The sequence below is a fragment of the Streptomyces sp. NPDC014861 genome, assembly GCF_043081625.1.
Taxonomy (GTDB): domain Bacteria; phylum Actinomycetota; class Actinomycetes; order Streptomycetales; family Streptomycetaceae; genus Streptomyces.
This window is the reverse complement of record NZ_JBIBWV010000002.1, coordinates 168,224-224,722: the sequence shown is the minus strand read 5'-3', so window position 1 is coordinate 224,722 and position 56,499 is coordinate 168,224. Positions and strand designations below refer to the sequence as shown.

Sequence of the window (56,499 nt, the reverse complement as noted above, 5' to 3'; positions counted from 1 at the left end):
AACGGTCACCTTCATCGTCCCCTCCGCCTCGGCGAGGAAGAGCGCCGGGTCGTTGCAGTCCGCGTAGCCGACGGAGTCGATCCCGCGCTGCGCGGCGCGGCCGGCCCAGCCGTGGTCGGCGACGACGAGGTCCGGCGCGGCCTCGCCGAGCAGGGCGAGGCCGTCGAGGATCGCGTTCATCGGCTCGGGCGAGTGGGTGTGCCAGAGGCTGGCGCCCCGCTCGAAGACGGCGACGTCGGCGAACTGCACCACGTACCCCTCGTCGGCGGTCAGCCCGCCCGGGATCCGCACGATGTCGCAGCCCTGCGCCCGCAGCGCGGCGGCGACCCGGCTGTGCGCGTCGATCAGCGCGCCCGGGTGCCCGGTCGCGAACAGCACCCGCTGCCGGCCGGCGGCGGCCTCCTTGAGCCGGGCGGCCATCCGGTCCAGGGCGTCCACGGTCAGCTCGGGGTCGATGGTGTCCTGGCCGGCCCGGTGGGCGGGGTCGTCGACCACACCGCAGCGCTCCGCCATGACCGCCAGGACGTCCTGCTCGTCCGTCCACCGGTCGCCGAGCTCCAGACCGAGCCAGTAGTGCCGGTCGCCGTTGGCGAGCTTCCGGTAGTGGGCCAGGTTGTTCTCACGGGGCGTGGCGACGTCCCCCGCGATCCGGCTGCGGAGGAGGTGCTCGACGAGGGCGTCACGGCTGAGTATCGGCATGCGCCTCATTCTGCCGCGCCCCCGCGCCCGCCGGGGCGGTGTCTCAGGACGCGCCACGCCGGGGCGGCTCAGGGGGCCGGGGTGTCCAGTGCGCGCAGCGCGCCGTGGGCCAGGTTCCTCAGGAGCTGTTCCAGGGCCTCGCGGGAGAGCGGGGTGCGCAGGTGGGGGGTGGAGTTGAGCAGGCCGAAGACCGCGTGGACCGCCGCCCGGACCTCCGGCTCGCCCGCCGCCGGGTGGAGGGTGCGCACGACGTCGACCCACAGCTCGACGTACTGCCGCTGGAGCTGCCGGACCCGCTTGCGGTCCTCGTCCTTGAGGCGGTCGAGCTCCCGGTCGTGGAGGGTGATGAGCGGCCGGTCGTCGAGGGCGAAGTCGATGTGGCCGTCGATGAGGGAGGCGAGCAGGGCCGCCGGGTCGCCGTCGGACGCCGCCGCCCGCAGCCGTCCGCCGTCGAGCAGCCGTTCGCTGATGCCGACGAGGAGCTCGGCGAGCATCGCGTCCTTGCCGGGGAAGTGGCGGTAGAGGCCGGGGCCGCTGATGCCGACCGCGGCTCCTATCTCGTCGACGCCGACGCCGTGGAAGCCGCGCTCGGCGAAGAGGCGGGCGGCCTCCTTGAGGATCTGCTCGCGGCGGGTCGACGCGTCCATCCGGGTCGGGCTCGTGGTCATGGATTCGATTCTAGACAACCCGGTTAGCGGTCGTTAACCTGGGACGCGTACGTTAACGCTCATTAACCGGACAAGGGAGATCGGTCGATGCAGCAGGCACCTGTGCTGTCGAGTGCGGCGGACCCCGCCTCGCCGGCCTGGCGGGCCAACGAGGCGGCGCACCACGAGCTGGCCGCGACCCTGCGCGCCAAGCTCGCCGAGGCCGCGCTCGGAGGCGGTGAGAAGTCCCGGGCCCGGCACACCGCGCGCGGGAAGCTGCTGCCGCGCGACCGGGTGGACACCCTCCTCGACCCGGGCTCGCCCTTCCTGGAGCTGGCACCGCTCGCGGCGCACGGCATGTACGGCGACCAGGCCCCGGCCGCCGGCGTCGTCGCGGGCATCGGACGGGTGAGCGGCCGCGAGTGCGTGATCGTCGCCAACGACGCCACCGTCAAGGGCGGCACCTACTACCCGATGACGGTGAAGAAGCACCTGCGGGCCCAGGAGGTGGCGCTCGACAACCGCCTCCCCTGCCTCTACCTCGTCGACTCCGGCGGCGCCTTCCTGCCGATGCAGGACGAGGTCTTCCCGGACCGCGAGCACTTCGGCCGGATCTTCTACAACCAGGCCCGGATGTCCGGCGCCGGGATCCCGCAGATCGCGGCCGTCATGGGCTCCTGCACGGCCGGCGGCGCGTACGTCCCGGCGATGAGCGACGAGGCGGTGATCGTCCGGAACCAGGGGACGATCTTCCTCGGCGGGCCGCCGCTGGTGAAGGCGGCGACAGGCGAGGTCGTCACGGCGGAGGAGCTGGGCGGCGGCGAGGTCCACTCCCGCGTCTCCGGCGTCACCGACCACCTCGCGGAGGACGACGCGCACGCGCTGCGGATCGTGCGGAACATCGTGGCGACCCTCCCCGAGCGGGGCCCGCTTCCCTGGTCGGTCGAGCCGGCCGAGGAGCCGAAGGTCGACCCGTACGGCCTGTACGGCGCGGTGCCGGTCGACTCCCGCACCCCGTACGACGTGCGCGAGGTGATCGCGCGGGTGGTGGACGGCTCCCGCTTCCAGGAGTTCAAGTCCGAGTACGGGCAGACGCTGGTCACCGGCTTCGCCCGGATCCACGGCCACCCGGTCGGGATCGTCGCCAACAACGGCATCCTGTTCGCCGAGTCCGCCCAGAAGGGCGCGCACTTCATCGAGCTGTGCGACCAGCGCGGGATCCCGCTGGTCTTCCTCCAGAACATCACCGGCTTCATGGTCGGCAAGGCGTACGAGCACGGCGGCATCGCCAAGCACGGCGCCAAGATGGTCACGGCGGTCGCCACCACCCGCGTGCCGAAGCTGACGGTCGTCGTCGGCGGCTCCTTCGGCGCCGGCAACTACTCGATGTGCGGCCGGGCCTACTCCCCCCGCTTCCTGTGGATGTGGCCGAACGCCAAGATCTCCGTCATGGGCGGCGAGCAGGCCGCCTCGGTCCTCGCCACGGTCAAGCGCGACCAGCTCGGGGACGCCTGGAGCGCCGACGAGGAAGAGGCGTTCAAGGCGCCGATCCGCGAGCAGTACGAGACCCAGGGCAGCGCCTACTACGCGACCGCCCGTCTCTGGGACGACGGCGTGATCGACCCGCTGGAGACCCGCCAGGTGCTGGGTCTCGCCCTGACCGCCTGTGCCAACGCGCCCCTGGGTGACCCCCAGTTCGGCGTCTTCCGGATGTGAGGACCACGACGATGCAGCACATGTTCGACACCGTCCTCGTCGCCAACCGGGGCGAGATCGCGGTCCGCGTCATCCGCACCCTGCGGGCGCTCGGCGTCCGCTCGGTGGCCGTGTACAGCGACGCCGACGCCGACGCCCGGCACGTGCGGGAGGCGGACACGGCGGTACGCATCGGGCCCGCGCCGGCCTCGGAGTCGTACCTCTCCGTGCCCGCGCTCCTGGACGCGGCCCGCCGCACCGGCGCGCAGGCCGTCCACCCCGGCTACGGCTTCCTCGCGGAGAACGCGGCCTTCGCCCGTGCCTGCGCGGAGGCGGGACTCGTCTTCATCGGGCCGTCCGCCGAGGCGATCGCCCTGATGGGCGACAAGATCCGGGCGAAGGACACCGTGCGGAAGGCCGGCGTGCCGGTCGTCCCCGGCGACGCCGACCCCCGGGTGGCCGAGGCCGCGCGGGAGATGGGCGCGCCGGTGCTGCTGAAGCCCAGCGCGGGCGGCGGCGGCAAGGGCATGCGGCTCGTCCGGGACCTGGCGGTCCTGGACGAGGAGATCGCGGCGGCCCGCCGGGAGGCGCGGGCCTCCTTCGGGGACGACACCCTGCTCGTGGAGCGGTGGATCGACCGGCCCCGGCACATCGAGATCCAGGTCCTGGCCGACACCCACGGGAACGTGGTGCACCTGGGCGAGCGCGAGTGCTCGCTCCAGCGCCGCCACCAGAAGATCATCGAGGAGGCGCCGAGCGTCCTCCTGGACGAGGCGACCCGGGCGGCGATGGGCGCGGCGGCCGTGGACGCGGCCCGCTCCTGCGGCTATGTCGGCGCGGGCACGGTCGAGTTCATCGTGCCGGGCGGCGACCCCTCCCAGTACTACTTCATGGAGATGAACACCCGCCTCCAGGTCGAGCACCCGGTGACCGAGCTCGTCACGGGCCTGGACCTGGTGGAGTGGCAGCTGCGGGTCGCGGCCGGCGAGCCGCTGGCCTTCGGCCAGGAGGACGTCCGGCTCGACGGCTGGGCGGTCGAGGCGCGGATCTGCGCCGAGGACCCCGCCCGGGGCTTCCTGCCGTCGGGCGGCACGGTGCTGGCGCTGGACGAACCGTCGGGCGACGGGGTACGGACCGACTCCGGCCTCGTCGAGGGCACCGAGGTCTCCTCGCTGTACGACCCCATGCTGTCCAAGGTCATCGTCCACGCGGCCGACCGCCCCACGGCGCTGCGCAAGCTCCGGGCCGCCCTCGCCGACCTCGTCACCCTCGGCGTCCCCACCAACGCGGGCTTCCTGCGGAACCTGCTCGCCCACCCGGACGTGGTGTCGGGCGCCATGGACACGGGCCTGGTGGAGCGGGACGCGGAGTCGCTGGTCGACGGGTCGGTGCCGGAGGAGGTGTACGCGGCGGCCGCCGCCGTGCGCCGGGCCGGGCTGGCCCCCGAGCCGCGGGCCGGCTGGACCGACCCGTTCGACGTGCCGAGCGGCTGGCGCCTCGGCGGCACGCCGAAGCCGCTCGTCTTCCCGCTCCGGGCGCCGGGGCTCGAAGCCGTCACGGTGGAGGCACCCGGCGGCGCGCGCGTGACGGACCGCTCCGTCACCGTCACCGTCGACGGCGTCACCCACACCTTCCGCCGGGCCGGCGCCTGGCTCGGCCGGGACGGCGCCTCCTGGCACGTCATGGACCACGACCCGGTCGCCGCCGCGCTCTCCGGGGCCCGGCACGGCGGCGCGGACACGCTCGCCGCGCCGATGCCCGGCACCGTCACCGTCGTGAAGGTGGCGGTCGGGGACGAGGTGGAGGCGGGACAGAGCCTGCTGGTCGTGGAGGCGATGAAGATGGAGCACGTCATCTCCGCCCCGCACGCCGGCACCGTCACCGAGCTGGACGTCACGCCCGGCCTGACCGTCGCCATGGACCAGGTCCTGGCCGTGGTCACCCCCCGCGAGGAGGACGCGGCATGACGCTCCCCGCCACGCTCCCCATGGCCTTCCCCGATCCGGCGCTGCCCGCCCGGGTCCGGATCCACGAGGTCGGGCCCCGGGACGGGCTGCAGAACGAGAGGACGGCCGTCCCGACCGGGGTGAAGGCGGAGTTCATCCGCCGGCTCGCCGCCGCCGGGCTCTCCACCGTCGAGGCGACCAGTTTCGTCCACCCCAAGTGGGTGCCCCAGCTGGCCGACGCCGAGGCGCTCTTCCCGCTCGTCCGCGACGTCCCCGCCCGCCTGCCCGTCCTCGTGCCGAACGAGCGCGGGCTCGACCGGGCGCTCGCCCTCGGCGCCCGCGAGGTCGCCGTCTTCGCCTCCGCCACCGAGTCGTTCGCCAGGGCCAACCTCAACCGGACCGTCGACGAGGCCCTCGCCATGTTCGAACCGGTCGTCGTCCGGGCCGTGGAGGCGGGCCTGAAGGTCCGCGGCTACCTCTCGATGTGCTTCGGCGACCCCTGGGAGGGCGCCGTCCCCGTCGAGCGGACCGTCCGCGTCACCAAGGCGCTGGCCGACATGGGCTGCGACGAGCTGAGCCTCGGCGACACCATCGGCGTCGCCACCCCGGGGCACGTCGGCGCGCTGCTGACCGGTCTGACGGAGGCCGGTGTGCCGGTCTCCCGGATCGCCGTGCACTTCCACGACACCTACGGGCAGGCGCTCGCCAACACGCTCGCCGCCCTGCGGCAGGGTGTCACCACCGTGGACGCCTCCGCGGGCGGCCTCGGCGGCTGCCCGTACGCCAAGTCCGCCACCGGCAACCTCGCCACCGAGGACCTCGTGTGGATGCTCGACGGCCTCGGCATCGAGACCGGGGTCGACCTGGCCGCCCTCACCGCCACGAGCGTGTGGATGGCCGAACAGCTGGGGCGTCCCAGCCCCTCCCGTACCGTCCGCGCCCTCTCCCACAAGGAGTGACGAAACCCATGTCCCTCGACCACCGGCTCACCGACGAGCACGAGGAACTGCGCCGCACCGTCGAGCAGTTCGCCCACGACGTGGTGGCGCCGAAGATCGGCGACCTCTACGAGCGGCACGAGTTCCCGTACGAGATCGTCGCCGAGATGGGCCGCATGGGCCTGTTCGGCCTGCCGTTCCCCGAGGAGTACGGCGGCATGGGCGGCGACTACCTCGCCCTCGGCATCGCCCTGGAGGAGCTGGCCCGGGTCGACTCCTCGGTGGCCATCACCCTGGAGGCGGGCGTCTCGCTCGGCGCCATGCCGGTCTACCGCTTCGGCACCGAGGAGCAGAAGCGCCAGTGGCTGCCGAAGCTGTGCTCCGGCGAGGTGCTGGGCGCCTTCGGCCTGACCGAGCCGGGCGCGGGCTCGGACGCGGGCGGCACCCGCACCACCGCCGTCCGGGACGGCGACCACTGGGTCATCAACGGCTCGAAGTGCTTCATCACCAACTCCGGCACCGACATCACGGGGCTGGTCACGGTCACCGCGGTCACCGGCCGCAAGCCCGACGGCCGTCCGCTGATCTCCTCGATCATCGTCCCGTCCGGCACCCCCGGCTTCACCGTCGCCGCGCCCTACTCCAAGGTCGGCTGGAACTCCTCGGACACCCGTGAGCTCTCCTTCGACGACGTCCGCGTGCCGGTGGAGAACCTGCTCGGCGAGGAGGGCCGCGGCTACGCGCAGTTCCTCCGCATCCTGGACGAGGGCCGCGTCGCCATCGCGGCGCTCGCCACCGGCCTCGCGCAGGGCTGCGTCGACGAGTCCGTGAAGTACGCGCGGGAACGTCACGCCTTCGGCCGGCCGATCGCCGACAACCAGGCCATCCAGTTCAAGATCGCCGACATGGAGACGCGGGCCCACATGGCCCGCATCGGCTGGCGCGACGCCGCCTCCCGCCTGGTCCAGGGCGAGCCCTTCAAGAAGGAGGCGGCGATCGCCAAGCTGTACTCCTCCACGGTCGCCGTCGACAACGCCCGCGAGGCCACCCAGGTCCACGGCGGCTACGGCTTCATGAACGAGTACCCGGTGGCCCGCATGTGGCGCGACTCGAAGATCCTGGAGATCGGCGAGGGCACCAGCGAGGTCCAGCGCATGCTGATCGCCCGCGAACTGGGCCTCGGCGGCTGACCGACCATCCGCGAACCGGGCCCCGGCCGCCGGCCGACCACCCGCGAACCGGGCCCCGGCCGCCGGCCGACCACCCGCGAACCGGGCCCCGGCCGCCGGCCGACCACCCGCGAACCGGGCCCCGGCGGCCGGCCGGCCCGCCCGTACGAAAGATGCGAGCCCCGGCGGAGGACCGTACTCCGCCGGGGCTCGCACCGGTCCGTGTCAGGCGAACCGCGCGATCGGGTTCACCAGGTCGCCGACGAGCTGGAGCGCCGCCGACGGGTCCGCCAGGTCGACCATCTGCTTGTTGTTGCGCAGCTGGAGGCGGTTGAGCGCGGAGAGCGCGAAGGTCTCCGCGAACATGTCGTACTGCGCGAAGCGGTCCGCCAGCTCCGGCTTGGAGTCCTGGTAGCCCTTCACGCACGCGGCGACCGTCCGCCAGAAGACGTCCTCGTCGACCGTGCCCTCCGCCGCCAGGGTCGCCCCCATGAAGCGCAGGAAGCAGTCGAAGACGTCGGTGAAGACCGAGAGGAGCTTCATGTCCTCGGGGACGTCGGCGCGGATCCGCTCCACCGCCGGCGGGAGGACCGCGTGCGGGTCCATCACGCAGATCTCCTCGGCGATGTCCTTGAAGATCGCCCGGTCGACCGCGCCCCGCTCGTCCAGGACCAGGATGACGTTCTCGCCGTGCGGCATGTAGACGAGGTCGTAGGCGTAGAAGCAGTGCAGGACCGGCAGCAGGTACGCGTCGAGGTAGCCGCGCAGCCACGCCTCGGGCGTCAGGCCCGAGTCCTTGATCAGCGCGCCCGCGAAGGACGCGCCCGCGTGGTCGACGTGGACCAGCGAGGCCATCGTCGCGAGCCGCTCGCCCTCGGCGAGCCGCTCCACGGGCGACTCGCGCCAGAGCGCCGCCAGCATCTTGCGGTACGGCGAGTAGCGGTCCGTGGCGGCCTCGTACTCCAGGTGCCGGTAGCCGACCGCCGCCCGCTCGCGGATGATCGAGAAGCGGGCGTCCTTGAGGACGTCGTCCGCGTCGATCAGCTGCGCCAGCCAGTCGTTGATCGCCGGCGTGGCCTCCATGTAGGCCGCCGAGAGACCGCGCATGAAGCCCATGTTGAGGACCGAGAGGGCGGTCTTCACGTAGTGCTTGGCCGGGTCGGCGGTGTTGAAGAAGGTACGGATCGACTGCTGCGCCAGGTAGGCGTCCTCGCCCTCGCCCAGGTACACCAGGCGCCGCTGCGCCACCTCGGCGGCGAAGGTCACCGACAGCTTGTTCCACCACTGCCAGGGGTGGGCCGGCATGAGGAGGTAGTCGGCGAGGTCCAGGCCGAGGTCGGCGAGGACGGCGGCGAAGCGGTCGACGGCCGCGTCCCCGAGCTCGGCGCGGATGAAGGCGTCGTACTCGATGCCCGCGCCGGCGGTGAAGGCGGCCCGGTCGCGGCGGGCGGCCAGCCACACCAGGTGGATCGGGGCGGCCGCCTCGGGGGCGTAGGCGCGGTACTCGTCGACGCCGAAGCCGAGGCGTCCGTTGTTGGCGACGAAGCAGGGGTGGCCCTCGGTCATCCCGGTCTCGATCGCCTGGAAGTCCGCGCGGGCCAGCTCGGCGGCGGTCACCCGCGGCTTGGTCGCCTTGTAGGCGGTGCCGGCCAGGGTGGAGGAGATCTCCTCCAGGTAGACCGGCAGGATCTCGTCGCTGAGGCCGAGGGCGCCGCGCAGTTCGGTGATGAACCGGAGGGCGTCGAGCGGCAGTTGCTCGTCGCCGCGGTGGCGGCTGATCGACTCGGGGTAGACCTGCCAGTGGTCGAGGGCGAAGCGGTCAGCGGTGAAGCGGTACTCGGTGGCGCCGTCGTCGCTGAGCACCCGGTAGCGGGACTCGCCCAGTTCCTGGGGGTGGAGCAGCCGCTCGTGGGCGAACTCGGCGAGGCCCTTGCGGATCAGGGCGCGGTTGGCGTCGGCCCAGAGGTCGGGCGTGAGGTGGGCGACGGGGTTCATACGGCGGCTCCCACGGCGGACTCGAACTGCTGCCGGGTGCAGAAGCTGAGCAGCGCCATCTTCTCGGGCTTCCGGATCTCGCGCTCGGGGACGAAGCCGACGGCCTCGTTGAGGGCGTGGACGGCCTTGTTGGCGACGTCGGGCTCGACGACCACGCGGGCGGTCGCCGGGTCGGCGAACAGCTCGCGCATGACCTCGGTGATCACCTTGCGGGTGAAGCCGTGCACCGGGGTGTCGGTGGGGGCGACGAGGAAGTGCATGCCGACGTCGCCGGGGAGCGGGTCGTACAGGCCGACGAGCTCCAGGTGGGCCGGGTCGTAGCGTTCCATGAGGATCGCGGGCGTCCCGTCGACCAGACCGATGAAGGCCTGGTGGTGGGGGTTGGCGGCGAAGGCCGTGTACTCGCGCTCGACGTCCTCGACGGTGGCGTCCTGCATCATCCAGAACGCGGCCTTGGGGTGGGTGACCCAGGTGTGGAGCAGCTCGGCGTCCCGGACGGGGTCGAGCGGGCGGAAGCGGACGGTCATACGGAGAACTCCTGGAACGCGATGGTCTTCTCGACGGGGTAGTACTCGGACCCCAGCATCGCCCCGATGATGTAGGCGTTGCGGTACGCCCCCATGCCCAGGTCGGGCGAGGTGATCGAGTGGGTGTGGACACCGGCGTTCTGGAGGAAGACCTCGCGGCCCGTGGTGTCGACGGCGTAGTTGCGGGCCACGTCGAAGCGGCCCTGCCCGTCGAAGCGCAGGCGGTCGCGGAGCGGCTCCAGGAAGGCGGGCACGGCGTACTTGTAGCCGGTCGCGAGGATCAGGCCCTCGGTCTCGATCGCGTACTCCTTCTCCTGCTCCTCCTGGCGGAGGCCGAGGGTGTACGTGCCGCTCGCCTCGTCGTACGAGGCGCTGTGCAGAGCGGAGTTGGTGAGCAGGCGGGTGGGGACCGGGCCGGCGAAGTTCTTCTGGTAGAGCAGGTCGAAGATGGCGTCGATGAGCTCGCCGTTGATGCCCTTGAAGAGGCCCTTCTGCTGGGATTCCAGGCGGTAGCGGGTCTTCTCGGGGAGCGCGTGGAAGTAGTCCACGTACTCGGGGGAGGTCATCTCCAGGGTGAGCTTGGTGTACTCCAGCGGGAAGAAGCGCGGGGAGCGGGTCACCCAGTTGAGCTTGTAGCCGTGGACGTCGATCTCCGAGAGGAGGTCGTGGTAGATCTCGGCGGCGGACTGGCCGCTGCCGACGATCGTGATCGACTTCTTGCGCTGGAGGGCCGCCTTGTTCTGCACGTAGCGCGAGTTGTGGATCAGGTCGCCGCCGAGCTCCGCGCAGGATTCGGGGACGTACGGCGGGGTGCCGGTGCCGAGGACGATCCGGCGGGACCGGAGGGTCTCCCCCGTCGTGGTGGTGACGAGGTACAGGCCCTCGGCCTCGTCGTGGGCGACGGAGGCGACGGTGGTGGAGAAGCGGATCGAGGTGAGCCGGTCGGCGGCCCACCGGCAGTAGTCGTTGTACTCGGCGCGCAGCGGGTAGAAGTTCTCGCGGATGTAGAACGAGTACAGCCGGCCCTTCTCCTTCAGGTAGCTGAGGAAGGAGTACGGCGAGGTCGGGTCGGCGAGGGTGACGAGGTCCGACATGAACGGCGTCTGGAGGTGGGCGCCTTCGAGGAACATGCCCGAGTGCCACTCGAAGTCCGGCTTGGACTCCAGGAAGAGGCCGTTCAGCTCCTCGATGGGTTCGGTCAGGCAGGCGAGTCCGAGGTTGAACGGACCGAGCCCGATCCCGATGAAGTCGTGGATCTCAGCGATCTCAGGCGTGGACAAGGTTCTCTCCCAGGTACTGCTCGGCGTGGCCGGCTATCAGATCGAGGACGGCGGCGATGTCGGACACCGTGGTCTCGGGGTTGAGCAGGGTGAACTTGAGGTACTGGCGGCCGTCGACCTTGGTGCCGGCGACGACGGCCTCGCCCGAGGCGAAGAGGGCCTTGCGGGCGTGGAGGTTGGCCCGGTCGATCTCCTCGGGGGAGGTGACGGCCTCGGGGACGTAGCGGTAGACGAGGGTGGAGAGCTGGGGTTCGACGACCACGTCGTAGCGCGGGTCGGCGGCGATCAGCTCGAACCCGGCGGAGGCCAGGTCGCAGACCTCGTCGAAGAGCTCTCCGATGCCGTCGGCGCCCATCACCCGCAGGGTCATCCAGAGCTTGAGGGCGTCGAAGCGGCGGGTGGTCTGGAGCGACTTGTCCACCTGGTTGGGGATCCGCTCGGCGACCGTGCGTGCGGGGTTGAGGTAGTCCGCGTGGTAGGTGGCGTGGCGCAGGGCGGCCCGGTCGCGGACCAGCAGGGCGGAGGAACTGACCGGCTGGAAGAAGGACTTGTGGTAGTCGACGGTGACCGAGTGGGCGTGCTCGATGCCGTCGAGGAGGTGGCGGCGCTTCAGCGAGGCGAGCAGGCCGCAGCCGTAGGCCGCGTCGACGTGCATCCAGGCGCCGTACTCCGCGGCGAGGGCGGCGATCTCGGGCAGCGGGTCGATCGAGCCGAAGTCGGTGGTGCCGGCGGTGGCGACGATCGCCATCGGGACGAGGCCCTCGGCGCGGCAGGCCTCCAGCTCGGCGGCGAGGACGACGGACTGCATGCGCTTGTTCTTGTCGGCCGGGATCGGGACGACCGCCTCGCGGCCGAGTCCGAGGAGGACGGCCGACTTCTGGACGGAGAAGTGGCTGCACTCGGAGGAGAAGATCCGGAGCTTCGACAGGTCGGCGGTGCCGGCCTCCTCGCGGGCGAGCAGCAGCGCCTGGAGGTTGGACTGGGTGCCGCCGCTGGTGAAGACGCCGTCGGCGAGGGGGCCGAGGCCGATGCGGGCGGTGGTCCAGTCGATGAGCTTGCGCTCGATGAGGGTGCCGCCGGCGGACTGGTCCCAGGTGTCGAGCGAGGAGTTGACCGCCGAGAGGACGGCCTCGCCGAGGACGGCGGGGATGACCACCGGGCAGTTGAGGTGGCCGAGGTAGCGCGGGTGGTGGAAGTACACCGCGTCGCGCAGGTAGACGTCCTCCAGCTCGTCGAGCGCGGCGGAGGCGTCGCCGAGGGGGCGGTCGAGGTCCACGGCGTCGATGACCGGGGCCAGTTCGGCGGGGGTGACGCCGGTGAACGGGCCGCGGGTCGTGGCGAGTTTCCTCGCCACCCGCTCGACTCCTTCGGTGACGGAGCGTCGGTAGCTCTCCGCCGTCGTGTCGTTGAGCAGGTGCGCACGCATGTGGGGGCCCTTTCGGGGATGAGGACGCGGGAGTACACGACCGGGGATGCGGAAGTGAGGTTAGCCTAACCTAATGTTTCACGCCAACGGCCCCCCACCCTGTGAAGGTTGGGGGGCCGCCGGTGTGAAATGGACTACTCCGCGCGGACGTTCGCCTCGTCCTGCGCCGCGTCCGCCGTCGTCTCGTCCGGCACCTCGCGCAGGGCGTCCTCCGAGAGGCCCTTGCGCCAGTAGCCCACGAAGGTCACCCGGCGCCGGTCGACACCGCGCTCGCGCACGAAGTGCCGCCGCAGCGCCTTCACCGCACCGGACTCGCCCGCGATCCACACGTAGGGCGACTCGCCGGGCAGCTCCGCACCCGCGATCGCCTCCAGGCCGGACGGCGCGCCCTCCTCCCGGATCAGCCAGGTGACGGAGGCGTCCGCCCGCGTCGCGAGCTCCGTCCGGTCGCCGGAGTACGGCACTTCGAGGAAGACCCGGGCACGGGTCTCCGCCGGCAGCCACTCCAGGATCGCGGACGCGGCGGGCAGCGCCGTCTCGTCCGCCCAGATCAGCACCGAGTCGGCGCCCTCCGGCAGCCGGAAGCGGACGGCGGTGTTGTCGGCGACCGCCGGACCGAGCACGACCACCCGGTCACCGGCCTTCGCGTGCTGCGCCCAGCGGCAGGCGGGCCCGCCGTCCTCGTGCACGGCGAAGTCGATGTCCACCTCGTCCACCGGCTCCGTGCGCTGCTCGCGGACGGTGTACGAGCGCATCACGGCCCGGACGTCGTCGGGCATGGCCCGCCAGGCGCCGAGGATCGCGTACATGTCCGGGTCGTCGAGCGGCGGGAGGACCGGGGCGTCCTGGCCGGGGTGCGGCAGGAAGAGCGAGAGCGACTGGTCGCGCCCGCCGGCGGCGAAGCCCTTGAGGGCGTCCCCCACGAAGGTGACGCGGACCAGCGACGGGCCGAGCCGCCGCGTCCGGTCGACCTGGAGGGAGAAGAACTGGAACGGGGCGGTCTCGGCGTTCGTCATCGGGTCAGGACACCTTCTTCGCGTTCTCCAGGGCGGTCGCCAGGTCCTCCAGGAGCGGGGCGCACTTGGCGTAGGAGTAGACGGGCTCGGTCACACGCGGGAAGACCTGGCCGGCCTTGACGGCGGGCAGCGCGGCCCAGGTCGGCTTGGCCTTCAGCTGCTCCGGCTGGAGGGTGCCGGTGCGGTTGTCGAGCAGGATCACGTCGGCCTTGTAGGCGTCGACGTTCTCCCAGCTGAGGAGCTCGAACCAGCCCGAGGGGTCGAGCTTCTTCGGGACAATGATGTTGAGGCCCAGCTCCTGGAAGAAGAGGGTGTCGGTCGGGCGGACCGGGGTGGAGACGTAGAAGGTGTCCGGGGCGCCGGAGCCGATGAGGACCTTGATGTCCTTCTTGCCCTGGGCGACCTTGCGCAGCCGCTCGGCGGCGGCCTCGAAGCGGGCCTTGTCCTTCTTGACCTGCTCGCTGTTCACGTCGGCGCCGAGCGAGGCGGCCAGGTCGGCGTGGCGCTGGAGGACGGACGGCATCGACTTGCCGGAGGCCCACAGGGCGACGCTCGGGGCGATCTTGAGGATCTTGGCCTTCTGCTCCTCCGGCACGTACCAGAGGGCGTCCTTCTCCCACATGTCGGTGATGAGGACCTCGGGCTGGAGCTTGAGGTACTCCTCGATGTTGAACTCGCCCCAGACGTTGCCGATGACCTTCACCTTGGCGATGTCGAGGTCGCCGGCCTGGACGTCGGGCTTGCGCTCCTTGGTCTTCGGGTCCTCGACGTAGGTCGGGCCGAAGACGCCCGCGACCTCGACGCCGAAGTCCTTGAGGGCGGCGGCCATGCCGGTGAAGGCGACGATGTTCTTCGGGACCGTCTTGGTCTTCACGGTCTGGCCGCGGTCGTCCTTGAACTCCCAGGAGCCGGACTTGGCGGAAGCGGACGAAGAGGCACCGGAGTCCTTCGTCTTGTCGCCGTCGCCGCAGGCGGCGAGCACGGCGCCGAGCCCGAGGGCGCCGCCCGCGGCGAGGATGCCGCGGCGGGTGAGGGAGGTGGCTCGGGCGTTGCTGGGCATGGCGAAGTCGCTTTCGGTACGTGCCGGGTTCGGCCGGGCAATTCGAAGGTAGGTTAGCCTAACCTTGTTCTTATCAATAGCGGCCGACCCCGCCCGCACGGTGTGACCCGCGCTACTCCTGACGAGGGCGGCGCCCCCGCAGCGCGGCGCGGCGCCGCGTGCCCGACCGCCGTCCACCGCAGGGTTGACGGGGTGACCACCTCCGAGGCGAGAACCGGTCCGCACCCCCCGCCCCCCGCGCGGGTGCGGAGCGGAGGATGGCTCCTGGCCGCCGTCGCGGCCGTCTTCACCCTCGCCCAGCTCGCCCTCGCCGTCCCGGGGACGGGGCTCGGCTGGGACGAGGCCGTGTACGTCAGCCAGGTCGGCGGCAACGCCCCGCCCGCGTTCTTCAGCGCCCCCCGGGCCCGGGGCGTCACCTATCTCGTCGCCCCCGTCGCCGCGTTCACCGCGTCCACCACCGCGATCCGCGTCTGTCTGGCGGTGCTCTCCGGGGCGGCGCTCCTCGGCGCGCTGCGGGTCTGGCGCCCGCTGCTGCCCGTCCGGGTGCTCGCCGTCGCGGGCGCCCTCTTCGCCGGGCTGTGGGTCACCCTCTTCTACGGCCCGCGCGTGATGCCCAATCTGTGGTGCGCCTTCGGCGCCCTGGTGGCCGTCGGCCTGCTGCCGCGCGCGGCCCGCGACCGGCGGGCCCTCGCCGGACTCGGCGCGGCCGTCGCCGCCGTCACCCTGCTGCGGCCCGCCGACGGCCTCTGGCTCGCGCTGCCGCTGCTCGCCGCCGCGCTGCCGGTCCCCGCCTGGCGCCGCCCCCGCGTCCCGGCCGCGATCAGCGGCGGACTGCTCCTCGGCGCGGCGCCCTGGGTGGTGGAGGCCTACACCTCCTACGGCGGGCTCGCCGCGCGGCTGCGTCGGGCCGGCGAGATCCAGGGCTCGATGGGCTGGTACTTCACGGTCGACGACCATGTGCGGGCGCTCGCCGGGCGCACCCTGTGCCGGCCGTGCGACATCGCGTGGACGCATCCGTGGACGGCGCTCTGGTGGTTCCTGCTGCCGTGCGCCGTCCTCGGCGGACTGGTCGCCGCGCGCCGGGCCGGCCGCCTCGCGCCCGTGCTCCTCGCGACGGTGACGGCGGCCTCGCTCGCGGCGCCGTACCTCTTCACCCTCGGGTACGCGGCCCCCCGCTTCCTGCTGCCCGCCTACGCGCTGCTCGCCCTCCCCGCCGCCGAGTGCGCGCTCCTCCTGTGGGCGGCGGCCCGCAGGTCGGCCCGCCGCCGCCTCGCCACCGGCCTGCTCGCCGCCCTGCTCGCCGCCCATCTGGCCGTGCAGTACGCCGTCCTCATCGGGCCCGTCGGCCACAGCCGTTCCGTACGGACGCAGTTCACCGGCGTCGCGACCGCCCTGCACGGTCTCGGGGTCCGCCCGCCCTGCCTGGTCACCGGCCGCGAGTACGTCCCGATCGGCTACTACACCGGCTGCTCCTCCCGCCGGCACGACGGCCACGACGGCAGCATCACCGAGGCGGGCCTGGCCGCCGCGGCCCGCGCCATGCCGTTCGCGGTCGTCGTCCGCGCCGGCCGCACCCCGCCCTCCTACGCCCGCGGCTGGCCCGGGACCCGCCTCCCCACCGCCCCCGGCTGGGCGCCCCTCGACGCGTACGTCTCGCCGGCGGCGACGGCGCTCGCGGGGTGACTACCGGGCCGGCCACGGCACCTCCGGGGACCGGTACCAGCCGATGCCCAGCGCGTCGAAGCGGTGGGCCTGTTCGCCGAGCCGGATCCGGTACGTGTCCCAGTCGCGGCCGGCCGCCGGGGACCAGCCGAGTTCGGCGAGGCCCGGGAGGCGGGGGAAGGCCATCGTGTCGAGCTGCTCCGGGGTGGACAGGGTCTCGGTCCACAGCGGGGCCTCGACGCCGCGGACGGCGCTCTCCGGGACGCCGGGGAGATGGGTGCCCGGGTCCCAGTCGTACGCCCTGCGGACGGAGACGGTGCCGGCCCACTTGAGGCCGAGCGGGGTGTCGGCGTCGTACTTCATGTCGAGGTAGGCGCGGTCGGCGGGCGAGACGACGATGCCGGCGCCGGCCCTCGCCGCCCGGGCGACCTCCTCCTTCTCCTCCGCCGGGGTGCGGTCGAGGCCCCAGTACTGGATCAGGGCGCCCGGCACGGGGGTGGCGTCGCCGGTGAGCTGGTGCCAGGCCATGACCTGCTTGCCGTGCCGGGTGACCAGCGGCTGGACGCGGTCCATGAGGGTGCGGTAGTCGGCGGGGCTGGTGGACTTCGCCTCGTCGCCGCCGATGTGGACGTACCGGCCGGGGGTGAGGGCGGCGATCTCGCGTAGGACGTCCTCGGCGAACGCGTACGTGACCTCCTTCTCCGCGCAGAGGGTGGAGAAGCCGACCTCGATGCCGGTGTACGGCTCCGGCCGCCGCCCGTCGCAGTTCAGCTCGGGGTAGGAGACGAGGGCCGCGTGGGTGTGCCCGGGCATGTCGATCTCGGGGACCACCTCGATGTGCGCCGCGGCGGCGTACCGCACGATCTCCTTGTACTGCTCCTGGGTGTAGAAGCCCCCGGGCCCGCCGCCGACCTCGGTGGCGGCGCCGGTCGAGGTGAGCTCCGGGCGGGAGCGGATCGCGATGCGCCACCCCTGGTCGTCGGTGAGGTGGAGGTGGAGGACGTTGTACTTGTAGAGGGCGATGCGGTCGATGTACGCCTTCACCTCCTCGACCGTGAAGAAGTGGCGGGCGACGTCCAGCATGGCGCCCCGGTAGGGGAAGCGCGGGGTGTCGGTGACGGTGCCGCCGGCGATCCTCCAGGCGCGGCGCTGGACGGTGGTGCGCTCGATGGCGGCCGGGAGCTGCTGGCGGACGGTCTGGACGCCGCGGAAGAGGCCGGCGGGGGTGCGGGCCGTGAGGGTGAGCCGGCCGGGGGCGGAGCGGAGCGCGTACCCCTCGTCGCCGAGGGCGCCGGCCGACGGGTCGAGGCGGAGGACGAGGTCCGCGGCCGGGTCGGTGACGACCGGGAGGCGGAAGCCGGTGGCGGGGCGGAGCAGGCCGGCCAGCCGCTCGGCGACGGCACGGACCGCGGGGGCCCCGGCGGGGACGCCGATCCGGGTGGCGGCGGTGAGGGTGTACGGGGCGCCGCCAGGCTCGACGGAGGCGGGGAGCGGGATGATCCGGCCGAGCGGGCGGACGTCGGGCTCGGCGGCGGGGAGGGCGGCCGGCCCCGGCGCGGGGGCGGCCGTGCCCGCCTCCGTACAGCCGAGCGCGGTGGCGAGCAGCAGGAGCGCGGGGGCGAGCAGACGCCGTCGCACGGGGGTCCCCTTCCGGTGAGCGGGTGGGTGACCATGGGTACCGTCGCCCGCACACGGGGTCAAGGTCTGGACCAACACCCGCGTCAAGACCGATGATCATGCGGTCCCTGCCCGATTTCGGGCAGGATTCTTGCGGGAAGCGCGGAGTACCCCTCAGTATTCATGGGTGCTCGAACGCCGCCCGTCCCATGACGACCTCATCGACCATCTGGTCCGGAGCACCGCGCTCCAGCGTGGTGAGGCCGCCCGGGTGGTGCTCGACGTGCTGGCGTACTTCGACGAGACGACCGAGGAGTTCGTCCGCCGCCGCCACCGCGAACTGCAGTCCGGCGGTGCGGTGAACGCGGAGATCTTCGAACGGATCGCCGGCGAGCTGCCGCACCGGGCCGTCGCACCGCCGGAGCTCTCGCTCCGGCAGCTGCGCCGGATCGTCTACGGCTAGTCCGGCCGCCGTCTCCACGACGGGACAGCACCGTCTTTCACCAACCGGAGGGGTTTCCTTTATGTGCGGAATTGTCGGTTACATCGGTAAGCGCGACGTGGCGCCGCTGCTCCTGGAGGGCCTGGCCCGCCTGGAGTACCGCGGCTACGACTCCGCCGGCCTCGTCATCAACAGCCCGAAGAGCGCGGCGCTGAAGATGGTCAAGGCCAAGGGCCGGGTCCGTGACCTGGAAGCCCGCGTCCCCAAGCGCTTCTCCGGCACCACCGGCATCGCGCACACCCGCTGGGCCACCCACGGCGCCCCGAGCGACCACAACTCGCACCCCCACCTGGACCCCGAGAACAAGGTCGCGGTCGTCCACAACGGCATCGTCGACAACGCCCAGGAGCTCCGCGCCAAGCTGGAGGCCGACGGCGTCGTCTTCGCCTCCGAGACGGACACCGAGGTCATCACCCACCTCATCGCCCGCTCCCAGGCCGAGTCCCTGGAGGACAAGGTCCGCGACGCGCTCAAGGTCATCGAGGGCACCTACGGCATCGCCGTGATGCACGCCGACTTCAACGACCGCATCGTCGTCGCCCGCAACGGCTCCCCGGTCATCCTCGGCATCGGCGAGAAGGAGATGCTGGTCGCCTCCGACGTGGCCGCGCTCATCGCCCACACCCGCCAGGTCGTCACCCTCGACGACGGCGAGATGGCCACCCTGAAGGCCGACGACTTCCGCACCTACACCGTCGCCGGCGCCTCCACCACGGCGACCCCGGAGACCGTCGAGTGGGAGGCCGCCTCCTACGACATGGGCGGCCACGACACGTACATGCACAAGGAGATCTCCGAGCAGCCCGACGCGGTCGACCGCGTGCTGCGCGGCCGGATCGACGACCGCTTCTCCACCGTGCACCTCGGCGGCCTCAACCTCGACCCGCGCGAGGCCCGCACCATCCGCCGCATCAAGATCCTCGGCTGCGGCACCTCGTACCACGCCGGCATGATCGGCGCCTCCCTCATCGAGGGCATGGCCCGCATCCCGGCCGACGCCGAGCCGGCCTCCGAGTTCCGCTACCGCAACCCGGTCGTGGACCCCGACACGCTGTACATCGCCGTCTCCCAGTCCGGCGAGACCTACGACGTGCTGGCCGCCGTCCAGGAGCTCAAGCGCAAGGGCGCCCGCGTCCTCGGCGTGGTCAACGTGGTCGGCTCCGCCATCGCCCGCGAGGCCGACGGCGGCGTCTACGTCCACGCCGGCCCCGAGGTCTGCGTCGTCTCCACCAAGTGCTTCACCAACACGGTCACCGCCTTCGCGCTCCTCGCCCTCCACCTCGGCCGCATCCGCGACCTCTCCGTCACCGACGGCAAGCGGATCATCGAGGGCCTGCGCAGGCTCCCCGCGCAGATCGAGGAGATCCTCAAGACCGAGGACGAGATCAAGCGGATCGCCGCCGAGTACGCCGGCGCCCAGTCGATGATGTTCATCGGCCGCGTCCGGGGCTACCCGGTCGCCCTGGAGGCCTCCCTCAAGCTGAAGGAGATCTCCTACATCCACGCCGAGGCGTACCCGGCCTCCGAGCTCAAGCACGGCCCGCTCGCCCTCATCGAGCCCGCCCTGCCGACGGTCGCGATCGTCCCCGACGACGACCTGCTGGAGAAGAACCGCGCCGCCCTGGAGGAGATCAAGGCCCGCTCCGGCCGCATCCTCGCCGTCGCGCACCAGCCGCAGGCGAAGGCCGACCACACCATCGTGGTCCCGAAGAACGAGGACGAGCTCGACCCGATCCTCATGGGCATCCCGCTCCAGCTCTTCGCCTACCACACCGCCCTCGCCATGGGCCGCGACATCGACAAGCCGCGCAACCTGGCCAAGTCCGTCACGGTCGAGTAGTCGCCCGGCGGGACCTGTCACCCGCCGAGCGCACCACGGCCCCGGGCCTGTCCCCCGGAGCCGTACGCCGGGCCTGTCCCCCGGCGGAGCCGACCGGACACGAGGAACGGCCCCTCGCGCTTCCCAGGAGCGCGAGGGGCCGTTCTTCTCTCCAGGCGCGGTCCGCCTGCTCTTCCGGAGGCCCGGCCCACTCGCCGGGCCCCGCGGGGTTACGCCGCGGCCGCCGTGCTGCTGCGGCTCGACCGCCCCAGGGCGGTCGGCCAGCCGGCCACCGCCGCCGTGGCGCCGTACCAGGCCGCGAGGCCGGCCAGTGCGGCCACCCAGCCGCCCGCCTTGCCGAGGCCCTCGCTGCCCGCCAGCGCGGCGATGCCCGAGAGCAGCAGCGCGACGAAGAGGAGCCCGTACACGCCCTGCCCGAGGACCCCGCCGCCGGAGGCGGCCAGCGTCAGCGTGAGCGCCAGGAGCGCCCACAGGAGCAGGAAGAGGCCGGCGGCGTCCGCCGAGGCCCCGCCGGCCGCTCCGGTCCCCCAGGTGAACCAGAAGGCGCCGAGCGCCGCGAAGGCCGTGCCGTCGCCGGTGTCGCCCGCGCGCAGGGCGAGCAGGCCGACCAGGAAGAGCGCCACGCCGCCGACCCAGGTGGCGAGGCCCGCGGCATCGGCTGCCGCGACGTTGTCGATCAGACCGGTGCCGCCCAGGCCGAAGGCCAGGAGGGTCAGTCCGAGTGCGAGGTTTCCGAGGGTGCTGGTGCCGTTCCCCGACGCGACGTCCTTGTTCACGACGGGCTCCCTTCGAACGAGCGGTGATGCCGCTTGAGCTGCTGTGTTCCGGTCCTCCTTAACTACCCTTCACAAGCACACAAATCACCTGAGGCGGGCAGAAAATATCGCCGGGGCAAGGGAGTTGAGGGAGAGTCAGGCGGGACGGGCGGGGTCCGGGCGCCGCTACGGGATGACGATCACGGGCCGCTGCGCGCGCCGCGCGAGCCGGCCGGCCACCGAGCCGAAGATCCGTCCGACGATGCCGTGCGTCGATCCGACCACGATCGCGTCGGCCGAGTACTCGCGGCCGACCTCCTCCAGCTCGTGGCAGATGTCCCCGCCGCGCTCGACCAGGATCCACGGCACCTCGGAGAGGTGGTCCGCGCAGGCCAGCTCAAGGCCCAGCACCTCGGTGCGGTGGTCGGGGACGTCGACGAAGACCGGCGGCTCGCACCCCGCCCAGACCGTGGTGGGGAGCCGGTTCGCGACATGCACGATGATCAGGCCGGAGCCGGAGCGCCGGGCCATGCCGATGGCGTACGCCAGGGCGCGCTCGCTGGACATGGAGCCGTCGAAGCCCACGACGACACCGTGCCGGAAGGCCGGGTCGCAGGCGTGGCGTGGCTGTTCGACCGCGAGGGGGTCCACCGTGGAGTCGGCGACGCGCTTGCGGTCCGCGGGTTCGGGGAATTCGTGACCGGCCATCGGTGTCTCGGCTAAAGCAGTCCTCGTGGGAAGGGACGGTGGAGGGGAGCGGAACAACGGGTGGCGGCGGAGCTGTGTCCGGGAATCATCTTCCCAAGCCCATACCCCCAAGGGTACGGCGACACTCCTCTCCTGCCCAGGGCCCGCCGTGCCACTCCCGGCGTGCTGACCGCTCGTGCGCGGCTCGGCGCGCTCGGTGTCCTCCGGAGGATGCACGAAGGGTTCACCATCTGGCAATGCCGGATGTGCCCTACAGGCGTCCTCCGGCCGCGGCCCCGAGGGCCGAACGGGCGTCGCTCAGAGTGACCGGAACCTTCCGTTCCTCGTTCCCCACAGGTCCGGATCACCGCCGCAGGGAGACCGCCCGTGCCCGCACCGTCCACCCCCGCCTCGACCGTGCCCGCCCCCTCCGTCCGCTCCCGCCGGCGGACCGGCGTGCCGGGCCCCTCGGCGCCGGTCGCCCCGGAGACGGGCGGGCCGTCGGGGCCCTGGGCGGACACGGCGGCGGATCCGGGGACGACCGGCGGCGGGTTCGGGGACCCGGCCGGGGACGTGGTCCGCTGGGCGGTCTTCTGCTGCGCCCTCGTCCCGCTGGTGCTCGTCGCCTTCGGGACCTCGCTGGGCGGCGCGGGCGGGGCCGCGCTCGGGCTCGCCTCCGTGACGGCCGCCTGCCGGCTGCTGCTGCGCCGGGCGGAGCGGGGGCTGCGCACCGAGGGATCCGCGGGCGGGGCCGGTGGGTCGGGGGGACGCCGCCGGGGCTGAACGGGCGGCCGCAGAGGGCCGCGGACGGCCGCGGACCCCCGTCGAGTTGACAGGTTCGCACAGCCGATCCCATACGTTTTCAGCCAACTTGAAGTTCCTGGCGCGTCCTTGCCGAAACGGTACGCCAACCCTCCGCCGCTCACCGGGGAAAGCCCTGCACCAGAGGGCCGCACCCCCCGCTTGCGGCTACTTCGCCGGACCGGGGCCCGTCCGGGGATCTCTCCGGCCGATCACCCGGCGATCGATCGCTTCACGCCAAGTGGCCTTGTCGACAATCTGCCGGATGGAGAAGTTGTCACGCCGGCGCCACGGGACGCAGTAGATTCGATCATGGGTACCGAAGACTGGGGTCTCGTGCAAAACCGAGGGGAAACGTGGCACAGCGACACGACCAGGGAGACGCCAACACCGAGGGGGGCTTAGCGCCATGAGCCAGGACTCCGCCGCACCGGAGGTCGCACGGAAGCTGTCCGGGCGACGCCGTCGCGAAGTCGTCGCGGTGCTGCTGTTCAGCGGCGGCCCCATCTTCGAGAGTTCCATCCCGCTCTCCGTGTTCGGCATCGACCGGCAGGACGCCGGGGTGCCCCGCTACCGGCTGCTCGTCTGCGCCGGCGAGGAGGGTCCTCTGCGGACCACCGGCGGGCTCGAACTCACCGCGCCGTACGGCCTGGAGGCGATCGGCCGCGCCGGGACGGTCGTCGTCCCCGCCTGGCGCTCGATCACCTCGCCGCCGCCGCCGGAGGCCCTGGAGGCCCTCCGCAGGGCGCACGAGGAAGGGGCCAGGATCGTCGGCCTGTGCACCGGGGCGTTCGTCCTCGCCGCGGCCGGCCTGCTCGACGGCCGCCCGGCGACCACGCACTGGATGTACGCGCCGACGCTCGCCAAGCGCTACCCGTCGGTCCACGTGGACCCGCGGGAGCTCTTCGTCGACGACGGCGACGTGCTCACCTCCGCCGGCACCGCGGCCGGAATCGATCTCTGCCTGCACATCGTGCGGACCGACCACGGCACCGAGGCCGCCGGCGCGCTGGCGCGCCGGCTGGTCGTCCCGCCGCGGCGCAGCGGCGGTCAGGAGCGCTACCTCGACAGGTCTTTACCCGAGGAGATCGGCTCCGACCCGCTCGCCGAGGTCGTGGCCTGGGCGCTGGAGCACCTCCACGAGCAGTTCGACGTGGAGACCCTGGCGGCCCGTGCGTACATGTCACGGCGGACCTTCGACCGCCGTTTCCGCTCGCTGACCGGTTCCGCGCCGCTCCAGTGGCTGATCACCCAGCGGGTGCTCCAGGCGCAGCGGCTCCTGGAGACCTCCGACTACTCGGTGGACGAGGTCGCGGGGCGCTGCGGCTTCCGCTCGCCGGTGGCGCTGCGCGGCCACTTCCGGCGGCAGCTCGGCTCCTCGCCGGCCGCCTACCGGGCGGCGTACCGGGCCCGGCGGCCGCAGAGCGAGCCGGCGACGGCGGTGCTGGAGTCGGCGGTGCCCGCGCAGGTGTCGGCCGGAATCCGCCGCCCCGGCGGCCACCTGGAGCCGGGCAAGCCGCAGGGCGACGCCTACTCGTCGGGCCGGGCGGCGCTCCCGGGCCAGCGGAGCGCGCCGTAGCGGCGACGAGGACTGCGCCGCCACAAGCGGCGTGACGCGGTACCGGCGGGCGTCCGGGGGCACCTCCCCCGGGCGCCCGCCGGCCTGTCCGGCGGTCCCCCACCGGGATCGCGCCCCCGCACTTCGCGCCTAAGGTAGGACGCATGAACGATCGCATGGTGTGGATCGACTGCGAGATGACCGGGCTCTCGCTGACGGACGACGCACTCATCGAGGTGGCCGCGCTGGTCACCGACTCGGAACTGAACGTGCTCGGCGAAGGCGTGGACATCGTGATCCGCCCTCCGGACCGTGCCCTGGAGACCATGCCGGAGATCGTGCGCCAGATGCACACGAGCTCCGGCCTGCTCGACGCGCTGGCCGGCGGCACCACGCTGGCCGACGCGGAGGCGCAGGTGCTGGCGTACATCCGGGAGCACGTGAAGGAGCCCGGCAAGGCTCCGCTGTGCGGGAACTCGGTCTCCACCGACCGCGGCTTCCTCGCCCGGGACATGCCCGCCCTGGAGAACCACCTGCACTACCGGATCGTCGATGTGTCCTCGGTCAAGGAACTGGCGCGCCGCTGGTACCCGAGGGCGTACTTCAACAGTCCGGAGAAGAACGGCAACCACCGGGCGCTCGCCGACATCCGCGAGTCCATCGCCGAGCTGCGCTACTACCGGGAGGCGGTCTTCGTCCCGCAGCCCGGTCCCGACTCGGAGACCGCGAAGGAGATCGCGGCCCGGCACGTCGTCCCGGCGGAGTAACCGCCGTCCGGGGAACCCGCTCGCGCACCCGGGGAAAACGTGTGCGCGAGCACCCCTCGGAACCCTGTAGACTTCTTCTCGGCCGGTCGGGGAAACCTTCGGGAAAACCGCCGGTCGTGGTGGGTATAGCTCAGCTGGTAGAGCACCTGGTTGTGGTCCAGGATGTCGCGGGTTCGAGTCCCGTTACTCACCCTGATGGTCGAGGCCCCGGTTCGGAAGAACCGGGGCCTCGGTCGTTCTCGCGTACCCGTTGCCGGCCAAGGGCGTTCGCGTGCCCGTCAGGAGCGGAGGGGTGCGGACTCGGTCAGCCGGAGGAGCAGCGGGCGCCTCCGAGGGTGAAGGCCGCGGGTGCGGGGTTGGTGCCGGTCCAGCCGCCCGTGAAGCCGAAGGAGGCGGAGCCGCCGGGTGCCACGGTGCCGTTCCAGCCGGCGTTCCTCGCGGTGACGGCGGTGCCGGTCTGGCCGGCGGTGGCGTTCCACGCCTGGCCGACGGTCTGCCCCGCGGCGAAGGTCCAGCCGAGACTCCAGCCGTTCCAGGCGGTGGTGGAGGTGTTGGTCACGGTGACGTCGGCCTGGAAGCCGCCCTGCCACTGGTTGACGATCCTGTACGCGACCTCGCAGCCGCCCGCGGGCGGGGTGCCCGGGTCGGTGCCGCCGTCGCCTCCCCCGTCGCCGCCGCCGGTCTCGCTCGTGTCGCCGTAGAGGATGCCGCGTCCGTTGGTGGCGACGTACACCCGGCCGTAGACGCGCGGGTCGCCGGTGATGGTGGCGCCGGTCCAGCCCCACTGGTGGGCGTCGTCGTTGACCCGGACCCAGGTGGCGCCGGCGTCGGTGGAGCGGAAGATGCCCCGGACGCCGCCGATCTTCGCGCTGGAGTAGAGCGCGGGGTAGCCGGCGTCCGGGGCGGCCTTGCCGAAGCCGATGGCGTCGGCCTGGTCGACACCGGGGAGACGGGTGAAGGTGGCGCCGCCGTCGGTGGAGTGCCACAGGCCGTACGCGGCGTCGGGGGCGCCGCCGGCGAGCCAGATGTCGCCCTTCCTCCCGGGGACGGCCTTGAAGCGGACGTTGCCCTCGGCGGGCAGGCCGGTGGCCCTGGCGGTGAAGGTGAGGCCGCCGTCGGTGGAGGCGTAGAAGGTGCCGTCCGCGAAGCCGTAGAAGGTCTTCGGGTCGACCCGGTCGGACTCGACGGTGGCGCCGGCCGGGATGCCGGCGGCGGCGGTCCACGAGGTGCCGTGGCCGGTGGCGGTGTGGACGCCGGCGGTGCCTTCGGGGCTCCAGACGAAGCGGCCGCCGTCGGCGGCCGCGGCGACGGTGCCGCCGCCGGTGACACCGGCGGGCTCCTGTCCCGGGAACCAGTGGGCGCCGTTGTCGGTGGAGAAGGCGATCCGGGGCCCGCCGTCGAGGTGGCCGGAGCGGACCAGCGTGTCCGGGGCCGTCTCGGCGTAGTCGAGGCTGGTGGTGGAGGTGAAGTTCGGGGAGGTGAACATCATCGGCGGGACGGCGCCGAGGTCGGTGTGGCGGAAGCCGCCGACGTCGCCGAGGGCGCTGATCAGCGGGGCGCCGGAGGGCGGTGAGACGAGGTCGAGGACGGCGGTCTCCTCCAGGCCCTTCACCATCGGCCGGATGGTGAACGTCGCGTCCCTGTCCCACTTCGTGAGTTCGGTGGTGCCGTAGACCGTGGCGCCGGTGCCGTACAGCATGCGGTCCGAGTCGAAGGGGTCGATCTCCAGCGCCTCGGTCATCCAGCCGAGCTTGGGGGTCCGCTCGGGCGGGGTGGGGGCGCCGCCCCAGGTCAGCCAGGGCACGGAGGAGACGTCCATCGTGTAGCGGTCGGTCCGGTCCGGGTACGAGGAGTAGTCCCAGGCCCTGGTCCAGGTGGTGCCGGAGTCGGTGGAGCGGAAGATCTGGGTGTCGGGCCACCAGGAGCTGTAGGCGGAGACCATGACCGTGCCGGGGCGCTGCCGGTCGAGGGTGAGACCGCTGAAGCCGTGGTAGGTGTCGGCCTCGGCGACGGGACTGATGTCCTTCCACTCGCCGGTGGCCGTCGTGTACCGCCAGACCCGGCCCTTGCCGCCGTCGTACGGGCCGGCGGTGTCGCTGTACGCGAGGTAGAGGTGGCCGTTCCGCGCGTCGAGGACGCCCTTGTGGGCGAGGTACCCGGTGGGCTGGCCGGCCAGGCGGGTCCAGGTGGCGCCCGCGTCGGTGGAGCGGTAGACGGCGTTCTCCTTGTCGCCGACGCCGACGTAGATCGTCTTCGTGGCGGTGGCCGCGGCGCCGGTCCCGCTGCCGGTGGACTCGTCGAAGGTGACCCAGACGATGCCCTGCTCGTCGGAGTTGTAGCCGCTGGTGTCGGTGGGGTCCTGCCGGTGATCCCCGGGGTTGGTGAAGGAGGTGACCTTCGCCCAGGTGGCGCCGGAGTCGGTGGAGCGCCACAGGCCGTTGCCGCTGGGGGCGCCGAGGTAGAGCACGCTGTTCCTGTGCGGGTCGACGGCGAGGCGTTCGCCCATGCCCCGGCCGGGCATGTTGCCGCCGAGCTTGAAGGGGAGGTCGGCGCGCTGCCAGGTGGCGCCCCGGTCGGCGGAGCGCAGGACGGCGCCCGAGCCGGGGTCCCAGTCATTGGTGTACGTGCCGACGGCGGCGTACACCCGGTCCGGGTCGGCGGAGTCGGAGGCGAGGGAGACGACGCCGGTGTGGCCCCAGTCGTCCCAGCCGATGTGGTCGAGGAGCGGGACCCAGGCGGAGCCGGCCTGGTCCCAGCGGTAGGCGCCGCCGATGTCGGTGCGGGCGTAGAGGAGGTTCTTCTCGGTCCGGTTGAAGACCAGCCCGGGGACGAAGCCGCCGCCGTCGATCCGGACGTTCTTCCAGGTGTACGAGGAGGCGGCGGCCCGGGCGGGGGCGGACGAGGGGGCCGGCTCGGCGGCGCCGGCCGGCAGGGCGCCCGCGAGGAGCCCGGCCGTGAGGGCCAGCCCCGCGAGCCCGGCGAGGAGTCGTGGTCTGCGCATGGGTATCCCGTCGCGAGATCAGATAGTGGGAGCGCTCCCACTATCTGGTCGCCGTCAGAACACGGTCAAGACGCGGAACCCGTCGAAGACGTTCGACGACCCCCTCCGGCCGATCCGCCGAACGGGTGAGGACCGCCCCGCCCCCGGCGCCGCCCCGCGGGCCGCCCCGCCCCCGCCGCCTACGGTCGGGGTCCATGGGGTGGAGGACCGCGACACGACCACGGGGGCACCGCCGGCGGGCCCTCGCCCTGCTGATCGCCGCCGCGCTGCTCGGCGGCTGCGCCACCGATCCCCCGGTGCCCCCGGCGGCCGGCTCGGACGGGGCCGTGGACGGCTCGGGGCGCCCGGTGACACTGACCGTCGGCGTCTACGGCACCTTCGGCCTCAAGGAGGCCGGGCTCTACGACACGTACATGCGGCTCCACCCGGACATCGCGATCCGGCAGACCTCCCTCGCCCGCGCCGACGTCTACTACCCGCAGCTGCTCACCCACCTCACGGCCGGCGCCGGCCTCGCCGACGTCCAGGCCGTCGAGGTCGGCAACATCGCGGAGGTCGTCGACACCCAGGCCGGGCGGCTCGTCGACCTGGCGCACGCGCCCGGGGTGGAGGAGAGCGCCTTCCTGCCGTGGAAGTGGGCGCAGGCCCGGACGGAGGACGGGCGGGTGCTGGGGCTCGGCACCGACATCGGGCCGCTCGCCGTCTGCTACCGCAAGGACCACTTCGCCGCCGCCGGGCTGCCCACCGACCGGGAGGAGGTGGGCCGGCTGTGGGCCGGGGACTGGCGCAGGTACCTGGAGACGGGCCGCCGGTTCGCCGGGCGGGCGCCCGAGGGCGTGGCGTTCACCGACTCCGCGTCCGGGGTGATGGCGGCCGTGATCTCGGGGGCGAGGCTGCGCTACTACGACGCCGAGGGACGGCTGGTGGTGGCGGTCAACCCGGCCGTACGGGCCGCCTGGGACCTCGGCGCCCAGTTCGCGGAGCACGGGCTGACGGCCAGGCTCCAGCAGTTCACCCCCGACTGGGACCAGGGCTTCGCGCACGGGCGGTTCGCCTCGATCGCCTGCCCCGCGTGGATGCTCGGCTACATCCAGGACAAGGGCGGCCCGGACGGCGAGGGGAAGTGGGACGTCGCGAAGGCGCCCCGGCCGGGGAACTGGGGCGGCTCCTTCCTGGTCGTCCCGGCGGCCGGGAGACACGTCGGGGAGGCGGCGGAGCTGGCGGCCTGGCTGACCGCGCCGGAGCAGCAGGCGGTGCTCTTCGAGCGGCGCGGCAGCTTCCCGAGCGCCGAGGCCGCGTTCGGTCTGCCGCAGGTGCGAGGCGCCCGGCATCCGTACTTCGGCGACGCGCCGGTGGGCCGGATCTACTCGGCGGCGGCCATGGGGGTGCCGGTGGCGCCGGTCGGGCCGAAGGACGGCCTGGTGAACCAGATCCTGTCCGACACCGGGATGCTCCAGGTCGACCAGACGGGCCGGTCGCCGGAGTCGGCGTGGCGGGCGGCGATGAAGGCCATCGACAACGCTCTGGACCGGTGAGGGGCGGGTGGCCGAGGCGGTGCGGGCGAGCGAGGACGTGATGCGGTGAGCGGGACGGCCGAGGACGTGGTGGAGCGGGCGCTCGCGCCGGTGGCACCGGCGGGCCGGGCACGGCGGGAGCGGCTGGGCCGGCTGCGGTCGCGGGCGGCGCCGTACGTGCTGGTCGCCCCCTTCTTCCTGCTGTTCGCGGCGTTCGGGCTGTTCCCGCTGGTGGCGACGGCGTGGACCTCCCTCTTCCGGGTGGAGCTGACGGCGCCGGAGGCCCGGGAGTGGGTGGGCCTGCACAACTACGCGCGGCTGCTCTCCGACGACTTCTTCTGGAACGCGCTGGCGAACACGGTCGTGATCGGGGTGCTCGCGACCGTGCCGCAGCTGCTGCTCGCGCTGGGCGCCGCGCACCTGCTGGACGCGCGGCTGCGCGGGCGGCTCTTCTTCCGGGTGGCGGCGCTGGCCCCGTACGCGACCTCGGTGGCGGCGGCGACGCTCGTCTTCGCGCTCTTCTACGGGCGCGACCAGGGGATGGTGAACTGGGCGCTCGGTGTGGTCGGGCTGGATCCGGTGGACTGGCAGAACGGGCCGTGGGCGTCGAAGTTCGCGGTGGCGTCGATCGTGATCTGGCGCTGGACCGGCTACAACGCGCTGATCTATCTGGCGGCGATGCAGACGATCCCGCACGAGCTGTACGAGGCGGCGGCGCTGGACGGGGCCTCGCGCGGGCGACGGTTCTGGCACGTGACGCTGCCGGGGCTGCGGCCGGCACTGGTCTTCACGGGTCTGGTGTCGACGATCGGGGCCGTGCAGCTCTTCGGCGAGCCGCTGCTCTTCAGCAGCGGGGCGGGCGCGTCGGGCGGGGCGGACCACCAGTACCAGACGCTGGGTCTCTACCTGTACGAGCAGGGCTGGGTGAACCTGCATCTGGGGCGGGCGGCGGCGATCGCCTGGGCGATGCTGCTGATCCTGGTGGTGGTCCTCGGGGTGGTGCGGCTGGTCCGCGGGAAGGGCGTGCGGCGGTGACGGGGCGGGCGGGCCCGGAGTCGTACGAGCGGGGCGGGTGGGGGACGTATCTGCTGCTCGTCCTGTTCACGGCGGTGTCCGTCCTCCCGCTGCTGTGGACGGCGGTGGCCGCCTCCCGGACGAGCGGGCGGCTGGCGGAGAGCCCGCCGCCGTTCTGGTTCGGGCGGAACCTGGGACGGAACCTGTCGGTGGCCTGGGGCGAGGGCGGGATGGGCGAGGCGCTCGCCAACACCGCGATCGTGGCGGGGGCGGTGGCGACCGGGACGGTGCTCTTCTCCACGCTGGCCGGTTTCACCTTCGCCCGGCTGCGGTTCCGCTTCCGGGGACCGCTGCTGCTGCTGGTGGGGGCGACGCTGCTGGTGCCGCCGCAGCTCGGTGTCGTCCCGCTCTATCTGCTGATCGCCCGGCTGGGCTGGACGGACCAGCTCCAGGCGGTGGTGCTGCCCTCGCTGGTCTCGGCCTTCGGCGTCTTCTACATGCGCCAGCACCTGCTGGGCGCGCTGCCGCCGGAACTCCTGGAGGCGGCGCGGATGGACGGGGCGGGGACGCTGCGGGTGGTGTGGCACCTGGTGCTGCCGGCGGCGCGGCCGGCGATGGCGGTGCTGGGGATGCTGTCGTTCGTGGCGGCGTGGAACGACTTCTTCTGGCCGGTCCTCGCGCTGACGCAGACGGGCAATCCGACGGTGCAGGTCGCGCTGACCGGTCTGGGGCGGGGCTATGTGCCGGACACCTCGGTGGTGATGGCGGGAGCGCTGCTCGGGACGCTGCCGCTGCTCGTCGTGCTCGCGCTCTTCGGGCGGCAGATCGTGGGCGGGGTGATGCGGGGTGCGGTGAAGGGGTGAAGGGGTGAGGGGCGAGCAGGTCAGCGGGTGAGGGGGGCGAGCGGGCGAGGAAGCAGGGGCCGGGCGCCGGGGGGCCGGGGGCGTTCACCCGGACGGGTGTGGCGGTCCGCCTTCGGTGATCTTCCGCTGTTAGCGTCCCCTTATGTCGCTAATGAACGGTTTGCTCCTCATGTGGGCGGGGTGAGGCCGGATGGGAGTCCTGCGCGACCATCCCGAACTCGCCCTCTTCCTCTGCCTCGCCGCGGGATACCTCGTCGGCAAGCTCCGGGTCGGCCCCATCACCCTCGGCGGCATCTGCGGGACGCTGATCGTCTCGCTGCTCATGGGCGCCTGGGCGAAGGTGACCGTCTCCGACGACGTCAAGACGATCTTCTTCGCGCTCTTCATCTTCTCGCTCGGCTATCTGGCCGGTCCCCAGTTCTTCGCCAACCTCAACCGGAAGAGCCTGCGCTTCTTCGCCCTCTGCCTGATCGAGGTCGTCTGCGTCGTCGGCATCGCCCTCGGCCTCGCCAAGGCGTTCGACCTGGACGTCGGCACCGCCGCCGGCATCCTGGCCGGCGCCGCCACCGAGTCCGCCGTCGTCGGCACGGCCACCGAGGCCATCGGCAAGCTCTCCGACCTGACGCAGGAGCAGATCACCCAGTACCAGGGCCACGTGGCCACCGCGTACACGGTCTGCTACCTCTTCGGTCTGATCACCATCGTGATCTACACCAGCCAGATCATGCCGATGCTGCTGCGGATCAACCTCCGCGACGCCTCCCGCGAGCTGTGGGAGAAGCTGCGGGGCTCCGGCGGCGCACTGGAGGCGGACGAGCGCGAGGCGCTGCCCGGCATGGTCGGCCGCACCTTCCTCGTCACCCTCGCCGACGGCGCCCGGGTGGCAGACCTGGAGCGGCGGTTCGGCAACCGGGTCACCGTCGAGGCGGTGAAGCGGGGCAGCAGGATCCTCACCCCTCCCCCGCCCGACTTCGAGCTGACCCTCTCCGATCTCGTGCTCGCCGTCGGCCGGCGCGCCAACATCATCGAGGCGGGCCGGCAGATCGGCCCCGAGACCCCGGCCGTCCCCGGCCTCGACACCCCGCTCGCCACCCAGCAGGTCTCCCTCACCGACAGGACGGCGGACGGCAAGTCCCTGGACCAGCTGACCACCGAGCACCCGGAGATCGCCTCCGGCGGCGTCTACGTCACCGACGTGCTCCGCAACGAATCCCACCTGCCCGCCACACCGGAGACCGTCGTCCACCGCGGTGACGTGCTCACCCTGGTGGGCGCCCGCTCCTCGCTCGGCAGGCTGGCCTCCAAGGTCGGCGCGATCGTCAGGAACGACGCCACCGACTTCATCTACCTGGGCCTCGGCATCGCCTGCGGCTCGCTCCTCGGCCAGGTCGTGGTGAAGTTCGGCGACGTCCCCATGTCCCTGGGCACCGGCGGCGGCTGCCTCATCTCCGGTCTGCTCTTCGGCTGGTTCCGCTCCCGCACCCAGACCTTCGGCGCCTTCCCGCCGCAGGCCGCCACCACGCTCAAGGACATGGGCCTGGCCATCTTCATCGCCTGCACCGGTCTGGTCTCCGGCCCGCAGGCGGGGCCGCTGCTCAAGGAGTACGGGGCGCTGCTGCCGTTCGCGGGCATCGCCATGGTCCTCGTCCCGGCGACGATCTCGCTGATCGTCGGCCGCAAACTGCTGAAGATCGAGAGTCCGCTGCTGATCGGCGCCATCGCGGGCCAGCAGTGCTCGACACCGGCGATCACCTCCATCACCCAGGTCGCGCAGAGCTCCGTACCGATGCTCGGCTACACGGTCACGTACACCCTCTCCAACTTCCTGCTCCCCCTGACCGGTCCCCTCCTGGTCGGCATCCTCGGAGCCTGAGAGGCGGCGCCCCACCCATGATCGACTTCCTGAACCGGAACATCTTCCAGCCCCACCCCGAGCTGCTGGTCTTCATCACCGTCGCCCTCGGCTTCCTCATCGGGAAGCTCCGCTACAGGGCGATCGCGCTCGGCGCCGTCACCGGCTGCCTCGTCGCGGGCCTGCTGCTCGGCGCCCAGTTCAAGATCACCATCGACGCGACGGTGAAGAACCTCTTCTTCACCCTCTTCCTCTTCGCCCTCGGCTACAAGGTCGGCCCCCAGTTCTTCCGCGGCCTCAAGAAGGACGGGCTGCCGCAGGTCGTCAACGCCGTCATCGTCTGCGTCACCGGCCTGCTGGTCTCCTGGGGCTTCGCCGTGATGCTCGGGTACGGCCCCGGGCTCTCCGCCGGCCTGCTCGGCGGCGCCCTCACCCAGTCCGCCGTCATCGGCGTCGCCCAGGACGCCATCGGCAACCTGCCGGGGCTCTCCGCCGACCAGATGAAGACCGAGGAGAACCTGGTCGCCATCGGGTACGCGGTCACCTACCCGCTCGGCACGATCCTCTGCGCCATCCTCCTCGCCAACATCCTGCCCCGCCTCTACAAGCGGGACCTCGCCGCCGAGTCCGCGCAGCTCGCCAAGGAGCTGGACGCCCCCGGTGACAACCCGGACCTCGCCGAGGGCTACTACGAGGTCGTGCTCCGCGCGTACACGATCACGCGGCCCGACCTCGTGGGCCGCACGATCGACGACTTCGAGAACCAGCAGAAGGCCCTCGGCCACCGCATCTACCTCACCCGGGTGCGGCGCGACGGCACGGTCCTCCCCCACGACCAGGCCACCGTGCTCCGCGAGGGCGACACCGTCGCCGTCTCCGCCCTGCGCGGCTCCCTCGTCGACTTCGACGCCCGCACCCACATCGGCCCCGAGACCGACGACGTCGAACTCCTCGGCTACGAGACGGAGACGCTGCACGTCGTCGCCTCCGACAAGGCGCAGCTCGGCAAGACGGTCGCCGAGCTGCGCCGCGAGCCCTTCATGGTCGGGGTCTACATCGACCGGATCTACCGCTCCGGCGCCGAGTTCCCCTACCGCCTGTCCACGAAGCTGGAGCGCGGCGACACCGTGGTCCTCACCGGCCCGAAGCGGCTGGTGGACCCGGCGGGCGGGGCGATCGGCAAGCCCGTGCCGACCTCCTTCGCCACCGACATGCTCTGGGTCGGCCTCGGCGTCTTCCTCGGCGGCTGCGTCGGCATCCCGGCGCTCACCGTCTCCGGGGTGCCGATCTCGCTGTCGACCTCCGGCGGCGCGCTGATCATGGGCCTGGTCTTCGGCTGGATCCGCGGCAAGTACCCGACGTACGGGAACGTGCCGCCGGGCGCCCAGTGGTTCATGGACACCTTCGGGCTGTGCGCCTTCGTCGCCGTGGTCGGCATCAACGCGGGCCCGAGCTTCACCAGCGGCCTGTCCACGGCCGGCTGGGGGCTGCTCCTGTGGGGCGCGGTCGCCACCCTGATCCCGCTGGTCGTCGGCTTCGCCGTCGGCCACTACGTCCAGAAGATCCGCTTCCCGATCCTGATGGGCGTCCTGGCCGGCGGCCAGACCACGACCGCGGCGATCGGCGCGATCAACGAGCAGTCCAGGTCGCAGATCCCCACGCTCGGCTACACGATCCCCTATGCGGTGGGCAACGTGCTGCTGACCATCTGGGGCGCCGTGATCGTCATCCTCAACCACTGACCGCCGCACCTAAGGACACACCATGCCCAGGACCAGCTTCACCCGCGAGGAGATCAAGTCCTTCGCCCAGCTCTCGCCGTTCGAGCTGAAGGACAAGTTCATCACCATCGCCCGGCACGCCCAGGCCGACCAGCCCGGACAGAAGGACAAGTCCTCGGTCCAGATGCTCAACGCGGGCCGCGGCAACCCGAACTGGACCGCGACCAGCCCCCGCGAGGCCTTCCACGCCCTCGGCTACTTCGCGCTCTCCGAGTCCCGCCGGGTCTGGACCGCCGACGACCTCGGCGGCATGCCCGAACTCATGGGCTCCGGCGCCCGCTTCGACACCTTCGTACGGCAGCACCCCGACCTGCCCGGCATCGAGCTGCTCCAGAAGTCGGTCGAGTACGCCGTCGAGCGCTTCGGCTTCGACAAGGACGCCTTCGTCCACGAGCTCACCGACAGCTCGATCGGCGACAACTACCCGGTGCCGGACCGGATCCTCACCCACACCGAACAGGTCGTCCGCGGCTACGTCGACGACGAGATGTTCGACGGCCGGCCGCCCGCCGGGAACGTCTCCTACTTCGCCACCGAGGGCGGCACCGCCGCCATGTGCTACGTCTTCGACTCCCTGATGAAGAACGGGATCCTGAGGAAGGGCGACCGGATCGCCCTGATGGTGCCGGTCTTCACCCCGTACATCGAGATCCCCGAGCTCGACACGTACGAGTTCGACGTCGTCCACGTCAACGCCTCCCTCTTCACCGAGACCGGCGTCCGCGAGTGGCGCTACCCGACGGAGGAGGTCGCCAAGCTGGAGGACCCCTCGATCAAGCTGCTCTGCCTGGTCAACCCCTCCAACCCGCCGTCCCTGGCGCTCAGTCAGCGGGTCGCGAACCAGCTCAAGGAGATCGTCGCCGAGAAGAACCCGAACCTGGTGATCGTCACCGACGACGTCTACGGCACCTTCGTCCCCGGCTTCCGCTCGATCGCCGCCGACCTCCCGCACAACACCCTGCTCGTCTACTCGTACTCGAAGCACTACGGCGCCACGGGCTGGCGGCTCGGCGTCATCGGCCTCAACGACGACAACGTCATCGACCGCATGATCGCCGACCTGCCGGCCGCCGAGAAGGAGCGGCTGGACAAGCGGTACGGGACGCTGTCCCTGGAGCCGGAGAAGATCCGGTTCATCGACCGGCTGGTCGCGGACTCGCGGCAGGTCGCCCTCAACCACACCGCCGGCCTGTCGCTGCCGCAGCAGGTCATGATGACGCTCTTCTCGCTCTTCGACATGCTCCCCGAGGGGCAGGCGTACAAGGAGCGGCTGCGGGCGATCGTGAACCAGCGGCTGGACCTGCTCCTCGAAGGCGCCCAGATGAAGATCGCCGACGACGACAAGCGGGCCGGCTACTACATCGAGCTGGACCTCCTCGCGGAGGCCGAGCGCGTCCACGGCGAGGACTTCGCCGACTTCCTGGAGAAGGAGTACGAGCCCGTCGACCCGCTGTTCCGGCTCGCCGAGCACACCGGCGTCGTCCTGCTCAACGGCGGCGGCTTCGACGGCCCCGAGTGGTCCGTACGGGTCTCCCTGGCCAACCTGGACGACCTCGACTACCTGAAGATCGGCCACCACCTGCGGGCGATCTTCGACGACTACGCGGAGGAGTGGAAGACCTCCCGGGGCGCCTGACCGCGCACGGAAGCGTGCCCCGGCCGGGGGTGGGGTGGCTCCGGGCCGGGGCACGCGGTGTGGGGGGAGAGGGGTGGCTCTACCGGTGGGCGGCGAGCGCCTTCGTGAAGGCCGGCGGCTGCTGGAGGACCGTGCCCCCGGCGGCCGCGGCGGCGACGACCGCGCCGACTGCCTCGGTGCGGCCGCTCGTCCGGCGCCGGTGCGCTGTCCCGCCGTTGCTGCCCATGCGTGCTGCCTCCGTGGTGCCCGGGGTGGGGGGTCCGGAAGCACGCTAGCTCCCCGGACGCGGACAAATGCCGTACGGGGAGGCCTCGTCGGGATTCTTAGGGTCCGCTTAAGGGGGACATCGGAACCACGAAAGGTTCAGCGCCGCCCGGCCTTGCGGCGGCGGGCCGGACGGTGCGAGCGGCGCCCCTCCGAGCCGCCGGGGCGGTGTGCGCCGAGCCCGATCCAGATGCGGACCTCGGTGCCGCCGAGGACCGAGTGCCCGATCCGGACGTCGCCGCCGGTGGACTCGGCCATGCGGCGCACGATGTCGAGGCCGAGGCCGGTGGAGCCCGCCCGGGTGCCGCTGTTGCCGCGGGCGAGCGCCGCGTCCGGGTCGGCGATGCCGGGGCCGGCGTCCGACACGAGGACGATGACCGCGTCGTCGCCGTTGTGGACGTCGACGGAGAAGGCGGTGCCCTCCGGGGTGTGCCGGAAGACGTTGCCGAGCAGGGCGTCGAGAGCGGCGACGAGTTCGGGGCGCGCCACCGGGATCCGTACCGGGCGCTCCACCCCGGCGAGCCGGACGAGCCGCCCCTCGTCCTCGGCCAGGGCCGACCAGAACTCCATCCGCTCGCGCACCACTTCGGCGGCGTCGCAGCCCGCTCCCGGGCCGGTCGGCGGGGTGGTCTGCGGCTTGGCCTCGCGGGCGGTGCGGATGATGGTGTCGACCTCCCGCTCCAGCTGCTCGACGGCGGCCCGGGTCTGGTCGGCGGCGGGCCCGGAGCCGAGCGAGGCGGCGTTGAGGCGGAGCACGGTGAGCGGGGTGCGGAGCCGGTGGGACAGGTCGGCGGCGAGCTCGCGCTCGTTGGCGAGGAGCTGCACGACCTGGTCGGCCATCGAGTTGAAGGCGACGGCGGCCGACTTGAGTTCGGGCGGTCCCTCCTCGGCGACCCGGACGCCGAGCCGGCCCTCGCCCAGCTCGTGGGCGGCGCCCGCGAGGCGCTGGGCGGGGCGGACCATGCGGACGCCGAGCCGGTCGGCGACGGCGAGCGAGCCGACGATCAGGGCGACGCCGACCCCGGCGAGGACGAGCCAGGCGGTGGCGACGCCGTTCGTCACCTCGCCCTCGGGGACGAAGAGTTCGACCACCGCGACCTGACCGGAGCTGAGCGCGGTGGGCTGGAGCAGGGCGTAGCCGCCGGGGACCTCGGCGATGGAGGCCCGGCCGAGGGTGCGGGTGGCGGCCAGCTCGTCGACGCCGGCCCTGCGGGTGCCGATCTCCAGGGCCTGGCCGTCCGCGCCGGCGGGCGGGACGTGCACGGCGAGCCGGCCGGCGGCGCCGTCCTCGGTGGTGGCGACGGCCTTCTCCAGCTCCGCCCGGTCGGTGGTGATCGCGAGGACCGGGGCGAGTCCGGCGCCGCGCCGCTCGGCGTTGGAGAAGGCCCGGTCGCGGGCCATCTCCTTGACGACGAGGCCGAGCGGTACGGCGAAGGCGATGACGACCATGGCGGTGACGGCGAGCGACACCTTGACGAGGGCCCATCTCACGGCCGGCGCTCCCGTCTCACGGCTGGTGCTCCCGCGGCGGCTCCAGCTTCACGCCGACGCCGCGCAGGGTGTGGAGGTAGCGGGGCCGGGCGGCGGTCTCGCCCAGCTTCCGCCGCAGCCACGACAGGTGCACGTCGATGGTCTGGTCGTCCCCGTAGGACTGCTGCCACACCTCGGCGAGCAGTTCCTTGCGCGGGACGACCACACCGGGCCGGCCGGCGAGGAAGGCGAGCAGGTCGAACTCGCGCCGGGTCAGGTCGAGCGGGACGCCGTCGAGTTCGGCCTGGCGGCGCAGCGGGTCGATGGCGAGCCCGCCGACCCGGATCTCGGTGGTCGGCGCGGGCTCCCCGGAGACGGCCCGGGCGCGGCGCAGCACCGCGGCCATCCGGGCGGTGAGGTGCTCGACGGAGAACGGCTTGACGAGGTAGTCGTCGGCGCCGGCGTGCAGCAGCCGGACGATCTCCGCCTCGTCGTCCCGGGCCGTCGCGATGATCACCGGTACGTCGGTGATGCCGCGCAGCATCTTCAGCGCCTCGGACCCGTCCAGGTCGGGCAGACCGAGGTCCAGGACGACCACGTCGAAGCGGAAATGGGCGACCTCGCGCAGCGCCTCCAGGGCGGTGCCGACGCTCCGTACGGTGTAGGAGGCTTCCGTCAGCTGCCGGATGAGGGCGGAGCGCACGAACTGGTCGTCCTCGACCACGAGCACACTTGCCATGGGCGGCACCGTACGCCATTCGGGCGACACCCCGGTCACCCCGTACCTTCTGGTCCGCGCCGACCGGGCGTGGTGCAGTATGGCCCGGATGCGAAGAGGACTCGTTCACGCCCTGGCCTGGTCGCTCGCCACCGGCGCGGCGGTCACGCTCTCCTGGTGGGGGGTGCACACGGTGCTGTCCGGCACGGTCTACGACCCGCCGCGCGCCCTGCCGCTGCCCGTCGGCACCCCGGCCGTCCCGGTCCCGGCCGAGACCGCGATCGGCGACCCCGTGACGTCCTCGACCCGCAGCCCCGCGACGACTCCCCCGGCCACCACGCCCACGCCGTCCGCGCCCGCGCCGACCGGCCCGGACCCGGCCGCCACCACTCCGCCGACGACACCGCCGCCCACCGCGTCGCGGACCACGCCCGCGCCGACCACGGTCCCGCCGGCCCCGGCCGGGGCCTCCTCGGGGGTGAAGAGCTATCCGGTGGACGGCGGGCGGGTCACCTTCGACCTGGGCGAGAGCTCGGCCGAACTGGTCTCGGCGATCCCGGCCTCGGGCTGGCAGATGCAGGTGTGGAAGCAGACGACCTGGATCCGGGTGACCTTCACCCGGGACGACCGGGAGCTGTCGGTGTTCTGCCTCTGGCACGACTCGGCGCCCCGCGTGCAGATCGAGGAGCGCGCGGTCTGACGGGCCGCCGGGCCCGTCCGGCCCCCGGGGTCAGCGGAAGGCGGACGGCGGGGGCGCGGGGGAGCTCTTCGCCGTCGCGTCGGTGACCGGGACGGCGCCGCCGGTGAAGTCGGCGAGGGGGCGGCCGTGTTCGACCCGGCCGGGGTGCGGGTCGGTGGCGACCCTGCGGGTCAGCTCGGCGACGGGGAGCGGCCGGTCGGAGGCGACCAGGACAGCGTTGCCGAAGCGGCGGCCGCGGAGCACGGTCGGGTCGGCGATCAGGGCCAGCTCGGGGAAGACGCCCGCGGCGGTGGCGATCTGGCCGCGGAGGTGGGCGAGCGGCGGCCCGTCGGCGAGGTTGGCGGCGTACGTCCCGCCGGGCCGCAGCGCGCGCCGCACCTCGTCGAGGAACTCGGTGCTGGTGAGGTGGGCGGGGGTGCGGGCGCCCCGGAAGACGTCGGCGATGATCAGGTCGGCCCAGCCGTCCGGGACCTTGGCGAGTCCGGCGCGGGCGTCCATGGCGCGGACCCGGATCCGGGCGCCGGGGTCGAGCGGCAGGGCACCGCGGACGAGGCGGACGAGGGGTTCGTCGATCTCGACGACCTGCTGGGTGGAGCGCGGCCGGGTCGCGGCGACGTACCGGGCGAGGGTGAAGGCGCCGCCGCCGAGGTGCACGGCCTGGAGGGGGCGGCCGGGCGGGGCGGCGAGGTCGGCGACGTGGCCGAGGCGCCGCTGGTACTCGAAGGTGAGCGCGGCGGGGTCGTCGAGGTCCACGTGGGACTGCGGGGCGCCGTCGAGGAGCAGCGTCCAGGCCCGGGGGCGGTCGCGGTCGGGTATCAGTTCGGCGAGCCCGCCGTCGACGGTCTCGGAGACGGCGTCGGCCGCCGCCCGCTCGCGCTGCTTGTTCCTGGCCATCCGTCCATTATCGGCCGGTCGGCCGGGAGGTTCCGCTCAGTGACAGCCGTCGGCCGCCTCGATGAGGCGGGCCGCCTCGCCGAGGGCACGGCGCAGGTCGGCGGGGTCGGTGACCGGGTCGGTGTCGCCGGGGGGCAGCAGCCAGCCGGCCGGGCGGGGGGCGTCGCCCGCGGGCTCGGGCAGTGCGGGGAGCTCGGGAAGGCGCAGCCCGCGGCCGGAGGTGCGGGTGCAGGCACTGCCGGGGAGGTCCCAGGCGGCGGCGGTGCCGGGCGGGACGAGGAAGCCGAGGGTGTCGCAGGCGCCGTCGTGGAGCACGGGGCCGACGGCGGGGACACCGCGGCGGCGGAGGATGTCGACGGCCTCCAGACCCTGCCGGGCGGGCACGGTCACCAGGTCGCAGGGCTCGTCGGCCCCGGCGACGGTCACGAGCGGCGCGGTCGTCACGGTCGGGACGACCGCCGTGGCCCGCACCGACGGGGTCGGCGCGGTGGTCGCGGTCGTGGCGGTCGTGGCGGTCGGCACGGTCGTCCTGGGTGTCGCGGTCGTCTCGAAAGGCGCGGCGTTCTCGGACATGGACCCCTCCTCGCTTCCCGGAGGAGACACGTTCCGTCTCTCCCATACGGTTCAACGCCCGTGCGCGTCAACGGCTACGGCGGCACGCCGCCGCAAAGGATGGCAGTTCATGGCAGATCGCAGGCGAGATATCCGATTTGTAGCCAAACTCTGCGTAGGCATCCGGTCACAGCAGGTACGTTCTTGCCGCCGGAACACCCGGCAGCACCAGGAGAGGGCTCGGCCATGGCCATGTCACGGGCAGTTCCCAATCTCGCCTTCCGACGGCTCCGCGGACCGCACTCCCCCGCGGAGTTCGCCGCCATGGTCCGCCGGGCGGCGCGCGAGATCGGTGAACAGGTCGCGTGCGACGCCCGCTACATCGGTCGCGTGGAAGCGGGCGAGATCCGCTGCCCGAACTACGCGTACGAGCGGGTCTTCCTGCACATGTTCCCCGGGCTGACCCTCGCCGACCTGGGTTTCTCTGCGCGGGAGGCGGTACGCGGCCGACGGCAGGCCGCCCCGGCCGGGGCCTCGGGGCCCCCCGTCCTCCCGACCCGGAACGATGAGGAGAGCGACGTGCTGCGTCGCGCATTCATGACGAGCGGCACCGCCACCCTGGCGGCCGCCTCCTGGGGACTCGGCTCCACCGCCGCCGCGATCCCCAGCCCCCGCGGGCCCCACCGCATCGGCGAGGCCGAGGTCCTCGCCGTCGAGGACGCCGTACGGCGCATCCGCCTGCTCGACGACCGGCACGGCGCCGACGGGCTCTACAAATGCGCGGCCCAGCCGCTCCGCACGGCCTATGCCCTGCTCGACCAGGGCACCGCGGCCCGCCGCTCCACCGAGGACCGGCTGCTCGCCGGCGCAGGCGAGCTGTCGCTCTCCGTGGGCTGGCTCGCCCACGACTCGGGCCGCCACGAGGACGCCCGCTCCCACTACGCCGAGGCCCTCGCCACCGCCCGGGTCTCCGGCAACGCGGCCCTGGAGGCGCACGCCTTCTGCAACACCTCCTTCCTCGCCCGCGACACCGGCCGCTACCGCGAGGCCGTCCGCGCCGCGCAGGCCGGAACGCGGGCCGCGCACCCGCTCGACTCGCCCCGGCTGCTCGCCCTGCTCTCGCTGCGCGAGGCCGCCGCCTGGGCCGGGCTCGGCGACCGCTCCTCCGCCGAGGCGTGCCTCGGCCGCGCCCACGAGCACTTCGGCCGCGGCCACGCCGACCAGGACCCCGAGTGGATGTCCTTCTTCGGCGAGCCGGAACTGGAGGCCCTGGAGGCCCACTGCTGGTCCGCGCTCGGGGACTGGAGCCGCGCCGCCCGCCACTCCTACCGGGCCACCGTCCTCCAGCACCCCCGCTTCGCCCGCAACCTCGCGCTCTACCGCGCCCAGCTCGCCGGCAACCTCGCCCGCGCCGGCCGCCGCGACGAGGCCGAGGCGGAGGCGCGGCGGGTGGCGGACTCGATGGACGGGATCGCGTCGGCGCGGATCAGGGGGCTGCTGGCGGAGACGCGGCTGATCCTCACGGGGGCGTGAGGGGGGGGCGGCGGCGCGAGGGGGCGTGGATATCGGATCCAATGTCCTGGATCCGATATCCCGGATCCGCTGTTTTGGATCCAATGTTCTGGATCCGATATCCCGGATCCAGATGCTCTGGATCCGATGTCCCGGGATCCGGTCCCGGATCCCGGATCCCGGGTCAGCCCTCCAGGTGGCCCGTGTCGTTCCAGCGCTCGATCGCCGGGGCGCCGTACGCCCAGCCGAGGACCGAGAGGCTCGTCGGGTCGAGGCGGACGCGGGAGGCGAAGGAGACGTCCTCGCCGAGCCAGCGGGCGCCGATGGAGCGGAGGATGTGGCCGTGGGCGAAGACCAGGACGTCCCGGTCGGCCGAGCGGGCCCACTCCACGACCTCGTCGGCGCGGGCGGAGAGCTGGGCCAGCGACTCGCCCTCCGGGACGGCGTCCCGCCAGATCAGCCAGCCCGGGCGCAGCTCCTGGATCTGGGCCGGGGTCAGGCCCTCGTAGGCGCCGTAGTCCCACTCCATGAGGGCGTCCCAGGGCTCGGCGCGGTCGCCGAAGCCGGCGAGGTCGCAGGTCTCGCTCGCGCGGACCAGCGGGCTGGTGCGCACCTCGACGCCGGGCAGGCCCTGCCAGGGGCCCCGGTGCAGACGCTCGCCGAGCAGCTTGGCGCCGCGCCGGCCCTGGTCGAGCAGCGGGATGTCGGTCCTGCCGGTGTGGCGTCCGAGGAGCGACCACTCGGTCTGGCCGTGTCGGGCGAGCAGGATGCGCGGTGCCATGGGCGGGGCTCTCCAGAATGTGCGCGGAAACGGGGAACGGGTGCCTTCCGTCGGGGGCCCCTCCGGAGGGTCCCTCCATCATCGCGCAGGTGGATCCGGCACGAACTCCCGGTGTCCCCGGGCCGGAACACGCCCGCGTTGTCAGTGGCGGATGCGAGACTTCCGCGGGTGAGCGCATCCCTGGACGACGGCGGGTCACGGCCGCCGCAGACGACGGACCCCGTGCCGACCCCGGCGAGCCGGCGCAGGACGCGGGAGAGACTCGCCGAGCTGCGCGGGCCGGCGGTTCCGCCGCGCCCGCTGGACGCGCGGGCGCTGGCCGCGCTGGCCGCGAATCCGGGGTGCAGGCGCCGCGCGCTGCTCGACGGCGCCGGGGTGGACAAGGGGGCGCTCGCGTCGCGGCTCGGTTCGCCGGCGCCGTTCGGCCAGTCGCAGTTCGCGATCGTGCGGGGCAACAGCTTCGAGGCGAAGGTGAAGGCCGACGGCGGGCGGGAGCTGCTGCGCCTCTTCGGCGTGGAGGACCCGGGCACCGTCTCCGTACCGGACCTGTCGGCGTCCGGGCCCGAGGGGCGGACCGCGCGCACGGCGCTCGCGCTGCGCGAGGCGACCGCTGCCGACGGGTGGACGCTGCTCGACCATCCGCTGCTGACCCTGGAGGTGGCCGGCTCGCCGGTGCACCTGGAGCCGGACGCCGTCGTGGTGGACCCGGCCGGGCGGTGGACGGTCGTGGAGATCAAGTCCTTCCCGATGGTGGACGGGGCCGCGGACGCCGCGAAGGTGGGGGCGGCGGCCCGGCAGGCGGCGGTGTACGTGCTGGCCCTGGAGCGGGTGGCGGCGCTCACCGAGGGCGCCGAGGTCGGCCGTTCCGTGCTGCTGGTCTGCCCCAAGGACTTCTCGAACCTGCCGACGGGCTCCGTGGTGGACGTGCGCAAGCAGCGGGCGGTCACCCGACGGCAGCTGGAGCGGCTGACCCGGATCGAGGAGATCGCCGGGGCCCTGCCGGAAGGGCTGAGCTTCGACGTGCGCGGCTGTTCGGCGGAGGAGCTGGCGGCGGCCGTGGAGGCGGTCCCGCACGCGTACGCGCCGGAGTGCCTGGCCGCCTGCGAGATGGGCTTCCACTGCCGGTCGCGGGCGCGGGCGGCGGACGCGGTGCAGACCCTGGGGCGTTCGGTGCGGGGCGAGCTGGGCGGGCTGACCACGGTCGGGGCGGTCCTCGGCGCCGCGCGGGGCGAGCACGGCGATCCGGAGGACCCGGCGGTGGCGGCGCTGCGCCGGGCGCGCGCGCTGCGGCAGGAGGCCCTGGACGAGGCGGAGGCCGCCCCATGTCGCTGATCGCGCACCTGGCCCGGATGGAGGCCGTGGAGGCGGGGCGGGCGCAGCCGCTCGCGACCGTCCGGCACCGGCACCTCTCCGGGCGGCCTCTCGTGCTCGTGCCGCTGACCACCGCCGGCGAGGCGGGCGCCCCGCTCGGGGCCCTGGTCGGCACCGACCCTGAGGAGCCGCGGCTCCTCGTGGTGCCGCAGCCCCGGGACCGGGAGCTGCGGTTCGCGTTCCTCGCCGAGCTGGCCGAGGAGGTGCTGCCGTACGTCGACGGGTACGCGGACGCCGTCGAGCCGGTGGAGCGGAAGGACTCCGCCACCGGCGAGAAGGTGCAGGTCGAGCTCTGTCTGGACGCGCCGCAGCTGATCGTCCCGAGCCGGGCCGGGATCGAGTACGTACGGCTCCTGGGACGGTCGACGCGGTTCCGGCGGACCGCCGAGCAGGACCCCGACACGCCGTATCCGGCACCCGCGCGCGTGCCGCTGCTCGGACGCTGGCTGACCCACTACGGCGAGCGGGCCCGGGTGCCGGGCTCCTCGCTGCTGCTCGCGGCGACCGACCTGCTCAACCGGCACTGGGCGACCGGCCAGTCCTCCCTGGAGGACCAGCACCTCGGGGCGCTGCTCGCCTGGATCGACCCGGACGACGGGGAACCGGGCGCCGAGGCGGCGTACCGGGCCGAGCTGGGGCGGGACGCGAAGGGTCAGCTGCTGTGCCCGCCGGCGGGACCCGCGACCGACCCGGCCTTCGACAACCATCTGCTGGCGCCCGCGATCGAGGCCTACGACCGGGCCCGGCAGGCGGTCGGGGCCGCCGAGGACGGCGAGACCGCGGACGTGGCCCTCGCCGCGCTGCACCGGGCCGAGCGGGAGGTCCGCCGGCTGGTCGCGTCGCAGCTGAAGCCGGCCTGGGAGGCGACCTGGCGGGCGCTCGGCCTGCTGCGGGAGCTGCCCGAGGGGGCGCGGGTCACGGACCGGTGGACCCGGGACCGCTGGTCCTTCACCGCGCACCGGGACCGGATCGCGGCCGGGGAACCGCCGCAGCCTCGCCGCGACGACGCCGTGACCGCCGCCGCGAAGCTCGCCGCGCGCGAGCAGGCGCAGGGGCAGCTGGACGCCCAGGAGGCCCTGGACGATCCGCTGGTGCTGGCCGGGCGGCGGCTGGCGGGCGAGGCGTTCACCGGGGAGGTCACCGAGGTCGTCATGGCGTGGACGGAGTCGAAGCGGCCCGCGCCGCGCCCGCTGCTGACGGTCCGCACGGAGGACCGGCCGCATCTCGACGGGGGCGTGAAGGTGTACCGCTCGCTCGGCGGGAAGCCGCAGTCGGCCCAGTTCGTCGCCCGCGAGGAGGACGGTTCGCTGGTGCTGCGGCTGCTGGACAAGATGGGCCGGGCGAAGGAGCCCGCGGAGGGCACGGTGCCGGAGAAGGGCGAGCGGATCGCCTGGACGCTCTTCGAGCACGACACGCGGGTCGGGCCGAAGCTGCCCGACCCGGAGGAGACGCCGTGGACCCACGGCGGCCCGCCGCGCCACGCCGACACCGCCGAGCTGCCCGACGCCGTGACCCCCGAGGACCTGCTGTGACCGTGTACGACCCCACCGTGCTCGACCCCGCCGCGGCCGCCGCGAAGGCGACGGCGGAGATCCTGGAGAGCACCCTGCACGGGCGGGCCCGGGGTGTCGTCGTCGACTCCCCGCCGGGCGCCGGCAAGTCGACGCTCGTGGTGCGGGCCGCGCTCGAACTGGCCGCCGCGGGGCGCCCGCTGATGGTGGTGGCGCAGACCAACGCGCAGGTGGACGACCTGGTGCTGCGGCTCGCGGAGAAGGAGCCCGAGCTCGAGGTGGGCCGGCTGCACTCCAGCGACGGGGACCCGTACGACAAGGCGCTCGACGCGCTCGACGGCGTACGGAAGTCGGCGAAGGCCGGGGACCTCGCCGGGCTGCCGGTGGTCGTCTCGACGGCCGCCAAGTGGGCGCACGTGAAGAACGTGGAGCCGTGGGCGCACGCGATCGTGGACGAGGCGTACCAGATGCGCTCGGACGCGCTGCTCGCCGTGGCGGGGCTCTTCGAGCGGGCCCTGTTCGTGGGCGACCCGGGGCAGCTGGACCCGTTCTCGGTGGTGGGCGCCGACCAGTGGGCGGGGCTGTCGTACGACCCGTCGGCGTCGGCGGTGTCGACGCTCCTCGCGCACAACCCGGAGCTGCCGCAGCACCGGCTGCCGGTGTCCTGGCGGTTGCCCGCGTCGGCGGCGCCGCTGGTGTCGGACGCGTTCTACCCGTACACGCCGTTCCGCTCGGGGACCGGTCCCGGCGACCGGCGGCTCGCCTTCGGCGCGCCCTCGGACGGCTCCGCCCCGGACCGGGTCCTGGACGAGGCCGCCGAGTCCGGCTGGGGACTGCTCGAACTGCCCGCCCGGCACACCCCGCGCACCGACCCGGAGGCCGTGCACGCGGTCGCCCTGGTGGTGCGCCGGCTCCTGGACCGGGGCGGCGCGGCGGTCAGCGAGCGTTCCGACACGCCGGTGCCGCTGACCGCCGAGCGGATCGCGGTGGGGACCGCCCACCGCGACCAGGCGGCGGCCGTCCGGGCGGCCCTCGCGGCGCTGGGCGTGTCGGGGGTGACGGTCGACACGGCCAACCGGCTCCAGGGCCGCGAGTACGACGTCACCGTCGTCCTCCACCCCCTGTCGGGCCGCCCCGACGCCACCGCCTTCCACCTGGAGACCGGCCGCCTCTGCGTCCTGGCCTCCCGCCACCGCCACGCCTGCGTCGTCGTCTGCCGGGCCGGCGTCACCGACCTCCTCGACGAGCACCCGTCGACGGAGCCGGTCCAGCTCGGCGTCACCGTGAAGTTCCCGGACGGCTGGGAGGCCAACCACGCGGTCCTCTCCCACCTCGCCGAACACCGCGTCGCCTGGACGCCCTGACCGACAGGCCCCGGACCCGACCGGTTTCCGACCCGCCGCACCCGGACCTCGACCCGCCGTCCCTGACCCGCCCGGCCCGGCCCTGACCGTCCCCGACGGACCCGGAGCCGCGCGGTCGCCGCGCGGCTCCGGGTTCACCCGGTGAGCGGCGGTCCGGGTTCGGCCGCGTGGGCGAGGAGTTCGTCGACCGACCACTGGTCGTCGATGTGCTCGCCGTACTTCACGGCGGCGATCCGGCCGCCCGGGGTGATGAGGAAGTCCGCGGGGAGGCCGATGCGGCCGCCGGGCTGGGAGGCGGCGGGGAGCCGGCCCCGGCCCCGGAGCAGGTCGGCGGTGCCCGCCAGGACGCCGCGGACGATCCCCGGCCAGCCCCGCGGGTCGAGCAGGGCCCGGCGGTGGGCCTCGACGCCGAACTCCGCGTACAGCGCCTTGCCGGGGTCCGCGACGACGGCGAAGGGCAGGTGGGCGACGTGCTCGCGCAGTTCCTCGGCGGGCGAGTGGAAGAGGACCACCTCCCGGATCCCCGCCCGTTCGATCTCGGCGTGACGCCGGGCGACCGAGCGGAGGTGGAGGTTGCAGACGGGGCAGCCCGCGAAACGCCGGAACTGGACGTGGACGGCGCTGCCGGGATCCGGCACGGCCAGCGGCGGACCGGAGACCGGCGTGAGCGTGCGGACGGGGACGGAGTCGCCCGGCCGGAGCCGAGGGCGGGGACCGGGACGGACCGGGGTACGGGTGGGGTTCGAGGGCGTGCGCATGGATCACCTTCCGCGGGAGAGCCCGTAGGTGTACGGCGTACACCTACGAGGTTAGGCGTAGGGCGTACGCTGTCAAGCGCCATGCCACGACCCCGCTCCCTCACCCCCGACCGGCTCGCCGCCGCCGCGCTCGCCGTCGTCGACCGCGACGGACTGCCCGCGCTCTCCATGCGTACCGCCGCCAAGGAACTCGGCATGAGCCCGATGGCGCTCTACCGGTACGTGAGCGACCGCGACGAGCTGGAGCGGCTGGTGGTCGACCGGATCCTCGACGGCCTGGACACCACCCCTCCGTCCGGCGACGCGCCCTGGCCCGAACGGGTCGAGGCCATGGCCGTCCGGCTGCGCGACGCCGTCGCCCGCCACCCGGAGGCCGTCCCGCTCACCCTCGCCCACCGCCACCGCGCCTCCGGCGGGCTGCGCTGGTCGGAGACCGTGCTCGCGATCCTCACCGAGGCCGGGATCGCAGGACCCCGGCGGGTGGTCGCCCTGCGGGCCCTGCACGCGTACGTGAGCGGGGCGATCCAGCTGGAGCACCGCGGACCGCTCGCCGGCCCGGGCACCCGGACGATCGCGGCGCTGCCCGGCGACCGGTACCCGCTCCTGACGGCGACCGCCCGGGACGCCGGCGGGGTCGGCGCCGACGAGGAGTTCCTCGGCGGGCTCCGCATGCTGCTGCGCGGCCTGGGGCGTTGACGCCCGCGGGCGGTCTTGCGGGAACCGGGACAATGGGGGGTGGTCCGGGTTTCCGGGGCATGTGGGTGCGGGAGAAGGAGCAGAGCATGGCGGAATCCGCGGAGCGGAGCGGACAGCGACGGCTGCGACCGGCGCCGCTGATCTTCGAGCCTGCCGAGGCGACCGCCGACCCGGAGCACTTCTTCGACCTGGAGTCGATCGAGGACCCCAAGGAGCTGCTGTCCCGGGCGACGGAGCTGACCCTGGCGTTCCGGGCGGCGACGGACCGGGCGATCGAGTTCCAGGCCGTGGCGGCGGCGCAGCTCGCCGATCCGAAGCGGTTCGACCGGCTGACGGCGGCGGACGTGGCCGAGCGGGCGGCCTGGACCGAGGACTACGCGCGGAAGATGATCGAGTTCGGGCGGGACCTGATCCGTACGGACGGGCGCCCCGCGGAGGACTGACGGTCCGGGGCGGACGGGCGGTCCAGGACGGACCGACGACGCTGGACGGACCGACGACCCGGGGCGGACTGGCGACCCGGGGCGGAACACGCGTTCGGCATATGCGGGGCGCACGATACTCCTCCGCCGCCCGCCCTGTCCGCGTTTCGGGAACTCTCGGCGTGCGCTTCGTCACCGACGGTAGACCTGTCGTATGACGACGACGACCTGGCTGCGCGACGAGACCACCCCGTACGACGTCTTCCGCTTCCTGCGGGCGGGGGACGAGGACCGGCACCAGACCGCCCGGGTGACCTCGGACGGCGCCGCCTGGCTGGCCTCGGCGGCGGGCGGGGAGCCCGGGGCGGCGCTCGCGCGCTGGGAGGCCCGGCCGGAGGCGCCGGCGGTGCTGCCGTGCGGGACGGCCTTCGACGTGGTCGGCGTGGACCCGGTCTTCGGGCGGCGGATGCTGGACCGGCTGTGGGAGGAGGGCCCGGGCTCGGGCCCGGTGGCCGCGCACCGGGGCCGGATGCTGCTCTTCGCCGCGCCGGGGACGGCCCAGCGGCTGCCCGCGCTGCTCGACTGGGAGGAGTGGGGCGACGCGGTGCCCCGGCCGCTCTGTCACGGCACGGGCGACGCGGTGACCGTGCCGCCGCTGGTCCCGGCCGGGAAGGGCGGCGCCGAGCCGCGCTGGCTGGTCGCCCCCGACACGCGGAGCCCGTGGCTGCCGGGGCCCGAGGTGATGCTGTGGGCCTGTGTGCGGGCCGCCCGGGTGGTTTCCGCGCCCGACGTGCGGGTATCGATTTTCGCTCCCGCCGCTCAGGGTGCTAATGTCTACGACGTCAGCAGGCGCCGCTAGCTCAGTTGGTTAGAGCAGCTGACTCTTAATCAGCGGGTCCGGGGTTCGAGTCCCTGGCGGCGCACCGACACGGAAAGGCCCCTCGCGAGAGCGAGGGGCCTTTCCGCATGTCCGGCCGGGTCCGTCGGATGCCGGTCGCGCGGTCACTCCGGGGCGGGCGGGGTGATCTTCACCGTCCAGACGCCGGAGGCGCTGCGGTCGGCGACCTCGACGCGGACGTCCGTGCCGGGCACGGTCAGCGTCTCCCCCACCTCCATCGGCGCGTCGGCGAGCGGCGGGTACACCGACCGCTCCCAGCACGCCTCGGTGGCCGGGTGGGCGTCCACGACCTCGACCGGGCCGTCGCCGGAGGCCGCGCCGGCCCGCACCCGGTAGACGAGGACGCCCTCGGTGCAGGTGTCGGCGTCGTTGCCGCTCGCCTCCCGGGCCTCGATCGCGAGGACGCTGTCCGGGCCGGTGCGGACGACCGCGAGCCGGGTGCCGCGCGCGCCGGGGGCCACCGGCGCGGCGGAGACCGCCTCCAGGCCGACCATGCGGGGCTCGCCGCCCTGGACGCAGGTGACCTGGGAGGGGTCGAGCCAGCCCAGCTTCCACTTGTGCCAGCCGAAGGGGTCGGGGGCGAGCCCGAACTGGCTGCCCATGACGTCCCAGTCGCCCACGTGGGTGTCCCAGTCGCCCTTGCCGTCGGCGGGCCGGCGGTAGAGGTCGGGCAGGTCGAAGACGTGGCCGGTCTCGTGGGCGAGGACGTTCCGGTCCGGTGGGTGCCGCTCGAAGACCGTGACGACCCGCCGGATCTTCGTCCCGTCGGCCTCCAGCGGGCGCTCCAGGTTGACGACCTTGGTGGCGTCCGAGTCCACGCCGGGCGCGTCCGGGTCGGCCACCAGGTAGACGATGTCGTACCGGGAGAAGTCGACGGAGTCGTCGGCGGCGGCGAGCGCGTCCCGCAGGTAGGCGGCCCGGTCCGCGGAAGCCCAGTCGCGCCGTATGTCGTAGGCGGTGGACGGGCGGGGCATGGGCGTCCAGTCGGCCCGGGCGTGCGGGCGCAGGTCGAACCGCCCGTAGGAGGCGCGCCGGAAGAAGTCGGTGGTCGCCGGGAAGTGGTCGGCGGTCAGCTCCTCGGGCGTGGTCAGCGGGGCGGCGTCCGGGAACGACAGGAAGATCATCACCGCGTCGAGCGAGCGCTCGGGGCGCGGATAGGAGCCGTTCCAGCTGGAGAGGCCGAGCGAGTGATGGGCGGCTGTACGGGGCAGGGCGCAGGGTCCGGCCGACGGCGCGGCCACGGCGGGGCCGGCGACCAGGCCGGTCGCCGCGAGCGCGACGAGCGCGGTGAACGAGGCGGCTCCGGCGCGCAGCCGGGAGCGCTCCACTCCCTCGGGTGGCTGCTGACCCTCCACGTGGACCTCCGGTTCGCGAGTGCGGGACACCTCCACCACCTTGTGATGGTTCGCGGCGTTTCGCATGTTTCCGCTGCCCCGGTCGGGTGAGAGCGCGGCGCGGAGTGGACGCGAGACGGGCGCACTTCAGCTCACGGACAGTCACATTCGGTCATCCTGTCGCCGCCGCAGGTCAGACCCGGACGGAAACGGTCGAGGGGGTGGCCGTGGGCGGCCGCCCTGACACCGCTCGGGGCCCCGGCCGCCCGCCCCGGAGCTGGAACGGCCCCCCGGGCTGGCTCTATGATCGGCAGACTTGTCCCAGGCCGACCATTCCGACCACATGTGAACGGCCCCCCTTCACCACGGGAGCGAGCGGTGAGCGGAACCCCCGAAGGACCGGTACACCCAGAGCCGCCCGGCTTCCCGCCGGCCCGCCCGGCACTCACGGAGCGTGAACTCCGCGACTACCGGGCCGCCTTCCGCACCTCCCAGCTCGCCATGGCCCTCGTGGACCGGGACGGCCTGGTCGTCGCCGCCAACGACTCCCTCGGCTCCCTCCTCGGCACGGACAGCGCCGCGCTGCGCGAACAGGCCGCCGCCGACCTCGTGGACCTCGCCTCCGACGGACGCACCTGGCACGCCTACCGCGAGGTGCTGCGCGGCCGGCGCTCCCGCTTCCGCTGCACCCGCCGGCTCAAGCATCCGGACGGACGCAGGCTGTGGGCCGAGGTCACCGTCGCCCCGGTGCCCGACGCCGGGCGTGTGCTGCTCTCGGTCGCGGACATCAGCGACCGGCGGGAGCTCCAGGCCCGGCTGCGGCATCTCCAGATGCACGACCCGGTGACCCGGCTGCCCAACCGGACGCTCTTCTTCGAGCGTCTGTCGGCCGCGCTGGAGACGGCGGCGGCGGAGAGCGCCGAGGCGGCGACGGAAGCGGGCGGACCGCTCGAACCGGCCGGTGCCCCGGAGCCGTACCGGTCACATGATCCGTATCTGTCGTATCAGTCGCACGGGTATGGCAGAACAGGGCGGATCGGTCTCTGCTACCTGGATCTCGACGGGTTCAAGGCGGTCAACGACACCCTGGGGCACCGGGTCGGCGACCGGCTGCTCGCCGCCGTCGCCGGACGGCTCACCGAGTGCGCGGACAGCGCCGGGTACACCCGCAGCGGGGGTCATCTGGTGGCGCGGCTCGGCGGCGACGAGTTCGCCCTCCTCGTGGAGGACTCCAGCGGGACCGACCAACTCGCCGAGCTGGCCCGCTCGGTGCTGAACGCGCTGGAGCGGCCCTTCGACCTGGGCGGGCAGCGGCTCTCGGTCTCGGCGTCGATCGGCGTCGTGGAGCGCACGGCCGTCGGCACCACCGCCACCGGGCTGATGCAGGCCGCCGACACCACGCTGTACTGGGCGAAGGCGGACGGCAAGGCGCGGTGGACGCTCTTCGACCCGGAGCGCAACGCCCACCGGATGACGCGGCAGGCGCTCTCCTCCACGCTGCGTCCCGCGGTGGAGCGCGGGGAGTTCGCCCTGGAGTACCAGCCGCTGGTCGACCTCGCGGGCGGTGCGGTGCGCGGGGTGGAGGCGCTGGTGCGCTGGAACCACCCGCAGTTCGGGGTGCTTCCGCCGAATCGGTTCGTCGGGATCGCCGAGGAGGACGGGTCGATCGTCGAGCTCGGGCGGTGGGTGCTGCGGACCGCGTGCGAGCAGGCCCGGCAGTGGCAGAAGGACCATCCGCGCGAGCGGCCGCTCTTCGTCAGCGTGAACGTGGCGGTCCGCCAGGTGTGGGACTCCGACCTGGTGGCGGACGTGGCGGGGATCCTCGCCGAGACGGGGCTCGCCCCGCACCTGCTCCAGCTGGAGCTGACCGAGTCGGCGGTGATGGGTTCGGCGGGCCGGCCGCTCCAGGCGCTCCAGGCGCTGAGCGACATGGGCGTGCGGATCGCCATCGACGACTTCGGCACCGGCTACTCGAACCTGGCCTATCTGAGCCGGCTGCCGGTCTCCGTCCTCAAGCTGGACGGCTCCTTCGTGCGCGGCTTCCAGGACGAGGAGCACGCCAACCCTGCGGACGAGCTGATCGTGGAGGCGCTGGTGCAGCTCGCCCACCGGCTGGGCCTCACCGTCACCGCCGAGTGCGTGGAGACGTCCGGGCAGGCGGCGCGGCTGCGGCGGATCGGCTGCGACACCGGGCAGGGCTGGCTGTACTCGCGGGCGGTGGCCCCGGACCGCATCGCCGCGATGCTGGAGGGCACGACGCCGCTGCGGGTCTGAGGCCGCCGCGCGGGGGCATGGAACTGCCCCCGGCCGGAGGGACATTCCGGGCGGGGGCAGTGGTTCATGAGGGGTGGTGCGGGGTCAGGCTCAGCAGGCGCCGAGGTCCTGCCAGACGCCCCACTCGCCGGTCGAGCCGGGGGTCTCGTTCTGCGTCCACCACTTGGCCTTGTACTTGCGGCCGTTGTGGGAGACCTCGTTGCCCGAGTTGTAGACCGTGCCGGCGACGTAGGCCGCGAGCGAGCCGCAGCCGGCCGGCGGGGTGGTCGGCGGCGTGGTCGGCGGGGTCGTGGGCGGCGTGGTCGGCGGGGTCGTGGGCGGCGTGGTGGGCGGGGTCGTGGTGCCGCCGAGCGCCGCGTTGATCTGGGTCAGCAGGGTGGCGTTGTTGTCCAGGCCGAGGAGCGAGTACATCATCGCGCCGCCGAGACCGCGCTGCTTGCCGTAGTTCACGCGCTCCTGGATGGCCTTCTGGTTCAGGCCGGTGAAGAACTCGCCGTCCTTGTAGAAGTACGCGGACTTGGCCTGGTCGTCCCAGAAGGTGGTCGCCGCGTTGTCGACGATGCCGCCGAGCTCCTTGTAGTGGGCGATGCCGGCCTGCTGGGAGAGCGGGCGGGCGCCGGAGCCACCGGTGGCGGTCTGCGCGAGGCCGTTGGCGGAGCCGGCGGGCACGCCCTTCCAGCCGCGGTAGTAGAACTCGTAGCCCAGGGTCAGCTTCTCGGCGGGGAAGCCGCCGGCGATGCCGTAGGCGGGCTTGCCGTCGATCCAGGAGTCGATCGCGTTGTCGATCGAGTACTTCTCGGTGCCCGGGGCGATCGGGTCGGTCGGGTCGGTCGCACCGGAGTAGAGCGGCGACTGGTGGTACGTCGGCCCGTCGCCGTCCCAGGCGCCGTGCATGTCGTACGTCATGATGTTGGCGTAGTCCAAGTACTGGCCGATCTTGTCGGTCTCGATGTACTTGATCTTGTCCTGGCCGGCCGGCATGGCGGCGGTCAGCATGTACTTCTTGCCGCCGTTGGCCGCGCCGTACTCGTCGAGCTGCTTGCGGAACTCGGCGAGGAGCAGCGTGAAGTTCTGCTTGTCCTCGGGGCCGTAGTGGTTGCCCAGGTGGCCGCCGGAGGAGCCCGGGTACTCCCAGTCGATGTCGATGCCGTCGAAGATGCCGGCCGCCGTGCCCGCGCCGCCGAAGCCGCCCTCGACGGGCAGGTTGCCCTTGAGGTACTGGTCGATGCAGGAGGAGACGAGCTTCTTGCGGCTCGCGTCGGTCTTCGCCGCGTCGTGGAAGTACTTGGAGTAGGTCCAGCCGCCCAGCGAGATGTTGATCTTCAGGTGGGGGTACTTCGCCTTCAGCTCCTTGAACTGGTTGAAGACGCCCACGATCGGCTGGTCCCACTTGTCGGCGACGCCGTCGACGGAGTCGGCCGCGGAGAAGGACTTCTGGTAGTCGGCGTAGGAGTCGCCCGCGCCGTCGCCCGCGTTCGGGTTGTTGTCGTCACCCGCGGCCTTGTTGGCCATGAAACAGGTGAGGTTCGTCGGGTGGATGTTGCCGAACGAGTAGTTGATGATGTCCAGCTGGCTCGCGATACCCCGCGTGTCGAGGTGCTTCGGGTAGAACGCGTTGCCGTACACGCTCCACTGGTCGTAGTACGCGATGCGCACGCCGCCGGGGGAGGCGGTGGTCGAGGCGTCGGCGGCCTGGGCGGAGCCGAGACCCGCGGTGGCGGCGAGGGCGCCGGCCGCGAGGGCCGAGCTGAGCAGCGCGGCGATCAATGACTTACGGGGGTGCACGAGCGTCCTCCGATGGGGGGGGTACTGGTGGTGCCGTACAAGGAGTTGGAGCAGTGATAGCCCCCGCGTGAACGGCGCGTCAATGGTCTGAACCAGATTGAGGACTAGACCAATTCGAGAGGGAAAGCCCTCGTCAGGGGCGTGCAGCACAAAAAAGGACCGCCCGCCACCATCGGTGACGAGCGGTTTAAGGTTCCTTTAGGGGAGCCGGCGGGATGGTTCTACGGTGAACCAGTGCTCCACCGGAATTCCGGATTCAGTCGAGCTCGGGCAACCCGTAGGCGTCCGCGATCAGTTCGTAGCTCCTCAGCCGAGCCTCCCCGCCGTGCGCGTTGGCGGTCAGCATCAGCTCGTCGGCGCCGGTCCGCTTCCGGAGATCGTCCAGACCCGACCGGACCGCGTCCGGGGTGCCGTGGACGACGTTCGCCAGCCAGCCGTCGGCGAACTCGCGCTCCGCCGGGGAGAAGTCGTACGCCTCCGCCTCCTCGGGCGTCGGGACGAGCCCGGGCCGGCCGGTGCGCAGCCGCAGCATCGACAGCGCGCCGGTGAGCACCTGGCGGTACGCCTCCTTCTCGTCCTCGGCGGCGAGCGCGCCGACGCCGATCAGGGCGTAGGGGGCGTCGAGCACGGCGGACGGGCGGAAGGACTCCCGGTAGAGGTCCAGGGCGGGGACGGTGTTGCGGGCCGAGAAGTGGTGGGCGAAGGCGAAGGGCAGCCCGAGCAGTCCGGCGAGCCGGGCGCTGAAGCCGGAGGACCCGAGCAGCCAGATCGGCGGCCGGCCCTTCGGACCCTGCACCGGGCCGGGCACGGCGTGGATCCGGGAGTAGGGATGGGCGTCCGGGAAGTCGTCGTCCAGGAAGCGGGTCAGCTCCGAGAGCTGCTCGGGGAAGTCGTCGGCCCCTTCGTTCAGCCTGTCCGTGCGCCGCAGGGCGGCGGCGGTGGCGCCG

Annotated in this window: 47 protein-coding genes and 2 tRNA genes (2 of these 49 only partly in view); 27 read left to right on the top strand and 22 right to left on the bottom strand. The window is 73.1% G+C overall.

Annotation, left to right across the window (positions count from 1 at the left end; genetic code table 11):
* A protein-coding gene (locus ACF1BN_RS04820) for a phosphatase (protein WP_392330144.1) crosses the window boundary here: on the bottom strand, positions 1–699 show its 5' portion. Its footprint begins 84 nt before the window's first position; the window shows 699 of its 783 coding nt (coding positions 1–699); it begins with the start codon at positions 697–699; the stop codon falls past the left edge of the window.
* 68 nt (positions 700–767) lie between these two features.
* Positions 768–1,367 carry a TetR/AcrR family transcriptional regulator gene (locus tag ACF1BN_RS04815; RefSeq protein WP_392330143.1) on the bottom strand — a complete coding sequence of 200 codons (600 nt, stop codon included), beginning with the start codon at positions 1,365–1,367 and terminating at the stop codon, positions 768–770.
* An 87-nt stretch (positions 1,368–1,454) separates the two neighbouring features.
* Between ACF1BN_RS04815 and ACF1BN_RS04810 the strand changes: the two genes are divergently transcribed.
* Genes ACF1BN_RS04810 through ACF1BN_RS04795 form a run of 4 tightly spaced genes read left to right on the top strand, consistent with a single transcriptional unit; the run spans position 1,455 to position 7,115 of the window.
* Positions 1,455–3,062, top strand: a complete 1,608-nt coding sequence (locus tag ACF1BN_RS04810) for a carboxyl transferase domain-containing protein (RefSeq protein ID WP_392330142.1) — start codon at positions 1,455–1,457, stop codon at positions 3,060–3,062.
* A 20-nt stretch (positions 3,063–3,082) separates the two neighbouring features.
* Positions 3,083–5,008, top strand: a complete 1,926-nt coding sequence (locus tag ACF1BN_RS04805; protein WP_392330482.1) for a biotin carboxylase N-terminal domain-containing protein — start codon at positions 3,083–3,085, stop codon at positions 5,006–5,008.
* A complete protein-coding gene (locus ACF1BN_RS04800) occupies positions 5,005–5,946 on the top strand; it encodes a hydroxymethylglutaryl-CoA lyase (RefSeq protein WP_392330141.1) in 942 nt (313 codons plus the stop codon). The genes ACF1BN_RS04805 and ACF1BN_RS04800 overlap by 4 nt, the downstream gene beginning before the upstream one ends.
* A gap of 8 nt (positions 5,947–5,954) precedes the next feature.
* A complete protein-coding gene (locus ACF1BN_RS04795; RefSeq protein ID WP_392330140.1) occupies positions 5,955–7,115 on the top strand; it encodes an acyl-CoA dehydrogenase family protein in 1,161 nt (386 codons plus the stop codon).
* A 204-nt stretch (positions 7,116–7,319) separates the two neighbouring features.
* Here ACF1BN_RS04795 and ACF1BN_RS04790 read toward each other — a convergent pair whose 3' ends face one another.
* From ACF1BN_RS04790 to ACF1BN_RS04765, 6 genes are all read right to left on the bottom strand, one after another.
* Positions 7,320–9,089, bottom strand: a complete 1,770-nt coding sequence (locus tag ACF1BN_RS04790; protein ID WP_392330139.1) for an IucA/IucC family protein — start codon at positions 9,087–9,089, stop codon at positions 7,320–7,322.
* A complete protein-coding gene (locus tag ACF1BN_RS04785) occupies positions 9,086–9,616 on the bottom strand; it encodes a GNAT family N-acetyltransferase (protein ID WP_392330138.1) in 531 nt (176 codons plus the stop codon). Before ACF1BN_RS04785 ends, ACF1BN_RS04790 begins: the two co-directional genes overlap by 4 nt.
* The gene (locus ACF1BN_RS04780) at positions 9,613–10,896 is read right to left on the bottom strand and encodes a lysine N(6)-hydroxylase/L-ornithine N(5)-oxygenase family protein (RefSeq protein WP_392330137.1); all 1,284 of its coding nucleotides are present in this window, start codon (positions 10,894–10,896) and stop codon (positions 9,613–9,615) included. The genes ACF1BN_RS04785 and ACF1BN_RS04780 overlap by 4 nt, the downstream gene beginning before the upstream one ends.
* Positions 10,883–12,322 (bottom strand): pyridoxal phosphate-dependent decarboxylase family protein, encoded by a 1,440-nt coding sequence (locus ACF1BN_RS04775; RefSeq protein WP_392330136.1) that lies wholly within the window; start codon positions 12,320–12,322, stop codon positions 10,883–10,885. Before ACF1BN_RS04775 ends, ACF1BN_RS04780 begins: the two co-directional genes overlap by 14 nt.
* A 134-nt stretch (positions 12,323–12,456) precedes the next feature.
* Positions 12,457–13,338, bottom strand: coding sequence for a siderophore-interacting protein (locus ACF1BN_RS04770; protein ID WP_392330135.1), 882 nt, complete (start codon positions 13,336–13,338; stop codon positions 12,457–12,459).
* Positions 13,339–13,342: 4 nt separating this feature from the next.
* A complete protein-coding gene (locus ACF1BN_RS04765) occupies positions 13,343–14,398 on the bottom strand; it encodes an ABC transporter substrate-binding protein (protein ID WP_392330134.1) in 1,056 nt (351 codons plus the stop codon).
* 192 nt (positions 14,399–14,590) lie between these two features.
* Between ACF1BN_RS04765 and ACF1BN_RS04760 the strand changes: the two genes are divergently transcribed.
* The gene (locus ACF1BN_RS04760) at positions 14,591–16,081 is read left to right on the top strand and encodes a hypothetical protein (RefSeq protein ID WP_392330133.1); all 1,491 of its coding nucleotides are present in this window, start codon (positions 14,591–14,593) and stop codon (positions 16,079–16,081) included.
* Here the strand turns inward: ACF1BN_RS04760 and ACF1BN_RS04755 are convergent, their stop codons facing one another.
* Positions 16,082–17,698 carry a beta-N-acetylhexosaminidase gene (locus ACF1BN_RS04755; protein ID WP_392330132.1) on the bottom strand — a complete coding sequence of 539 codons (1,617 nt, stop codon included), beginning with the start codon at positions 17,696–17,698 and terminating at the stop codon, positions 16,082–16,084.
* 166 nt (positions 17,699–17,864) lie between these two features.
* On the opposite strand from ACF1BN_RS04755, the gene ACF1BN_RS04750 reads away from it, so the two are divergent.
* Entirely contained in the window at positions 17,865–18,140 is a 276-nt protein-coding gene (locus ACF1BN_RS04750; RefSeq protein ID WP_030493927.1) for a hypothetical protein, read from the top strand.
* Between the two features lie 61 nt (positions 18,141–18,201).
* On the top strand, positions 18,202–20,019 hold the full coding sequence (gene glmS, locus ACF1BN_RS04745) for a glutamine--fructose-6-phosphate transaminase (isomerizing) (protein ID WP_376599358.1): 1,818 nt from the start codon (positions 18,202–18,204) through the stop codon (positions 20,017–20,019).
* A gap of 209 nt (positions 20,020–20,228) precedes the next feature.
* On the opposite strand, the gene ACF1BN_RS04740 is transcribed toward glmS, so the two are convergent.
* Complete coding sequence (locus ACF1BN_RS04740) at positions 20,229–20,795, bottom strand: GPR1/FUN34/YaaH family transporter (RefSeq protein WP_392330131.1); 567 nt, start codon at positions 20,793–20,795, stop codon at positions 20,229–20,231.
* A gap of 165 nt (positions 20,796–20,960) precedes the next feature.
* Entirely contained in the window at positions 20,961–21,482 is a 522-nt protein-coding gene (locus ACF1BN_RS04735) for a universal stress protein (protein WP_030493924.1), read from the bottom strand.
* A gap of 366 nt (positions 21,483–21,848) precedes the next feature.
* Here ACF1BN_RS04735 and ACF1BN_RS04730 point away from each other — a divergent pair, with 366 nt between their 5' ends.
* The 4 genes from ACF1BN_RS04730 (at position 21,849) to ACF1BN_RS04715 (ending at position 24,779) form a co-directional block, all read left to right on the top strand.
* Positions 21,849–22,244 (top strand): hypothetical protein, encoded by a 396-nt coding sequence (locus tag ACF1BN_RS04730; protein WP_392330130.1) that lies wholly within the window; start codon positions 21,849–21,851, stop codon positions 22,242–22,244.
* 427 nt (positions 22,245–22,671) lie between these two features.
* Positions 22,672–23,841: a helix-turn-helix domain-containing protein gene (locus ACF1BN_RS04725; protein WP_392330129.1), complete on the top strand. Its 1,170-nt coding sequence runs from the start codon at positions 22,672–22,674 to the stop codon at positions 23,839–23,841.
* A gap of 143 nt (positions 23,842–23,984) precedes the next feature.
* Complete coding sequence (gene orn / locus ACF1BN_RS04720; protein WP_392330128.1) at positions 23,985–24,587, top strand: oligoribonuclease; 603 nt, start codon at positions 23,985–23,987, stop codon at positions 24,585–24,587.
* A gap of 119 nt (positions 24,588–24,706) precedes the next feature.
* Positions 24,707–24,779, top strand: a tRNA-His gene (locus ACF1BN_RS04715).
* Positions 24,780–24,891: 112 nt separating this feature from the next.
* Here the strand turns inward: ACF1BN_RS04715 and ACF1BN_RS04710 are convergent.
* Positions 24,892–27,588 carry a cellulose binding domain-containing protein gene (locus ACF1BN_RS04710; RefSeq protein ID WP_392330127.1) on the bottom strand — a complete coding sequence of 899 codons (2,697 nt, stop codon included), beginning with the start codon at positions 27,586–27,588 and terminating at the stop codon, positions 24,892–24,894.
* Positions 27,589–27,782: 194 nt separating this feature from the next.
* On the opposite strand from ACF1BN_RS04710, the gene ACF1BN_RS04705 reads away from it, so the two are divergent.
* The 6 genes from ACF1BN_RS04705 (at position 27,783) to ACF1BN_RS04680 (ending at position 36,248) form a co-directional block, all read left to right on the top strand.
* The gene (locus ACF1BN_RS04705) at positions 27,783–29,123 is read left to right on the top strand and encodes an ABC transporter substrate-binding protein (protein WP_392330126.1); all 1,341 of its coding nucleotides are present in this window, start codon (positions 27,783–27,785) and stop codon (positions 29,121–29,123) included.
* 45 nt (positions 29,124–29,168) lie between these two features.
* Complete coding sequence (locus ACF1BN_RS04700; protein ID WP_392330125.1) at positions 29,169–30,137, top strand: carbohydrate ABC transporter permease; 969 nt, start codon at positions 29,169–29,171, stop codon at positions 30,135–30,137.
* Positions 30,134–30,979 (top strand): carbohydrate ABC transporter permease, encoded by an 846-nt coding sequence (locus ACF1BN_RS04695; protein WP_392330124.1) that lies wholly within the window; start codon positions 30,134–30,136, stop codon positions 30,977–30,979. Before ACF1BN_RS04700 ends, ACF1BN_RS04695 begins: the two co-directional genes overlap by 4 nt.
* Before the next feature lie 190 nt (positions 30,980–31,169).
* Positions 31,170–32,852: an aspartate-alanine antiporter gene (gene aspT, locus ACF1BN_RS04690; RefSeq protein ID WP_392330123.1), complete on the top strand. Its 1,683-nt coding sequence runs from the start codon at positions 31,170–31,172 to the stop codon at positions 32,850–32,852.
* A 17-nt stretch (positions 32,853–32,869) separates the two neighbouring features.
* Entirely contained in the window at positions 32,870–34,573 is a 1,704-nt protein-coding gene (gene aspT, locus ACF1BN_RS04685) for an aspartate-alanine antiporter (protein WP_392330122.1), read from the top strand.
* A gap of 22 nt (positions 34,574–34,595) precedes the next feature.
* On the top strand, positions 34,596–36,248 hold the full coding sequence (locus ACF1BN_RS04680) for a bifunctional aspartate transaminase/aspartate 4-decarboxylase (protein ID WP_392330121.1): 1,653 nt from the start codon (positions 34,596–34,598) through the stop codon (positions 36,246–36,248).
* A gap of 79 nt (positions 36,249–36,327) precedes the next feature.
* Here the strand turns inward: ACF1BN_RS04680 and ACF1BN_RS04675 are convergent, their stop codons facing one another.
* The 3 genes from ACF1BN_RS04675 to ACF1BN_RS04665 all read right to left on the bottom strand — a co-directional run bounded on the left by ACF1BN_RS04675 (position 36,328) and on the right by ACF1BN_RS04665 (position 38,721).
* Positions 36,328–36,474: a hypothetical protein gene (locus ACF1BN_RS04675; RefSeq protein WP_392330120.1), complete on the bottom strand. Its 147-nt coding sequence runs from the start codon at positions 36,472–36,474 to the stop codon at positions 36,328–36,330.
* A gap of 137 nt (positions 36,475–36,611) precedes the next feature.
* Positions 36,612–38,003 carry an ATP-binding protein gene (locus ACF1BN_RS04670; protein ID WP_392330119.1) on the bottom strand — a complete coding sequence of 464 codons (1,392 nt, stop codon included), beginning with the start codon at positions 38,001–38,003 and terminating at the stop codon, positions 36,612–36,614.
* Positions 38,004–38,019: 16 nt separating this feature from the next.
* The gene (locus ACF1BN_RS04665; protein WP_392330118.1) at positions 38,020–38,721 is read right to left on the bottom strand and encodes a response regulator transcription factor; all 702 of its coding nucleotides are present in this window, start codon (positions 38,719–38,721) and stop codon (positions 38,020–38,022) included.
* Between the two features lie 79 nt (positions 38,722–38,800).
* Here ACF1BN_RS04665 and ACF1BN_RS04660 point away from each other — a divergent pair, with 79 nt between their 5' ends.
* Entirely contained in the window at positions 38,801–39,400 is a 600-nt protein-coding gene (locus tag ACF1BN_RS04660; protein WP_392330481.1) for a hypothetical protein, read from the top strand.
* A 30-nt stretch (positions 39,401–39,430) separates the two neighbouring features.
* Here ACF1BN_RS04660 and ACF1BN_RS04655 read toward each other — a convergent pair whose 3' ends face one another.
* Together ACF1BN_RS04655 and ACF1BN_RS04650 are read right to left on the bottom strand one after the other, a co-directional pair.
* Positions 39,431–40,294, bottom strand: coding sequence for a spermidine synthase (locus ACF1BN_RS04655; RefSeq protein WP_392330117.1), 864 nt, complete (start codon positions 40,292–40,294; stop codon positions 39,431–39,433).
* A gap of 36 nt (positions 40,295–40,330) precedes the next feature.
* Positions 40,331–40,867, bottom strand: coding sequence for a hypothetical protein (locus ACF1BN_RS04650; RefSeq protein ID WP_392330116.1), 537 nt, complete (start codon positions 40,865–40,867; stop codon positions 40,331–40,333).
* 225 nt (positions 40,868–41,092) lie between these two features.
* On the opposite strand from ACF1BN_RS04650, the gene ACF1BN_RS04645 reads away from it, so the two are divergent.
* The gene (locus tag ACF1BN_RS04645) at positions 41,093–42,379 is read left to right on the top strand and encodes a tetratricopeptide repeat protein (RefSeq protein ID WP_392330115.1); all 1,287 of its coding nucleotides are present in this window, start codon (positions 41,093–41,095) and stop codon (positions 42,377–42,379) included.
* Positions 42,380–42,542: 163 nt separating this feature from the next.
* On the opposite strand, the gene ACF1BN_RS04640 is transcribed toward ACF1BN_RS04645, so the two are convergent.
* A complete protein-coding gene (locus ACF1BN_RS04640) occupies positions 42,543–43,139 on the bottom strand; it encodes a histidine phosphatase family protein (RefSeq protein ID WP_392330114.1) in 597 nt (198 codons plus the stop codon).
* A 168-nt stretch (positions 43,140–43,307) separates the two neighbouring features.
* Between ACF1BN_RS04640 and ACF1BN_RS04635 the strand changes: the two genes are divergently transcribed.
* From ACF1BN_RS04635 to ACF1BN_RS04625, 3 genes are read left to right on the top strand one after another with little or no spacing between them, the layout of a single operon-like run.
* Positions 43,308–44,471 (top strand): hypothetical protein, encoded by a 1,164-nt coding sequence (locus ACF1BN_RS04635; protein ID WP_392330113.1) that lies wholly within the window; start codon positions 43,308–43,310, stop codon positions 44,469–44,471.
* On the top strand, positions 44,462–46,042 hold the full coding sequence (locus tag ACF1BN_RS04630) for a hypothetical protein (protein ID WP_392330112.1): 1,581 nt from the start codon (positions 44,462–44,464) through the stop codon (positions 46,040–46,042). The genes ACF1BN_RS04635 and ACF1BN_RS04630 overlap by 10 nt, the downstream gene beginning before the upstream one ends.
* Positions 46,039–47,385, top strand: a complete 1,347-nt coding sequence (locus ACF1BN_RS04625; protein WP_392330111.1) for an AAA domain-containing protein — start codon at positions 46,039–46,041, stop codon at positions 47,383–47,385. Before ACF1BN_RS04630 ends, ACF1BN_RS04625 begins: the two co-directional genes overlap by 4 nt.
* A 134-nt stretch (positions 47,386–47,519) precedes the next feature.
* On the opposite strand, the gene ACF1BN_RS04620 is transcribed toward ACF1BN_RS04625, so the two are convergent.
* Positions 47,520–48,143 carry a peroxiredoxin-like family protein gene (locus ACF1BN_RS04620; RefSeq protein ID WP_392330110.1) on the bottom strand — a complete coding sequence of 208 codons (624 nt, stop codon included), beginning with the start codon at positions 48,141–48,143 and terminating at the stop codon, positions 47,520–47,522.
* 81 nt (positions 48,144–48,224) lie between these two features.
* Here ACF1BN_RS04620 and ACF1BN_RS04615 point away from each other — a divergent pair, with 81 nt between their 5' ends.
* The 4 genes from ACF1BN_RS04615 (at position 48,225) to ACF1BN_RS04600 (ending at position 50,184) form a co-directional block, all read left to right on the top strand.
* Positions 48,225–48,839 carry a TetR/AcrR family transcriptional regulator C-terminal domain-containing protein gene (locus ACF1BN_RS04615; RefSeq protein WP_392330109.1) on the top strand — a complete coding sequence of 205 codons (615 nt, stop codon included), beginning with the start codon at positions 48,225–48,227 and terminating at the stop codon, positions 48,837–48,839.
* An 86-nt stretch (positions 48,840–48,925) separates the two neighbouring features.
* Positions 48,926–49,282 (top strand): hypothetical protein, encoded by a 357-nt coding sequence (locus tag ACF1BN_RS04610; protein ID WP_392330108.1) that lies wholly within the window; start codon positions 48,926–48,928, stop codon positions 49,280–49,282.
* A gap of 193 nt (positions 49,283–49,475) precedes the next feature.
* Positions 49,476–50,120 (top strand): hypothetical protein, encoded by a 645-nt coding sequence (locus ACF1BN_RS04605; RefSeq protein ID WP_392330107.1) that lies wholly within the window; start codon positions 49,476–49,478, stop codon positions 50,118–50,120.
* Positions 50,111–50,184 (top strand) — tRNA-Lys (locus ACF1BN_RS04600). The genes ACF1BN_RS04605 and ACF1BN_RS04600 overlap by 10 nt, the downstream gene beginning before the upstream one ends.
* 79 nt (positions 50,185–50,263) lie before the next feature.
* Here ACF1BN_RS04600 and ACF1BN_RS04595 read toward each other — a convergent pair.
* The gene (locus tag ACF1BN_RS04595) at positions 50,264–51,514 is read right to left on the bottom strand and encodes a M6 family metalloprotease domain-containing protein (protein ID WP_392330480.1); all 1,251 of its coding nucleotides are present in this window, start codon (positions 51,512–51,514) and stop codon (positions 50,264–50,266) included.
* A 357-nt stretch (positions 51,515–51,871) separates the two neighbouring features.
* Between ACF1BN_RS04595 and ACF1BN_RS04590 the strand changes: the two genes are divergently transcribed.
* On the top strand, positions 51,872–53,767 hold the full coding sequence (locus tag ACF1BN_RS04590; protein ID WP_392330106.1) for a putative bifunctional diguanylate cyclase/phosphodiesterase: 1,896 nt from the start codon (positions 51,872–51,874) through the stop codon (positions 53,765–53,767).
* Positions 53,768–53,857: 90 nt separating this feature from the next.
* On the opposite strand, the gene ACF1BN_RS04585 is transcribed toward ACF1BN_RS04590, so the two are convergent.
* Both ACF1BN_RS04585 and ACF1BN_RS04580 read right to left on the bottom strand, forming a co-directional pair.
* Positions 53,858–55,552 carry a glycosyl hydrolase family 18 protein gene (locus tag ACF1BN_RS04585; protein WP_392330105.1) on the bottom strand — a complete coding sequence of 565 codons (1,695 nt, stop codon included), beginning with the start codon at positions 55,550–55,552 and terminating at the stop codon, positions 53,858–53,860.
* Positions 55,553–55,808: 256 nt separating this feature from the next.
* On the bottom strand, positions 55,809–56,499 hold the 3' portion of the coding sequence (locus ACF1BN_RS04580; RefSeq protein ID WP_392330104.1) for an LLM class flavin-dependent oxidoreductase. The gene runs 425 nt beyond the window's last position; 691 of the gene's 1,116 nt are visible here — the last part of the coding sequence; its start codon lies beyond the right edge, outside the window; it ends in the stop codon at positions 55,809–55,811.

Excerpts from the sequence above, each read along its gene's own strand:
- ACF1BN_RS04815 (WP_392330143.1), bottom strand. The coding sequence starts at position 1,367 with ATGACCACGAGCCCGACCCGGATGGACGCGTCGACCCGCCGCGAGCAG.
- ACF1BN_RS04810 (WP_392330142.1), top strand. The coding sequence starts at position 1,455 with ATGCAGCAGGCACCTGTGCTGTCGAGTGCGGCGGACCCCGCCTCGCCG.
- ACF1BN_RS04805 (WP_392330482.1), top strand. The coding sequence starts at position 3,083 with ATGTTCGACACCGTCCTCGTCGCCAACCGGGGCGAGATCGCGGTCCGC.
- ACF1BN_RS04800 (WP_392330141.1), top strand. The coding sequence starts at position 5,005 with ATGACGCTCCCCGCCACGCTCCCCATGGCCTTCCCCGATCCGGCGCTG.
- ACF1BN_RS04795 (WP_392330140.1), top strand. The coding sequence starts at position 5,955 with ATGTCCCTCGACCACCGGCTCACCGACGAGCACGAGGAACTGCGCCGC.
- ACF1BN_RS04790 (WP_392330139.1), bottom strand. The coding sequence starts at position 9,089 with ATGAACCCCGTCGCCCACCTCACGCCCGACCTCTGGGCCGACGCCAAC.
- ACF1BN_RS04785 (WP_392330138.1), bottom strand. The coding sequence starts at position 9,616 with ATGACCGTCCGCTTCCGCCCGCTCGACCCCGTCCGGGACGCCGAGCTG.
- ACF1BN_RS04775 (WP_392330136.1), bottom strand. The coding sequence starts at position 12,322 with ATGCGTGCGCACCTGCTCAACGACACGACGGCGGAGAGCTACCGACGC.
- ACF1BN_RS04770 (WP_392330135.1), bottom strand. The coding sequence starts at position 13,338 with ATGACGAACGCCGAGACCGCCCCGTTCCAGTTCTTCTCCCTCCAGGTC.
- ACF1BN_RS04765 (WP_392330134.1), bottom strand. The coding sequence starts at position 14,398 with ATGCCCAGCAACGCCCGAGCCACCTCCCTCACCCGCCGCGGCATCCTC.
- glmS (WP_376599358.1), top strand. The coding sequence starts at position 18,202 with ATGTGCGGAATTGTCGGTTACATCGGTAAGCGCGACGTGGCGCCGCTG.
- ACF1BN_RS04735 (WP_030493924.1), bottom strand. The coding sequence starts at position 21,482 with ATGGCCGGTCACGAATTCCCCGAACCCGCGGACCGCAAGCGCGTCGCC.
- ACF1BN_RS04725 (WP_392330129.1), top strand. The coding sequence starts at position 22,672 with ATGAGCCAGGACTCCGCCGCACCGGAGGTCGCACGGAAGCTGTCCGGG.
- orn (WP_392330128.1), top strand. The coding sequence starts at position 23,985 with ATGAACGATCGCATGGTGTGGATCGACTGCGAGATGACCGGGCTCTCG.
- ACF1BN_RS04710 (WP_392330127.1), bottom strand. The coding sequence starts at position 27,588 with ATGCGCAGACCACGACTCCTCGCCGGGCTCGCGGGGCTGGCCCTCACG.
- ACF1BN_RS04705 (WP_392330126.1), top strand. The coding sequence starts at position 27,783 with ATGGGGTGGAGGACCGCGACACGACCACGGGGGCACCGCCGGCGGGCC.
- aspT (WP_392330123.1), top strand. The coding sequence starts at position 31,170 with ATGGGAGTCCTGCGCGACCATCCCGAACTCGCCCTCTTCCTCTGCCTC.
- aspT (WP_392330122.1), top strand. The coding sequence starts at position 32,870 with ATGATCGACTTCCTGAACCGGAACATCTTCCAGCCCCACCCCGAGCTG.
- ACF1BN_RS04680 (WP_392330121.1), top strand. The coding sequence starts at position 34,596 with ATGCCCAGGACCAGCTTCACCCGCGAGGAGATCAAGTCCTTCGCCCAG.
- ACF1BN_RS04675 (WP_392330120.1), bottom strand. The coding sequence starts at position 36,474 with ATGGGCAGCAACGGCGGGACAGCGCACCGGCGCCGGACGAGCGGCCGC.
- ACF1BN_RS04665 (WP_392330118.1), bottom strand. The coding sequence starts at position 38,721 with ATGGCAAGTGTGCTCGTGGTCGAGGACGACCAGTTCGTGCGCTCCGCC.
- ACF1BN_RS04660 (WP_392330481.1), top strand. The coding sequence starts at position 38,801 with ATGGCCCGGATGCGAAGAGGACTCGTTCACGCCCTGGCCTGGTCGCTC.
- ACF1BN_RS04655 (WP_392330117.1), bottom strand. The coding sequence starts at position 40,294 with ATGGCCAGGAACAAGCAGCGCGAGCGGGCGGCGGCCGACGCCGTCTCC.
- ACF1BN_RS04650 (WP_392330116.1), bottom strand. The coding sequence starts at position 40,867 with ATGTCCGAGAACGCCGCGCCTTTCGAGACGACCGCGACACCCAGGACG.
- ACF1BN_RS04645 (WP_392330115.1), top strand. The coding sequence starts at position 41,093 with ATGGCCATGTCACGGGCAGTTCCCAATCTCGCCTTCCGACGGCTCCGC.
- ACF1BN_RS04640 (WP_392330114.1), bottom strand. The coding sequence starts at position 43,139 with ATGGCACCGCGCATCCTGCTCGCCCGACACGGCCAGACCGAGTGGTCG.
- ACF1BN_RS04630 (WP_392330112.1), top strand. The coding sequence starts at position 44,462 with ATGTCGCTGATCGCGCACCTGGCCCGGATGGAGGCCGTGGAGGCGGGG.
- ACF1BN_RS04620 (WP_392330110.1), bottom strand. The coding sequence starts at position 48,143 with ATGCGCACGCCCTCGAACCCCACCCGTACCCCGGTCCGTCCCGGTCCC.
- ACF1BN_RS04615 (WP_392330109.1), top strand. The coding sequence starts at position 48,225 with ATGCCACGACCCCGCTCCCTCACCCCCGACCGGCTCGCCGCCGCCGCG.
- ACF1BN_RS04610 (WP_392330108.1), top strand. The coding sequence starts at position 48,926 with ATGGCGGAATCCGCGGAGCGGAGCGGACAGCGACGGCTGCGACCGGCG.
- ACF1BN_RS04605 (WP_392330107.1), top strand. The coding sequence starts at position 49,476 with ATGACGACGACGACCTGGCTGCGCGACGAGACCACCCCGTACGACGTC.